The sequence below is a fragment of the Vibrio cortegadensis genome (assembly GCF_024347395.1).
In the GTDB taxonomy this organism is placed as follows: domain Bacteria; phylum Pseudomonadota; class Gammaproteobacteria; order Enterobacterales; family Vibrionaceae; genus Vibrio; species Vibrio cortegadensis.
The window spans coordinates 2,068,284-2,125,954 of sequence record NZ_AP025472.1 but is presented as its reverse complement, the minus strand read 5'-3'; the positions used below and the strand labels follow the sequence as shown (position 1 = coordinate 2,125,954).

At 42.6% G+C, this 57,671-nt stretch carries 50 protein-coding genes, 7 tRNA genes and 1 riboswitch (1 of these 58 only partly in view); of the genes, 28 read left to right on the top strand and 29 right to left on the bottom strand.

What is annotated here, in order from left to right; all coding sequences use genetic code 11:
- Both OCV39_RS10000 and OCV39_RS09995 read left to right on the top strand, forming a co-directional pair.
- Positions 1 to 66: the 3' portion of an Hpt domain-containing protein gene (locus OCV39_RS10000; protein ID WP_261888401.1), read on the top strand. Its footprint begins 1,302 nt before the window's first position; only the last 66 of its 1,368 coding nucleotides appear in the window; its start codon lies off the left edge, out of view; it ends in the stop codon at positions 64 to 66.
- Between the two features lie 15 nt (positions 67 to 81).
- Positions 82 to 897, top strand: coding sequence for a bifunctional 5,10-methylenetetrahydrofolate dehydrogenase/5,10-methenyltetrahydrofolate cyclohydrolase (locus OCV39_RS09995; RefSeq protein ID WP_113799934.1), 816 nt, complete (start codon positions 82 to 84; stop codon positions 895 to 897).
- Between the two features lie 128 nt (positions 898 to 1,025).
- Here OCV39_RS09995 and OCV39_RS09990 read toward each other — a convergent pair whose 3' ends face one another.
- Entirely contained in the window at positions 1,026 to 2,552 is a 1,527-nt protein-coding gene (locus OCV39_RS09990) for a YfcC family protein (protein WP_261888400.1), read from the bottom strand.
- Positions 2,553 to 2,882: 330 nt separating this feature from the next.
- Here OCV39_RS09990 and OCV39_RS09985 point away from each other — a divergent pair, with 330 nt between their 5' ends.
- On the top strand, positions 2,883 to 4,049 hold the full coding sequence (locus OCV39_RS09985; RefSeq protein WP_261888399.1) for an amidohydrolase: 1,167 nt from the start codon (positions 2,883 to 2,885) through the stop codon (positions 4,047 to 4,049).
- A gap of 89 nt (positions 4,050 to 4,138) precedes the next feature.
- On the opposite strand, the gene nhaC is transcribed toward OCV39_RS09985, so the two are convergent.
- Positions 4,139 to 5,575 (bottom strand): Na+/H+ antiporter NhaC, encoded by a 1,437-nt coding sequence (nhaC, locus tag OCV39_RS09980; protein ID WP_261888398.1) that lies wholly within the window; start codon positions 5,573 to 5,575, stop codon positions 4,139 to 4,141.
- 404 nt (positions 5,576 to 5,979) lie between these two features.
- Here nhaC and asd point away from each other — a divergent pair, with 404 nt between their 5' ends.
- Positions 5,980 to 7,107, top strand: coding sequence for an aspartate-semialdehyde dehydrogenase (asd, locus tag OCV39_RS09975; RefSeq protein WP_029203471.1), 1,128 nt, complete (start codon positions 5,980 to 5,982; stop codon positions 7,105 to 7,107).
- Between the two features lie 137 nt (positions 7,108 to 7,244).
- Here asd and OCV39_RS09970 read toward each other — a convergent pair whose 3' ends face one another.
- Positions 7,245 to 8,102, bottom strand: coding sequence for an ion transporter (locus OCV39_RS09970; RefSeq protein WP_113799995.1), 858 nt, complete (start codon positions 8,100 to 8,102; stop codon positions 7,245 to 7,247).
- 64 nt (positions 8,103 to 8,166) lie between these two features.
- Positions 8,167 to 8,808: a YchE family NAAT transporter gene (locus tag OCV39_RS09965; RefSeq protein ID WP_017053613.1), complete on the bottom strand. Its 642-nt coding sequence runs from the start codon at positions 8,806 to 8,808 to the stop codon at positions 8,167 to 8,169.
- A gap of 641 nt (positions 8,809 to 9,449) precedes the next feature.
- Between OCV39_RS09965 and adhE the strand changes: the two genes are divergently transcribed.
- Positions 9,450 to 12,107 (top strand): bifunctional acetaldehyde-CoA/alcohol dehydrogenase, encoded by a 2,658-nt coding sequence (gene adhE, locus OCV39_RS09960; RefSeq protein WP_113799942.1) that lies wholly within the window; start codon positions 9,450 to 9,452, stop codon positions 12,105 to 12,107.
- Positions 12,108 to 12,303: 196 nt separating this feature from the next.
- On the opposite strand, the gene OCV39_RS09955 is transcribed toward adhE, so the two are convergent.
- The 3 genes from OCV39_RS09955 to sodB form a co-directional block, all read right to left on the bottom strand.
- Positions 12,304 to 12,987 carry an SDR family oxidoreductase gene (locus OCV39_RS09955; protein WP_261888397.1) on the bottom strand — a complete coding sequence of 228 codons (684 nt, stop codon included), beginning with the start codon at positions 12,985 to 12,987 and terminating at the stop codon, positions 12,304 to 12,306.
- A gap of 204 nt (positions 12,988 to 13,191) precedes the next feature.
- Positions 13,192 to 13,704, bottom strand: coding sequence for a VC2046/SO_2500 family protein (locus OCV39_RS09950; RefSeq protein WP_017053616.1), 513 nt, complete (start codon positions 13,702 to 13,704; stop codon positions 13,192 to 13,194).
- A gap of 178 nt (positions 13,705 to 13,882) precedes the next feature.
- Positions 13,883 to 14,467 carry a superoxide dismutase [Fe] gene (gene sodB / locus OCV39_RS09945; protein WP_017053617.1) on the bottom strand — a complete coding sequence of 195 codons (585 nt, stop codon included), beginning with the start codon at positions 14,465 to 14,467 and terminating at the stop codon, positions 13,883 to 13,885.
- A 294-nt stretch (positions 14,468 to 14,761) separates the two neighbouring features.
- Between sodB and OCV39_RS09940 the strand changes: the two genes are divergently transcribed.
- Together OCV39_RS09940 and OCV39_RS09935 are read left to right on the top strand one after the other, a co-directional pair.
- A complete protein-coding gene (locus tag OCV39_RS09940) occupies positions 14,762 to 15,097 on the top strand; it encodes a Grx4 family monothiol glutaredoxin (RefSeq protein ID WP_017053618.1) in 336 nt (111 codons plus the stop codon).
- Between the two features lie 106 nt (positions 15,098 to 15,203).
- On the top strand, positions 15,204 to 15,836 hold the full coding sequence (locus OCV39_RS09935) for a DsbA family protein (protein WP_261888396.1): 633 nt from the start codon (positions 15,204 to 15,206) through the stop codon (positions 15,834 to 15,836).
- Between the two features lie 111 nt (positions 15,837 to 15,947).
- Here OCV39_RS09935 and OCV39_RS09930 read toward each other — a convergent pair whose 3' ends face one another.
- Both OCV39_RS09930 and rnt read right to left on the bottom strand, forming a co-directional pair.
- Positions 15,948 to 17,273: a Na+/H+ antiporter family protein gene (locus tag OCV39_RS09930; RefSeq protein WP_113799950.1), complete on the bottom strand. Its 1,326-nt coding sequence runs from the start codon at positions 17,271 to 17,273 to the stop codon at positions 15,948 to 15,950.
- Positions 17,274 to 17,328: 55 nt separating this feature from the next.
- Positions 17,329 to 17,985: a ribonuclease T gene (rnt, locus tag OCV39_RS09925; protein ID WP_017053621.1), complete on the bottom strand. Its 657-nt coding sequence runs from the start codon at positions 17,983 to 17,985 to the stop codon at positions 17,329 to 17,331.
- 185 nt (positions 17,986 to 18,170) lie between these two features.
- Between rnt and motY the strand changes: the two genes are divergently transcribed.
- Positions 18,171 to 19,052: a flagellar protein MotY gene (gene motY / locus OCV39_RS09920; RefSeq protein WP_261888395.1), complete on the top strand. Its 882-nt coding sequence runs from the start codon at positions 18,171 to 18,173 to the stop codon at positions 19,050 to 19,052.
- Positions 19,053 to 19,140: 88 nt separating this feature from the next.
- Here the strand turns inward: motY and gloA are convergent, their stop codons facing one another.
- The 9 genes from gloA to OCV39_RS09875 form a co-directional block, all read right to left on the bottom strand.
- Positions 19,141 to 19,551: a lactoylglutathione lyase gene (gloA, locus tag OCV39_RS09915; RefSeq protein WP_017053475.1), complete on the bottom strand. Its 411-nt coding sequence runs from the start codon at positions 19,549 to 19,551 to the stop codon at positions 19,141 to 19,143.
- A 54-nt stretch (positions 19,552 to 19,605) separates the two neighbouring features.
- Entirely contained in the window at positions 19,606 to 20,241 is a 636-nt protein-coding gene (gene nth, locus OCV39_RS09910; protein ID WP_261888394.1) for an endonuclease III, read from the bottom strand.
- Positions 20,242 to 20,316: 75 nt separating this feature from the next.
- The gene (locus OCV39_RS09905) at positions 20,317 to 21,006 is read right to left on the bottom strand and encodes an electron transport complex subunit E (RefSeq protein ID WP_171757060.1); all 690 of its coding nucleotides are present in this window, start codon (positions 21,004 to 21,006) and stop codon (positions 20,317 to 20,319) included.
- Entirely contained in the window at positions 20,999 to 21,634 is a 636-nt protein-coding gene (rsxG, locus tag OCV39_RS09900; protein ID WP_017053478.1) for an electron transport complex subunit RsxG, read from the bottom strand. The genes OCV39_RS09905 and rsxG overlap by 8 nt, the downstream gene beginning before the upstream one ends.
- A gap of 8 nt (positions 21,635 to 21,642) precedes the next feature.
- Positions 21,643 to 22,689: an electron transport complex subunit RsxD gene (rsxD, locus tag OCV39_RS09895; RefSeq protein WP_261888393.1), complete on the bottom strand. Its 1,047-nt coding sequence runs from the start codon at positions 22,687 to 22,689 to the stop codon at positions 21,643 to 21,645.
- Positions 22,689 to 25,592, bottom strand: a complete 2,904-nt coding sequence (gene rsxC / locus OCV39_RS09890; protein ID WP_261888392.1) for an electron transport complex subunit RsxC — start codon at positions 25,590 to 25,592, stop codon at positions 22,689 to 22,691. Before rsxC ends, rsxD begins: the two co-directional genes overlap by 1 nt.
- A gap of 8 nt (positions 25,593 to 25,600) precedes the next feature.
- Positions 25,601 to 26,197, bottom strand: a complete 597-nt coding sequence (gene rsxB, locus OCV39_RS09885) for an electron transport complex subunit RsxB (protein WP_113799960.1) — start codon at positions 26,195 to 26,197, stop codon at positions 25,601 to 25,603.
- Positions 26,197 to 26,778 carry an electron transport complex subunit RsxA gene (rsxA, locus tag OCV39_RS09880; RefSeq protein ID WP_017051484.1) on the bottom strand — a complete coding sequence of 194 codons (582 nt, stop codon included), beginning with the start codon at positions 26,776 to 26,778 and terminating at the stop codon, positions 26,197 to 26,199. Before rsxA ends, rsxB begins: the two co-directional genes overlap by 1 nt.
- A gap of 191 nt (positions 26,779 to 26,969) precedes the next feature.
- A tRNA-Asn gene (locus OCV39_RS09875) sits at positions 26,970 to 27,045 on the bottom strand.
- Between the two features lie 522 nt (positions 27,046 to 27,567).
- Here OCV39_RS09875 and uvrB point away from each other — a divergent pair.
- From uvrB to luxU, 3 genes are all read left to right on the top strand, one after another.
- Positions 27,568 to 29,598 carry an excinuclease ABC subunit UvrB gene (gene uvrB, locus OCV39_RS09870; protein ID WP_261888391.1) on the top strand — a complete coding sequence of 677 codons (2,031 nt, stop codon included), beginning with the start codon at positions 27,568 to 27,570 and terminating at the stop codon, positions 29,596 to 29,598.
- 277 nt (positions 29,599 to 29,875) lie between these two features.
- Positions 29,876 to 31,276: a quorum-sensing sigma-54 dependent transcriptional regulator LuxO gene (luxO, locus tag OCV39_RS09865; protein ID WP_113799964.1), complete on the top strand. Its 1,401-nt coding sequence runs from the start codon at positions 29,876 to 29,878 to the stop codon at positions 31,274 to 31,276.
- A gap of 1 nt (position 31,277) precedes the next feature.
- Positions 31,278 to 31,619, top strand: a complete 342-nt coding sequence (luxU, locus tag OCV39_RS09860; RefSeq protein ID WP_017051487.1) for a quorum-sensing phosphorelay protein LuxU — start codon at positions 31,278 to 31,280, stop codon at positions 31,617 to 31,619.
- Between the two features lie 67 nt (positions 31,620 to 31,686).
- Here luxU and OCV39_RS09855 read toward each other — a convergent pair whose 3' ends face one another.
- A complete protein-coding gene (locus OCV39_RS09855; protein ID WP_029203240.1) occupies positions 31,687 to 32,574 on the bottom strand; it encodes a YvcK family protein in 888 nt (295 codons plus the stop codon).
- Positions 32,575 to 32,754: 180 nt separating this feature from the next.
- Positions 32,755 to 32,918, top strand: a riboswitch (molybdenum cofactor riboswitch).
- Between OCV39_RS09855 and moaA the strand changes: the two genes are divergently transcribed.
- From moaA to OCV39_RS09795, 12 genes are all read left to right on the top strand, one after another.
- Positions 32,907 to 33,896: a GTP 3',8-cyclase MoaA gene (gene moaA, locus OCV39_RS09850; protein ID WP_017051489.1), complete on the top strand. Its 990-nt coding sequence runs from the start codon at positions 32,907 to 32,909 to the stop codon at positions 33,894 to 33,896. (Overlaps the previous riboswitch by 12 nt.)
- Before the next feature lie 86 nt (positions 33,897 to 33,982).
- Positions 33,983 to 34,495 carry a molybdenum cofactor biosynthesis protein B gene (gene moaB / locus OCV39_RS09845; protein ID WP_017051490.1) on the top strand — a complete coding sequence of 171 codons (513 nt, stop codon included), beginning with the start codon at positions 33,983 to 33,985 and terminating at the stop codon, positions 34,493 to 34,495.
- Positions 34,496 to 34,529: 34 nt separating this feature from the next.
- Positions 34,530 to 35,009 carry a cyclic pyranopterin monophosphate synthase MoaC gene (gene moaC, locus OCV39_RS09840; protein WP_261888390.1) on the top strand — a complete coding sequence of 160 codons (480 nt, stop codon included), beginning with the start codon at positions 34,530 to 34,532 and terminating at the stop codon, positions 35,007 to 35,009.
- Positions 35,006 to 35,251 carry a molybdopterin synthase sulfur carrier subunit gene (moaD, locus tag OCV39_RS09835; protein WP_113799968.1) on the top strand — a complete coding sequence of 82 codons (246 nt, stop codon included), beginning with the start codon at positions 35,006 to 35,008 and terminating at the stop codon, positions 35,249 to 35,251. Before moaC ends, moaD begins: the two co-directional genes overlap by 4 nt.
- 2 nt (positions 35,252 to 35,253) lie before the next feature.
- The gene (gene moaE / locus OCV39_RS09830; protein ID WP_113799971.1) at positions 35,254 to 35,709 is read left to right on the top strand and encodes a molybdopterin synthase catalytic subunit MoaE; all 456 of its coding nucleotides are present in this window, start codon (positions 35,254 to 35,256) and stop codon (positions 35,707 to 35,709) included.
- A 579-nt stretch (positions 35,710 to 36,288) separates the two neighbouring features.
- Positions 36,289 to 37,920 carry an ABC transporter substrate-binding protein gene (locus OCV39_RS09825; protein WP_113799973.1) on the top strand — a complete coding sequence of 544 codons (1,632 nt, stop codon included), beginning with the start codon at positions 36,289 to 36,291 and terminating at the stop codon, positions 37,918 to 37,920.
- A 98-nt stretch (positions 37,921 to 38,018) separates the two neighbouring features.
- Entirely contained in the window at positions 38,019 to 38,939 is a 921-nt protein-coding gene (gene oppB, locus OCV39_RS09820) for an oligopeptide ABC transporter permease OppB (RefSeq protein WP_017051495.1), read from the top strand.
- An 11-nt stretch (positions 38,940 to 38,950) separates the two neighbouring features.
- Complete coding sequence (gene oppC / locus OCV39_RS09815) at positions 38,951 to 39,853, top strand: oligopeptide ABC transporter permease OppC (RefSeq protein ID WP_113799975.1); 903 nt, start codon at positions 38,951 to 38,953, stop codon at positions 39,851 to 39,853.
- 36 nt (positions 39,854 to 39,889) lie between these two features.
- A complete protein-coding gene (gene oppD, locus OCV39_RS09810; RefSeq protein ID WP_171757071.1) occupies positions 39,890 to 40,861 on the top strand; it encodes an ABC transporter ATP-binding protein in 972 nt (323 codons plus the stop codon).
- Positions 40,858 to 41,853 (top strand): murein tripeptide/oligopeptide ABC transporter ATP binding protein OppF, encoded by a 996-nt coding sequence (oppF, locus tag OCV39_RS09805; RefSeq protein ID WP_171757065.1) that lies wholly within the window; start codon positions 40,858 to 40,860, stop codon positions 41,851 to 41,853. Before oppD ends, oppF begins: the two co-directional genes overlap by 4 nt.
- Positions 41,854 to 42,043: 190 nt before the next feature.
- A complete protein-coding gene (locus OCV39_RS09800; protein ID WP_261888389.1) occupies positions 42,044 to 42,991 on the top strand; it encodes a glutathione S-transferase family protein in 948 nt (315 codons plus the stop codon).
- A 69-nt stretch (positions 42,992 to 43,060) separates the two neighbouring features.
- Positions 43,061 to 44,158: a phosphatase PAP2 family protein gene (locus OCV39_RS09795; protein WP_261888388.1), complete on the top strand. Its 1,098-nt coding sequence runs from the start codon at positions 43,061 to 43,063 to the stop codon at positions 44,156 to 44,158.
- 72 nt (positions 44,159 to 44,230) lie between these two features.
- Here the strand turns inward: OCV39_RS09795 and pta are convergent, their stop codons facing one another.
- Together pta and OCV39_RS09785 are read right to left on the bottom strand one after the other, a co-directional pair.
- Complete coding sequence (gene pta, locus OCV39_RS09790) at positions 44,231 to 46,396, bottom strand: phosphate acetyltransferase (protein ID WP_261888387.1); 2,166 nt, start codon at positions 46,394 to 46,396, stop codon at positions 44,231 to 44,233.
- Positions 46,397 to 46,542: 146 nt separating this feature from the next.
- The gene (locus OCV39_RS09785; RefSeq protein WP_017099050.1) at positions 46,543 to 47,739 is read right to left on the bottom strand and encodes an acetate kinase; all 1,197 of its coding nucleotides are present in this window, start codon (positions 47,737 to 47,739) and stop codon (positions 46,543 to 46,545) included.
- A 339-nt stretch (positions 47,740 to 48,078) separates the two neighbouring features.
- Between OCV39_RS09785 and yfbV the strand changes: the two genes are divergently transcribed.
- Complete coding sequence (gene yfbV, locus OCV39_RS09780) at positions 48,079 to 48,531, top strand: terminus macrodomain insulation protein YfbV (RefSeq protein ID WP_261888386.1); 453 nt, start codon at positions 48,079 to 48,081, stop codon at positions 48,529 to 48,531.
- Positions 48,532 to 48,975: 444 nt separating this feature from the next.
- On the opposite strand, the gene OCV39_RS09775 is transcribed toward yfbV, so the two are convergent.
- The 6 genes from OCV39_RS09775 to OCV39_RS09750 form a co-directional block, all read right to left on the bottom strand.
- Positions 48,976 to 49,060: transfer RNA gene (locus OCV39_RS09775), tRNA-Tyr, on the bottom strand.
- A 97-nt stretch (positions 49,061 to 49,157) separates the two neighbouring features.
- Positions 49,158 to 49,242: transfer RNA gene (locus OCV39_RS09770), tRNA-Tyr, on the bottom strand.
- A 97-nt stretch (positions 49,243 to 49,339) separates the two neighbouring features.
- A tRNA-Tyr gene (locus OCV39_RS09765) sits at positions 49,340 to 49,424 on the bottom strand.
- 97 nt (positions 49,425 to 49,521) lie between these two features.
- A tRNA-Tyr gene (locus OCV39_RS09760) sits at positions 49,522 to 49,606 on the bottom strand.
- A gap of 97 nt (positions 49,607 to 49,703) precedes the next feature.
- Positions 49,704 to 49,788 (bottom strand) — tRNA-Tyr (locus OCV39_RS09755).
- A 97-nt stretch (positions 49,789 to 49,885) separates the two neighbouring features.
- Positions 49,886 to 49,970, bottom strand: a tRNA-Tyr gene (locus tag OCV39_RS09750).
- A 344-nt stretch (positions 49,971 to 50,314) separates the two neighbouring features.
- Between OCV39_RS09750 and OCV39_RS09745 the strand changes: the two genes are divergently transcribed.
- Genes OCV39_RS09745 through OCV39_RS09735 form a run of 3 tightly spaced genes read left to right on the top strand, consistent with a single transcriptional unit; the run spans position 50,315 to position 54,918 of the window.
- The gene (locus tag OCV39_RS09745) at positions 50,315 to 51,433 is read left to right on the top strand and encodes an efflux RND transporter periplasmic adaptor subunit (protein ID WP_261888385.1); all 1,119 of its coding nucleotides are present in this window, start codon (positions 50,315 to 50,317) and stop codon (positions 51,431 to 51,433) included.
- Complete coding sequence (gene vexH / locus OCV39_RS09740) at positions 51,433 to 54,546, top strand: vibriobactin export RND transporter permease subunit VexH (protein WP_261888384.1); 3,114 nt, start codon at positions 51,433 to 51,435, stop codon at positions 54,544 to 54,546. The genes OCV39_RS09745 and vexH overlap by 1 nt, the downstream gene beginning before the upstream one ends.
- A 57-nt stretch (positions 54,547 to 54,603) precedes the next feature.
- Positions 54,604 to 54,918 (top strand): DUF1244 domain-containing protein, encoded by a 315-nt coding sequence (locus tag OCV39_RS09735; protein ID WP_017053629.1) that lies wholly within the window; start codon positions 54,604 to 54,606, stop codon positions 54,916 to 54,918.
- A 142-nt stretch (positions 54,919 to 55,060) separates the two neighbouring features.
- On the opposite strand, the gene OCV39_RS09730 is transcribed toward OCV39_RS09735, so the two are convergent.
- A complete protein-coding gene (locus OCV39_RS09730; protein WP_261888383.1) occupies positions 55,061 to 56,128 on the bottom strand; it encodes a PLP-dependent cysteine synthase family protein in 1,068 nt (355 codons plus the stop codon).
- A gap of 122 nt (positions 56,129 to 56,250) precedes the next feature.
- Here OCV39_RS09730 and OCV39_RS09725 point away from each other — a divergent pair, with 122 nt between their 5' ends.
- Entirely contained in the window at positions 56,251 to 56,709 is a 459-nt protein-coding gene (locus OCV39_RS09725; protein WP_261888382.1) for an Lrp/AsnC family transcriptional regulator, read from the top strand.
- 65 nt (positions 56,710 to 56,774) lie between these two features.
- Here the strand turns inward: OCV39_RS09725 and tesB are convergent, their stop codons facing one another.
- Complete coding sequence (tesB, locus tag OCV39_RS09720; protein WP_136993694.1) at positions 56,775 to 57,635, bottom strand: acyl-CoA thioesterase II; 861 nt, start codon at positions 57,633 to 57,635, stop codon at positions 56,775 to 56,777.
- Positions 57,636 to 57,671 lie beyond the last annotated feature (36 nt).

Sequence of the window (57,671 nt, the reverse complement as noted above, 5' to 3'; positions counted from 1 at the left end):
AGTACTTTATCTAAAGCTCTCGCTGATGCCATATCAGCAACGAAAGAATATTTACAGTTAGATTGAGATTAGAGTTTAGAGATGAAATCAGTAATCAATACGATATATGAAGATAAATTAGTCGAATTAAAAAATAAGATCAGCGATCAACAACTTGCTGTAAAACTAACAATTGTCACCGTTGGGGATGATCCGGCAAGTAAAGTCTATGTAAATAATAAAATTCGATTGTTCTCCGAGCTCAATCTAGAGTGCAATCACATCACATTACCGCAAGTTGGAACAAGTCAGTCAGATCTTGATGGTTTAGCTGCATCGGCGACACATCCTATTTTATTTCAGCTTCCGCTACCAAATGGGCTTGTTGCACCCGATCTTCCAGCCGTTGTGGATGTTGATGGGTTTGGCTCTGAAGCGTTAGGTTTGTTGGTTTTAGGGCAGAGTGCGGTTTTGCCATGCACCGTCCAAGCGACAATCGATATTATTGCAGCTCATTGCGGTGAATATAATTTTTCAGGCTTAAAAGTTGCGGTCGTCGGGCGCAGTAACATTGTTGGTAAGCCGTTGGTTATCGAATTGATTAATCGCCAAAGTACCGTAGCAAGTTTCAACAGTCGCTCTGATCTTAATGTGGTTGATTGGAACAAGTACGATGTCATTGTAGTGGCGACGGGGGCTCACGGTATTTTAGATAACTCTCAGTTTATTGAAGGCCAGCTTATTATTGATGTTGGTATTAATCGCGTGGATGGAAAGTTAGTAGGTGATATTAAACACCACGATGGCATTCTATCTTCTGCGGCTATTACGCCAGTACCAGGAGGCGTTGGTCGGTTAACGTGTTTACATGTATTGGGTAATGCGATTAAACTTGCTGAGATTTACGGTAAAGATTAATTTTAGTAAATATTCAATGTCATTACTACGGCTTGAATTTTATTATTAAAAATAATTCTAGCTATTGGGTTCAATAGTGAACCTAATAGCTAGATGTGTTATTTATTTAAACCTGATCAATCTTAATATTAAAGCATCATAACTTGAGCGGTTAATAAAATAGTACCAAAGGCAAGTAAGAACAGAACAATGGGGAATACAAATTTGACCCATTTATTAAATGGGATTCCCAGCATTTGGAGTGTTACAAGAACTAGACCTGTTGGCGCTAAGAATAGCATCGCATATTGGCCCCAGTTATAGGCAGAGACCACAATATCTCTTGGAATTCCCACCGTGTCAGCGAGTGGAGCCATAATTGGCATCGATAATACCGCTAGCCCCGATGAAGAAGGGACAACCAAACCTAGGAAGAAAAAGACAAACATTTGAGAGACAGCAAAAATACTCCCATGCATACCAGAAACCAAATCGGAAGCATAAGCTAAAATAGTGTCAGATATCATTCCCTGTTCAAGGACAATATTCACTCCACGCGCCATACCAATAATGAGAGATACTGCTACCAACTCAGATGCACCTTGAGTAAACGCTTCTACCGCCTCCTTCTCACCAAGCCCCGAAATGAAAATAATGATGATCGCAATCGTTAAGAAAGATGCCGCCATTTGAGGGAACCACCAACCAGCCATTGATACACCCCAAACCATCATAGGAAAGGCGATAGCAAAGAGCGTGAGAATGATCTTTCTACGAAGAGTAAACGGTGTTTTTTTCTCCATATTGCTGTCTTTCAAAAATCGTTGTTTAAATGATTCTCTATCAGAGTAAGTATATGAAAACGAAGGATCGGCTTTGATTTTTTTACAGTACCAGTACAGATAGCCAATCACGGTTGCAGTGCCGACAACCAAGCCAAATGCTCTTACTCCTAAGCCTTCTGTAAAGGAGATGCCGGCAGCGTTAGATGCAATGACGACTGAAAACGGGTTAATGGTAGAGAATGCAGTACCAATAGAGGCCGCTAAAAATATGGCACCAACACACACAATCGAATCAAAACCGAGGGCAAGGAAAATTGGAACAAGAATAGGGTAGAAGGCGACCGCTTCTTCCTCTAGACCACATGTTGTACCTCCTAAAGCCATCACGACACACACAAGTGCAACAAATAAAAACTCGCGACCTTTTGTTTTCTCGGAGAGGCTTATTAGGCCAGCGTTAAACGCACCTGTTTTATTGATAACGCCGATCATTCCCCCAAGAATCAAAATAAATACGATAATATCGGCACCCTCAATTGTGCCTTCCACCATGCTGACAGCAATATCTCCTAAACCTTTGGGGACATTTTCTAATTGCAAGTAAGTATCTGGTATCGCGATGGGTTTACGAATCGTCCCACTAGTAAATTGCTCAATATCAATATTGACATTTAATTCTTTTAATTCGCTTTGAGTCGCTGTTACGGTCGTTACATTGCCCATTGGGCTGGTAATATCTAATGTATTATCGCTAGCGTTATATGACAGTTTTGAATACGAGCCTGCGGGAATAACCCATGTAAGCCCGATCGCAATGATCATAATGATAAAAAGAATGGTAAAAGCAGTAGGAAACTGAATAGATCTATTTGATTCTTTTGCAATCTGCATAATATATCCTCTAGATTATATTTGGCGGATAGACACTAGCCAAGTGATCGTAAAATAATCGTTTACAAGAATTATTTTTGCAGTATAAGTCTCAAAGTATGAGTTAAGTTTGATGTTTTATCATTGATTTTTAAATCTAATATATTACTTTTAATGCGTTCGCAATTATTGAATTGGTAAACAAAAATTGCAGATATAATATTAACGTGAATAAAATGGGCATATTATTCGCATAGTTAGATGAAAGTGAAATAAATATAATCATGATGTTTTTGAGATTATCATCACATACCCGATTTATGAACCGCAGTAGTCTTTCTTTTTGGATTAATGGCTGATGTTTACAATATGGACAACTTGGTTTCAACTCTTTCTGATTTCAACGCGACTGAATTTCGTCGACAGCTTCATCAATACCCAGAACTCTCACTCAATGAAGTCAATACCGCGGCATTGATCGCAGCGCAATTGCGCGAATTTGGGCTGCTCCCCGTCACTCAAATCGGAGGGAACGGGGTGATCTGCACCATTGAAAGTGGTATTGCGGGTGACACTACGTTATTGAGAGCAGATTTTGATGCACTGCCTATTACCGAGAAAAGTGGCGTCGCACACTGTTCCTTGAGTGATGGGGTTATGCATGCTTGTGGACACGATGGGCACACCGCAAGTTTGATGCTGGTTGCCAAACATCTCGCCATCACACCTCCTCAGTTTGGGAAAGTCGTTCTACTATTTCAACCTGCGGAAGAGATCGGTACGGGTGCTGCTAGCATGCTGAACGATAATAGAGTAGCAACGTTAAATGTTGACCATGTGTTTGCTTATCATAACCTCCCTGGTTATCCATTAAATACGATCATCGTGAAACCAAACGCATTTGCTTGTGCATCTACGGGTGTCATTATTGAGTTGGAAGGCAAAACTTCTCATGCCGCAAGACCAGAGAATGGCATTAACCCAACCTCTGCGATGGTTCAGTTAATTCAGTATTTGCAAAACTTGCCACAGAAGTACTCAGAAGCGTTTACGTTAGTGACGGTGGTTCATGCTTATCTGGGTGAAGAGGCGTTCGGTACGGCTCCGGGCAAAGCGACAGTGATGGCCACGCTGAGAAGTGATGATGGGCCGCTATTTGAGAAAATGAAATCTGACCTGCTGGAAACCGTATCTGAAATAGCGGTTCGGGATAATCTTACCTGTCATGTTGAGTGGCAAGAGTCATTCAATGCCGTGATGAACTCTCCAAAACATTGTGACATCGTGTGCCAACAAGCAGAAAAAATTGGTTTACCGCTGGTGGAGTTAGATGAGCCAATGCGTTGGTCGGAAGATGTCTCTGAGTTTTTGGCTAAGTGGCCGGGCGCTCTGTTCTGTATTGGGAGTGGGGCAGAGCATCCACAACTGCATAATCCAGACTATGATTTTCCTGATCCATTGATTGAGACTGCAAGTGCTATGTTTACTGGAATCATCCAGCAGTTGCATCATCGCTAACGATTAGTGCTTCATAGCAGAGTGAATAGATACAAAAAAGGAGACATTTACGTCTCCTTTTTTTCAGCGTGATGCAATGTATCTACAAATTAAGCAGGCTGTTTCTCTGTATTAACTTCAAGCTCTTCTGAAGAGTGTTCTGCTGTTGGTTCGCATTTATCAACAAACCAGCCCATGTAAGACGTTACAATCGTTACGATGATACAAACAAAGCTCAACCACATAAATGGTGCATAAGACAGAGTGGCAACACCTAGAATGCTCGCCATGTAAATGCCGTTATCACTCCAAGGAACCATGCCTGATGTTAGCGTGCCACCAAACTCCGCGTTACGAGAAAGATTCTTTCTTTTGTAGCCTAGGCGGTCATAGTTTTTCGCACAAATCTTAGGTGTCAGAATTAGCGATACATACATTGCAGAGCCAAAAATATTACCCATGAATGCTGTTGCAATAGTGCTAGTTGCTAGTGAGCCAGCACTTTGAACGCGGCGTTCAAATAGTTTGGCGATAGTTTCTAGTAGGCCAACTTTATCTAGCAAGCCACCAAAACCTAGACCGAAGACAATCACAGCCACCGATCCTAGCATTGATGACATGCCGCCACGGTTAAGGATTGAATCGATGAAATCAACACCAGACGAGATAGAGAACGGAGCCCAAGCTGTATTGAACGCTGTTAGGAAATCGATATCTTGGATCATAACCGCCCAGATAATACCGAGTAAAGAGCCGAAACTAATCACAGGGAAAGACGGCATTCTCATTGCTAGTAGACCTAGAACAATCAGAACTGGAATAAAAGAGTAAGGAGTAATAAAGAACTGGTTTTCCATTGCCTTAATGACTGAGTCCACTTGGCTCATATCGACATTGCCAGCGTAGTGAAAACCAAATGCAGTAAACATCACACCCGTAATGATGTAGCTAATTAAGGCAACCGGTAGCATGCCTTTAATATGTTCAACGACTTCAACGTTCGACATTGATGACGCTAAAATTACTGAGTCTGATAGTGGCGACATTTTATCACCAAAGTAACAGCCAGAAAGAACCGCACCCGCAGTAATTGGAGCAGGAACACCAAGACCTTGGCCGATTCCCATCATCGCAATACCAGCGGTACCAGCAGCACCCCAAGAGGTACCCGTTGCTAATGCTGTTAATGAACAGATAATCATTGTTGCCAGTAGGAAGATAGAAGGGTGAATCGCTTTAAGGCCGTAATAGATAATGGTCGGAACAATACCGCCAGAAATCCACGTGCCAACAAGTGCACCAACGGCTAAAAGAATCAAAACCGCACCTAGACCATTTGAAATACCGTTTAACGCCGCTTTTTCAAGGTCTTTATATTGGTGGCCAAGACGTAAACCAAGAGTGATGATAACGAACCAGCCTATATATAGTGCTAGTTGTATAGGGAGGTCGAGTTTTGCAGTGAAGGAAAATGCCAATAATAGGAATAGTCCTAATGATACAAAAACTTGCATCAAACTAGGTAGTCGAGTGTTTACTTGCTTCATATAAGCCTCTTATAAAATTGGGGGCAATAGCATGTTTAGCACATGATTCGGAACGACTCGAACCTTACCCTATTAAGATTAATATATCGAATAAATGCACTTGTGGTGTGATATTAAACTGTGAAAACTACTTTGTTGATTATAAAGTATCGCTTTAAGTTAAATTTGAGCATCAGAGATGTTTTGTGGTGTGGTTTTTATGTGTTACAAATGTTGCAGCTTATTGCAACTGTGTAATGACTGAATAATTTTGGGTGTCATCATCGACATAACCAAGAAATATCGTCTGTTCAGTTAAGAAGCACTAAAAAGTTTCTATTTTCAGCAAATAGAGCTTGAGGTTTTGTTCTGAAAAACTTATAGATGGTTAAGGTGGTTTTGAATTTATACATGGAGAGTGAATGATGAGAGTAGGTCTAGTTGGTTGGCGCGGTATGGTAGGCTCGGTTTTAATGCAGCGAATGGTAGAGGAAGGAGATTTTGATCTCATCGAACCTGTCTTTTACAGCACGTCTCAGATTGGTATACCTGCCCCTACTTTTAGTAAGCAAACGGAGAGTGAAACCGGTTTGCTGCAAGATGCTTTCGACATAGATAGCCTTAAACAGTTAGATGCGATTATTACCTGTCAAGGTGGCGGCTACACCGAAAAAGTGTACCCTGCGCTTCGCCAAGCTGGCTGGAAAGGCTACTGGATTGATGCAGCGTCTACCCTTCGCATGGACAGCGATTCAATTATTACGCTAGATCCTGTGAACTTGGCTCAAATCCAACAGGGAATTCATTCTGGCACCAATACATTCGTTGGTGGTAACTGTACCGTAAGCTTGATGCTAATGGCGTTGGGTGGCTTGTATGAGAAAGGCATGGTTGAGTGGATGAGTGCAATGACTTATCAAGCCGCTTCTGGTGCTGGTGCTAAAAATATGCGCGAGCTTATCTCTCAAATGGGTGTCGTTAATGATTGTGTGAGTTCAGAGCTCGCAAATCCAGCAAGCTCAATTTTAGATATTGATAGAAAAGTGGCGGATACCATTCGTTCATCTTCATTCCCTACGGATCAATTTGGTGCCCCACTTGCTGGCTCACTCATTCCATGGATCGATGTGAAGCGTGAGAATGGGCAAAGTAAGGAAGAGTGGAAAGCGGGCGTTGAAGCGAACAAAATTTTAGGACTAGACGGAAAGCCAGTCCCAATTGATGGCACGTGTGTTCGTATTGGTGCGATGCGTTGTCATGCTCAAGCATTAACAATCAAGCTTAAGCAAGATGTACCAATGGATGAGATTGAAGAGATCATCGCAAGCCATAACGATTGGGTGAAAGTGATTCCGAACGAACGAGACATTACCGCGCAGGAGCTGACGCCTGCAAAAGTGACAGGAACCATGTCAGTACCTGTTGGACGTTTACGTAAAATGTCGATGGGAGATGATTTCTTAAATGCCTTCACCGTAGGTGATCAACTTCTATGGGGGGCTGCTGAGCCTTTACGCCGCACACTGAGAATTCTTCTGGCTGAAAAGCAGTAAACAAAATTCTTCTAAGGGCAACGTAGATTTTTCCATATGAAAAGCACCTAAATTATAGGTGCTTTTTTCGTTAGGGATGGAAATATGTTTTAGGTAATTAGGTAATTAGGTAATTAGGTAATTAGGTAATTAGGTAATTAGGTATTCGGGGATTGTGGCTTCACAGGGATCACTCGTTGATCCGGATCTGGTAATTCACTGCCACAAAATTTGCAGTAAAGCGCATCAGATTCATGCCCTGTTTTAGAGCAATTTGGGCATTTAACCAAGTTACGGTGCGCATTCATCTCGTGATTTAACTCTGCGGTGATAATGCCTGTAGGAACGGCAAGAATGGAATAGCCGAGTAGCATGGTTAGTGAGGCAATCGCTTGGCCGAAAGGGGTTTTAGGGACAAGGTCGCCATATCCAACCGTCGTTATCGTGACAATCGCCCAATAAATGCTTTGAGGAATAGAGGTAAACCCATTGCTAGGACCTTCCACAACAAAAATTATCGAACCTAAGATAATGACTAAAATCCCAACCGTGCTAAAAAAGATGAGAATCTTTCGGCGAGACATCAGTAAAGAACGCAGCAATATATTTGAGTCTTGTAAGTAACGAACCAGTTTAAGAATTCTAAAGATCCGCATCACTCGCAGCATTCGTATTACCCCAATGAAAGAAGCCGCAGGGAAGAAGAATGCAAGATAAGTGGGTAATACCGCGACTAAATCGATGACGCCATAGAAACTTCTCATATAAGCGGTAGGTTTTGGCGAGCAATAGAGTCGAAGAAGGTACTCAATAGTGAACAGGGCTGTGAAACCGTACTCTAGGTAAGTGATCGTTGTACCCCACTGTTTTTCGATACTCGGAATGGAATCGAGTACTAAGACAATCAGTGAAGCTACAATTGTAAAGATTAACGCTATATCGAAAAGGCGACCCATGCGAGTGTGGGTGCCAAAAATAATAACGTATAAGTGATGTTTTAAAGAGTGACGAGTCATGATGTTGCAACGTTTGTTTACCATTGCAACATCATACATTTTACTGGCAGGTGACGCGAATTACCTAACCCGCAAGACCTGGGAACAGGTTACGTAAACCGTTGGCAATGAACTCAATGCCAAGAGCGCCAAGAATCAAGCCCATAATACGAGTGATAACGTTGATTCCAGTTTGCCCAAGAAAACGGACAATGATTGGAGCTGAGCGAAATAGTAGCCATGTACACAAAGAGAAAGCAACAATCGTAATGCTAATCCCAACTGTATCCATCATTGTAGGGTAACGAGCACCATAAACGATGGTTGAACTGATCGCACCAGGGCCGGCCATCAAAGGCATCGCTAAAGGAACAACACCTATTTGCTCTCTACTATTGTATTCGGACTTTTCTTGTTTGTTTTGTTTATCCTCACCTAGTTTACCGCTCATCATCGAAAACGCGATGCTCATTAACAGCAAACCACCTGCAACTCGAAATGAATCCAGCGAAATACTGAACATGTCGAGAAGAATTTGTCCTGCAAGTAGAGAAATAACAAGTATGACAGCAACGGCAATATTTGCAGTGGCTGCGGTTTTGTTTTTTTCTGCAGGAGACATATAGCTCGTCAGCGATACAAACACCGGCATGATACCAACAGGGTTAACTGCGGCAACAAGGCCAAGGAAAAACTGCAAGAAAACAGCGAATTCAATAGATTGCATAATGGGCGTCTCACTTATCACGAAAATGCAAATAATAGGGGGTATCTTAAGAGGGGATAATGTAAGGCTTAAAGCTTAAAAGGACGAATGAAAAAAACTAACCCGTGAGGTGCGATTAAACGAAAAAAAACTAATTGCACATCGCTAAGTTTAAACGGGAAGTTACATTGGTAAGAATTATGGGGTAATAAGTTGCAGTGAATTGAGTAATTGTTAATGAGTGCACATTTTTAATAAAAATTATGTCAATTTATGGTGCCTTACAAGCAGATGGATATACTCTCAGTAGCACGAAAATATAGGTCGACATGTACCTTTTTATTCAAAAATGAAACTTTTTTACAGTTTGTTGTAATTTTTTCTATTTTTTGTTTCAAGTGAGGTTTTTTTAAGCACTTGGATTTTTATGTTTATATTCAATGTAATCAGTAGCTTGGGTGGTTTGTTGTGATCTTGATACCACTAAGTGGGTAAATAGTTTTTCAGAACTGATCTGAGTCAATTTTTTTCATACTCTGAAATATTATACTCAGTCCTGAAAGCAATTTACTAAGAATGTAGCTGAGTTAGAAAACTGAAACAGCCGCCTTACTAAATAGTTTTTAACGAATTTTATAGTTTTTATTTTTAGGAGAAACAATATGCCTGTAACGAATTTAGCTGAACTTGATGCTCTAGTAGCACGCGTTAAAGCGGCGCAAAAAGAATTTGCGAACTTTCCGCAAGAGAAGGTTGATGCAATCTTCCGCGCTGCATCTCTAGCAGCTTCAACAGCTCGTATCGAACTAGCAAAAATGGCAGCGACTGAGTCTGGCATGGGTATCATGGAAGACAAAGTTATCAAAAACCACTTTGCTTCTGAGTTTATCTACAATAAATATAAAGATGAATTAACGTGTGGCATCATCGATCGTAACGATGAAGGTGGCACGATCACTATTGCTGAACCTCTAGGTATCGTTTGTGCAATCGTTCCAACAACAAACCCTACTTCAACAGCAATCTTTAAAGCATTAATCTGTCTTAAAACACGTAATGGCTGTATCTTCTCTCCACACCCACGTGCTAAAAATGCAACTAACTATGCAGCTAAAGTTGTATTAGATGCTGCGATTAAAGCTGGCGCACCAAAAGACATCATTGGTTGGATTGACCAACCATCTGTTGAACTGTCAAATACACTAATGAAGCATGATGATATCAACATGATCCTTGCTACTGGTGGTCCAGGCATGGTTAAAGCAGCTTACTCTTCAGGTAAACCTGCTATCGGTGTTGGCGCGGGTAATACTCCTGTTGTTATCGACGAAACTGCTGATATCAAACGTGCTGTTTCTTCTATCCTTATGTCTAAAACATTCGATAACGGTGTTATCTGTGCTTCTGAGCAAGCTGCAATCGTTGTTGAATCAATCTACGATGACGTTAAAGCTCGTTTCGCTCAATACGGCGCTGTCGTTCTAAGCAAAGAAGATGCAGATAAAGTACGTAAAGTACTACTTATCAATGGCGCACTTAACGCTAACATCGTTGGTCAACCAGCATACAAGATTGCTGAGCTAGCGAATGTTAAAGTTCCAACATCGACTAAAATTCTTATCGGTGAAGGCCTAGAAGCTTCATGGGATGATGAATTTGCTCATGAAAAACTATCTCCTACACTAGGTCTATTCAAAGCGAAGAACTTTGAAGATGCTGTACGTCAAGCAGGTATCGTATTAGACATCGGTGGTGTTGGTCATACTTCAGTACTTTACACAGACCAAGATAATAACGAAGAGCGCATTGCGTACTTCGGTGACAAAATGAAGACTGCTCGTATTCTTGTGAACACGCCTGCATCTCAAGGTGGTATCGGTGACCTTTACAACTTTGAATTAGCGCCTTCACTAACTCTAGGTTGTGGTTCTTGGGGTGGTAACGCTATCTCTGAAAACGTAGGTCCTAAGCACCTTATCAACAAGAAAATTGTAGCTAAGCGAGCAGAAAATATGTTGTGGCATAAACTACCAAAATCTATCTACTTCCGTCGCGGCTGTTTACCAATCGCAATGACTGATCTTGAAGGTAAAAAACGTGCGTTAATCGTTACTGACCGTTTCTTGTTCAACAACGGTTACATTGATGACCTACGTGCAATCTTAAAAGAGAAAGGCATGGAAGTTGAAGTGTTCCATGAAGTAGAAGCGGATCCAACATTAGCAGTAGTTAAAGCTGGTGCTGAAGCATGTGCAAGCTACCAACCTGACGTTATCTTAGCTGTTGGTGGTGGTTCACCAATGGATGCTGCGAAAATTATGTGGGTGATGTACGAACATCCAGAAACTGATTTCGAAGACCTATCAATGCGCTTTATGGATATCCGTAAACGTATTTACAAGTTCCCTAAAATGGGTCAAAAAGCTGAACTAGTTTGTATTACTACTACTTCTGGTACAGGTTCTGAAGTTACACCGTTTGCTGTTGTAACAGATGAAAAAACAGGTCAAAAATACCCATTAGCAGATTACGAGCTAACGCCAAACATGGCTGTAGTTGATGCTAACCTTGTTATGGATATGCCTAAGTCTTTATGTGCATTCGGTGGTTACGATGCAGTAACGCACGCATTAGAAGCTTACGTTTCTGTTCTTGCTAACGAATACTCAGATGGTCACGCTCTTCAATCACTTAAGATGCTTAAAGAGTACTTACCAAGCTCTTACGCTAACGGTAAGAAAGATCCAATTGCACGTGAGAAAGTACACAATGCAGCAACAATTGCTGGTATGTCTTTTGCGCAGTCTTTCCTAGGTGTGTGTCACTCAATGGCGCATAAACTAGGTGCTGAGTTCCACATTCCACACGGTCTTGCAAATGCGTTGTTAATCTCGAACACGGTTCGTTTTAATGCGACTAACAACCCAACTAAACAAGCTGCATTCTCTCAGTACGACCGTCCTAAAGCACGTGCTCGTTACGCTGAAATTGCTGAGCATTTAGGTTACCGTGAAGGTAATACTGAAACTAAAGTTAATGCGTTACTTGGTTGGTTAGAAGAGCTTAAAGTTGCATTGGATATCCCACTGTCAATTCAAGCTGCTGGTGTTGATGAAGCTGCGTTCATGGCTAAAGTTGACTCAATTGCTGAAGATGCGTTTGATGACCAATGTACAGGTGCTAACCCACGTTACCCTCTAATCAAAGAGCTTAAAGAAGTATTAATTGCTTCTTACTACGGTAAAGCATTTGTTGAAGGCGAAACTGCGACAGTAAGTGAAAAAACTGAAGCGCCAAAAGCAAAGAAAGCTAAAAAGTAAGATAACGCTTTTATGAGATATTTTCGCTAGCACGTCATATCTCTATCGGGAAAAGACAATGCCCCACCGAAAGGTGGGGCATTTTTTTGTTTGGAATAAAGTGTGGTTCAAAATTTTGGTGAAGGGATAGTGCTGGTGAAGATATATCGCTGGTGAAGATATAGTGCCTGTGGAAACATAGTGTCGATGCATAGAGTTATACTTCGGCAGACACCACTCGGCCGCTAAAATATTCATTCGAAACAATATACTCAGTGCTGCGAATCAACTCATCTTGAACTTCAGCCCAGTGTTGATCATCGACTTTCCCTGATAAATGATGAATTGCAGGGACTACCCCCCCAACTCGAATATTGAATGGGTTGAGCTCCTTGGCCCAACTTGTTGTGAAACCAGAGACCATCGATGTCGCACTTTCAACGCCAGAGAAGTCGTGATAATTGTCGTGGGAAATTACATTGACTATCACCCCTTTTTTACCTCCTAACCTCATTCTTTCTGCGCTAACTTGCCCAAAACTAAAAAGTGTAGAGGCCATCTCTGAGAGCTGTTCAACAAATGGCTTTGCAGGCTGATTGCTCGTTAACTTAGGCATAGGTGAGCTTGTCCAACAATTAACAAGCACATTGGGAGCTGCATCAAAATGGTTTTGAATTAAATCGAGCAAGGTGTGAATGGATTGTTCAGAAGAGCTGGCTATCGGAAAAGGAGCGACATGATCAGAAATCTGCAAGCAGAGATGATAGGTTTCCATTAATGATATTGAATCCTGGTCACAAAGCGCTACCTTTGCCCCCAGCTTGGCAAAATGGGTCGCGAGTGTGCAGCCAAGCCTTGAGCCTGCGGAAGTCACTAATATAATTGAATTTTCTATATCCATAATATTCCACGCGAGAACCGCATCATCCTGATCTATTTGTAAGTGGTAAAGCTAGGATGGTTGAAAAATTAATTAGGTGGTGTGAAAAGCATCAAACATTTTTAGTTAGCCTAAATCTATGCTTTGTTTACTTGGGCTACCTCACAAAAATACCAGCCAAAACATAGCGATTATTATAAATAAGACAAACGCAGGAGGTTGGGATTAGGCTTGTTGCTGAATTTGATACTGGCGACTAGCAAAATTTAGCTGTGCGTAGAGGTCAGTGGGAACTGAAATATCGGGTTTTTCAGATTTTGATTCACGTAAAATACGGCGTTCATGACCTGATAGGTTGTGGTAGACATCTTCAGGGAAGTCCTGAGTATCTTGTGGCATGAACGCTAGAGGCGTCGGGCAGAGGTAGTGGCTGAGTTTGGCACTTGCCATTCCTGCTTCATGAAAATGTTCAGCCTGACGGGCAGAAATCGTGTACGAGTCACTATCAGAACGCAAAGCTTGCGGTTTCGGTACACCAAGTTGATTACGCAGAATAGACTCACTACTGAGCGATTCAGTAACGGTTTCTGCGGGGATGCAGTCTCGCACATCATTGGAGAACATCGACATTATTAAAGCGAAATCAGCACGGCGACCTTGTTCGACAGCATGGCTAATGCCTGTACCGAATTGAAGTTCGTTGATGATTCCAGCTTTATCTAAAGTGTGTAATTGCATGTGACCTCTCGCTTGATAATTATTTAGCGGCAGGAGAGGGAATAACTTTAGGCTCTTATTGCGTTGAAAAGTGAGGATTTATGGGAGGTAAGCATCTGTAGTCATAGGAAAAAGAAAAGCCAGCATCAATGATGCTGGCTTTAATATTCGGTTTAGCTCGTTATCTCAAATAGAGAAATTACTTCGCTAGGTTTTCTTCTACGAAAGACCAGTTTACTAGTGACCAGAATGCAGCCATGTAATCAGGACGTACATTGCGGAAATCGATGTAGTAAGCGTGTTCCCATAGGTCAACAGTAAGCAGTGGTGTCACACCTTCGTCAGTCAGCGGAGTTGCTGCGTTAGACGTGTTAACAATAGCTAGAGAACCGTCAGCGTTTTTCACAAGCCAAGTCCAAGATGAACCGAAGTTGTTGATTGCTGAATCTGTGAATTTCGCTTTGAATTCTTCGAATGAACCAAATGCAGAGTCAATTGCTGCTGCAACTGCACCTGTTGGAGCGCCGCCAGCATTTGGAGCAAGACAGTTCCAGTAGAACGTGTGGTTCCAAATTTGTGCTGCGTTGTTGAAAACACCGCCAGTAGAAGTCTTAACGATTTCTTCTAGAGTTTTGCCTTCAAATTCAGTTCCAGGAATCAGACCATTTAGCTTAACAACGTAAGTGTTGTGGTGTTTACCGTGGTGGAAATCTAGAGTTTCTGCTGAGATATGTGGTTCTAGTGCGTCTTTCGCGTAAGGAAGAGCTGGTAGTTCAAATGACATTGCGAATGTCTCCATATAGTTGAAAGATTGAGTTCTTTCGGTGGCTTCCAATGATTTATTATAGTTATACCGATCCAAATATGAGTTGATTACTTGCATCGGTATTCGTCGAATTCTGACTTGGATTTATTTTAGCAAGTTTTTACTTTATTAAAAGGCATAAATGAAAAATTATTGTAATTGTATTGTTTCTATTACTTACCTCTCATAACCACAAATATTATGTGCTTTTTATTCTTGGCTAATGGGTTAGAATGTTCTTAATGACTGCAGTACATCCATTAAGAGGATCCGATGGAAACTATCGACAAAATCAAACAGCAAATCGAAGAAAACACAGTACTTTTATACATGAAAGGCTCTCCTAAGCTACCTAGCTGTGGCTTTTCTTCACAAGCATCACAAGCATTAATGGCATGTGGTGAGAAATTTGCTTACGTAGATATCCTACAAAACCCAGATATCCGTGCGGAGCTTCCTGCTTATGCACAATGGCCGACTTTCCCTCAACTATGGATTGACGGTGAGCTAATTGGTGGTTGTGATATCATTTTGGAAATGTTCCAAAAAGGTGAACTTCAACCATTAGTAAAAGAAGCTGTGGCTAAAGTTGCTGGTGATGAAGAGTAATCGTCTGGATCATTAACTTTCCAGAGTAGTATAAAAGGAGCTAATATAGCTCCTTTTTTGATCTCAAATACGAATGCCTCAAGATTATGAGTGGCGGAGATAGGCGATGAAAGTAAAACTGTATTACGTGCACGATCCAATGTGCAGTTGGTGTTGGGGCTATAAGCCAACGTTAGAATTACTCAAGCAGCAATTGCCGAGTAGCATTGAGCTTGAATATTTAATGGGAGGGCTTGCTCCTGACTCTGATGTTCCGATGCCGCTAGAAATGCAGCAGAAATTACAAAGTATTTGGCACCAGATCGAAGAGCAATTAGGCACGGAGTTCAATTATGAGTATTGGACAACATGTCAGCCAGTTAGAACTACTTATCCTGCGTGCCGTGCCGTTATCGCGGCAGGTTTTCAAGATCGCTATCAAGAGATGCTGGAAGCGATTCAACATGCCTATTACTTGCGAGCGATGCCTCCGCACGATGTTGACACTCATCAGCAGTTGGCTGAAGAGTTAGGGTTAGACCTACCGTTATTCATTAACGACCTTAATGGAAAAGTGGTAGAAGAAGAATTCGACGATCAATTAAGCTTATCTCGTAGCCTTGGGGTGCACTCTTACCCAAGCTTAGTTCTTCAGGTGAATGATAGTTACTTCCCAGTTGCAGTTGATTACCAATCTACAGAGCCGACATTAAAAGTGATTCGAGAGAAAATTGTCGAACTAGTGTCACTCAATAAGTAAAGCTCAGCAATAAACAATAGATATAAAAAATGCGCTAACTATTTAGCGCATTTTTGATCGGCAGGTGAAACGTATCATTTGCGAATAAAAATGTTTACTCGCCCATGTCGTTTAAAGCACCATTGCCGCAATCCAACCAAAGATGATCAGTGGGATATTATAGTGAATAAAAGTTGGGACAACGGTTTCCCAAATGTGTTCATGTTGTCCATCTGCATTCAAACCAGAGGTCGGGCCTAAGGTTGAGTCGGAAGCTGGTGAACCGGCATCACCAAGAGCGGCAGCTGTACCAACCAGAGCAATGGTCGCCATTGGAGAAAAACCGAAAGCGAGTGCAAGTGGGACGTAAATGGTTGCAAGAATTGGAATCGTCGAGAATGATGAGCCAATTCCCATCGTAACAAGTAGACCAACAATCAACATCAGCAGTGCGGCTAAAGGTTTGTTATCCCCAATACTGGTTGATAGTGCTTGAACCAAAGATTCGACACCACCCGTTTGCTTCATTACTGCGGCGAACCCAGCGGCTGCGATCATAATAAAGCCAATCATTGCCATCATGTGAATGCCTTTGCTAAAGACATCGTGAGTCTCTTTCCAAGCAATGACGCCACCAAAAGTAAATACCATGAAACCAGCTAAAGCACCGATGATCATCGAGCCAGTATAAAGTTGCACAGTTAATGCGACGATAATACCGACTAAGGCAACCAGAATGTGTTTTTTGTTAATCGCTGCAGGCTCGTTATGAACGACGGTTAACTCCGTCTCTTTGTATTCGCGTGGCTTGCGGTAGCTAAAGAAAATAGCGGTCAGTAAACCAAAAATCATACCCATAGCCGGGAGTAACATTGCGGTTGGAACTTGACTCGCCACCACACCTTCTAAGCCATTATCATGCAGGTTTTTCAGCAGAATATTGTTCAGAAAGATCCCACCGAAACCAATAGGTAGCACCATATATGGCGTGATTAAACCAAATGTCAAAACACAAGCAACAAGGCGACGGTCTAATTTTAGCTTTGCAAATACTGCCAAAAGAGGTGGGATTAAAATTGGAATAAAGGCGATATGCACGGGAATGACATTTTGAGATGACATCGTTACGAGCACAAGAGCAACCAATACAATGTATTTAAGGCCAGTACTGGCAGCGGCATTTTCTTTGCCATGGATATGCTTGATGACGTTTTGAGCCAGTAAATCGGTAATACCTGATTTAGAAATGGCGACAGCAAAAGTGCCCAACATGGCGTAGCTAAGAGCGATAGTAGCACCACCGCCTAAGCCACTTTCAAAGGCAGAAACAGCGTCATTAAGACTCATTCCTGAAACCAGTCCACCAATGATGGCACTAAATGTCAATGCAACGACGACATTCACGCGCATCAATGCTAAAACCAGCATGATACATACGGAAATAACAACAGGATTCATATTTTTCTCGGTTAAGTTGTGTTTAGCTCGTCTTTATTAGAGAAGAGTAAAAGTTTTATTGGTTTGTTTCGGTCTCTTCAATAAGCGGCCAGCCACCTAAGGCTTTCCATTTATTGACGATGCCGCAGAAGAGTTCAGCTGTTTTTTGAGTATCGTATAGTGCCGAATGCGCTTCTTTATTGTCGAAATCCATCCCTGCAGTTTTACACGCCTTAGCCAGAACGGTTTGGCCATAGGCGAGGCCACTTAACGCTGCTGTGTCAAAAGTAGCGAAAGGATGAAAAGGGACTCTTTTTAATTTGCAGCGGTTACTTGCTGCATTAACGAAATTCAGGTCGAAAGTAGCATTATGAGCAACCATGATCGCTCGGCTACAATTGGCATCTTTCTGCTCTTTTCGAACTAATTTGTAGATCTCTTTGAGTGCTTCTTGTTCACTGACCGCGCCACGTAAAGGACTAAATGGGTCTCTTATGCCATTAAATTCAAGCGCTTCTTTTTCTAGGTTTGCCCCTTCAAAAGGTTCAACATGGAAGTGAATAGTCGAGGCTGGGTGCAGATCACCATGTTCATCCATTCGTAATGTGATAGCACAAATTTCTAAAAGCGCATCGGTTTCCGCATTGAATCCTGCGGTTTCTACATCAATAACTACTGGAAAATAGCCACGAAAGCGTTTCTTTAGGGTTAGTGCTTCATTTTTTACAGTCATGTTGGCTCAAATCTGGGTAACAATGCCTGCATTATTGCAGATTCTAACAGTGATAAAAACCAAAGAAATAGAATAATAACCAAAAGATAAATAACTATTTGGCGAGGTTTTTGCATAATTGAAGGTATAAAAATAAACGGCAATATGTCGCCGTGTAGAACCGTAATTGAGAGATATTCGCCCTTATGAATAAATTGGTCGTGACAAGTAGTTTGCTGATGTCCGTTTTGGTATCACCTGTTTCTATGGCGATAGAAAAGCGTTATGTAGCGACACCTCAACAATCTACTTGGGAAATGGTAACCAACTCACCGTTGGAGTGCCGTTTGGTTCACCCAATACCAAACTATGGTGATGCAGAGTTTTCATCAGCCGCGGGTAAAAAAATCAATCTCGATTTTGAACTAAAAATGAGACGCCCGATGGGGGAAACTCGCAATGTGAGTCTCATTTCTATGCCCCCTGCATGGAGGCCGGGTGAAAATGCTGATCGAATCACTAACATCAAATTCTTTAAACAATTTGATGGGTATATTGGTGGGCAAACTGCTTGGGGGATTTTGGGGGAATTGGAGAAAGGTCGCTATCCGACTTTCAGTTATCAAGATTGGCAGAGTCGTGATCAGCGAATTGAAGTCGCTTTGTCGTCGGTTTTATTCCAAGCAAAATACAATGTGTTTAGCGATTGTATCAGCAATTTATTGCCTTATTCGTTCGAGGATATTTCGTTTACGATTCTTCATTATGAGCGCGATAGTGACAAATTAAATAAAGCATCACGAAAGCGCTTAAGCCAAATTGCAGATTATGTACGATACAATCAAGATATAGACTTGGTTCTTGTGGCGACCTATACCGACTCTAACGGCAATAAATCTAGCTCTCAGGATTTATCTGAACGTCGTGCAGATTCATTACGCGAGTATTTTAAATCGCTGGGATTACCGGAAAATAGAATTCAAGTGCAGGGTTATGGTAAACGTCGTCCAATTGCAGATAATTCATCGCCAATTGGTAAAGATAAAAACCGCCGCGTGGTGATATCTCTAGGACGAACTCAAATCTGATATTAAAAAAATAGGGCAGTGTTGTACTGCCCTATTGTCATTTATAGCGTGTATCATTTATAGCATGTTGGTCACGACTCGTTCGAGCTTACAGACCAGACGATGCTTGGCTATTCTGAATGAGTTCAATCATGTAACCATCAGGGTCTTTAACAAATGCGATGTGAGTTGACCCACCTTTTACAGGGCCCGCTTCACGAGTGACATTTCCACCCGCCGCTTTAATTGCATCGCAAGTCTTATAAATGTCATCAACACCAATAGCGATATGACCAAATGCACCACCATGATCATACTCAGTTGTGCCCCAGTTATAAGTCAACTCAATCACAGAACCTTGTGACTCGTCTCCATAACCTAGGAAAGCAAGTGTGTATTTATATTCAGTGTTTTCATTTTTACGCAGTAGAGTCATACCCATTACATTGGTGTAAAACTCAATAGATTTGTCTAAATCTCCCACACGAAACATTGTGTGAAGAATACGACCGTTTGACATGATTTGCTCCTAGCAATTGTATTTGAAATCGTTCCTCAATTTTTTAGCGCCTTTCTATACGTCAGTTTTCTCTTTAAACTCACATAAATCTTCGATAAGGCAACTGCCACAGCGAGGTTTTCTGGCTATACAAGTATAACGTCCGTGAAGAATTAACCAGTGATGAACATCAAGCTTGAACTCTTTCGGTACGACGTTAAGTAACTTGGCTTCAACATCATCCACTGTTTTCCCCATAGCAAACTTGGTGCGGTTAGACACACGGTAAATGTGGGTGTCAACGGCAATGGTCGGCCAACCAAAGGCGGTATTAAGTACAACGTTTGCGGTTTTTCTTCCCACACCAGGTAAAGCTTCCAGTGCTTCACGGTTTTCAGGAATTTCGCCATTATGCTTATCTAACAATAGGCGACAGGTTTTGATGACATTCTCAGCTTTGGAGTTAAAAAGCCCAATCGTCTTTATATACTCTTTGACTCCATCGACACCTAAGTCGAATATCGCTTGAGGAGTATTGGCAACCGGATATAGCTTATCTGTTGCTTTGTTGACACTCACATCGGTTGCTTGAGCGGAAAGAAGAACGGCAATCAAAAGTTCAAAAGGGCTGTTCCAGTTGAGTTCTGTTTCTGGCTTCGGGTTATTTTCTCGAAGCCGTTTGAGTATTTCAATGCGTTTTATTTTGTTCATGTTGGCTGCTTCTAGAGTATTATTTTATTTATATTTATTATCGTTAAATCGTTTTACTTTCGATTGAGAACAGCTTTAGCTTGTCACGCGTGCACGTTCAATCGTCGCTTTTTCGGCTTTTGGCTGTTTAGATTTGTTTCTTGCATCGATGACATTTTTTAAGGCAATGAGGAAGCCGACGCCAATGAATGCTCCTGGCGGGAGAAGTGCGAGAAGGAAGCTGCTGTCAAAATGGAATACCTCAATTCGAAGTGATGCGGCCCAGTCACCAAGTAGCAAATCAGCACCATCAAATAGCGTTCCGTTGCCGATGAGTTCTCGCATTGCACCGAGCAGAACGAGAACGGATGTCATGCCTAGTCCCATCCAAAAACCATCTTGGGCTGAAGGTAGAACGGCATTTTTTGACGCGAAGGCTTCTGCTCGGCCAATAATAATGCAATTGGTGACAATCAGAGGGATGAAAATACCAAGTGATAGATATAAGCCATACGCATAGGCGTTCATCAGTAGTTGAACACAAGTGACTAAAGAAGCGATGATCATGACAAAAACTGGAATTCGGACCTCTTTAGGTACGTAATCTCGAACTAATGAGACAATAACATTTGAACCCACTAGAACGAGCAGGGTAGCAATACCTAGCCCAAGAGCATTCGTTACTGTGGATGAAACCGCAAGCAGAGGGCATAGGCCAAGCAACTGAACTAAGGCTGGGTTATTGTCCCATAAACCGTTTTTGATCAGGGTTTTATGATCACTCATCGCTGCCTCCACAGTTAAATGCTTGGTTATACAAAGTATGGCTATTTTTGTTTACGTAAGAGACGGTATCTTTAACTGACCCTACAACGGCTCTTGGCGTGATTGTTGCCCCAGTAAATTGATCAAACTGTCCGCCATCTTTCCTTACTTTCCAATCAGATTCATTCTGCTCAGTCAGTTTTTTCCCGGTAAAGCCTAATATCCAGTCCGATACGCGTAGATCGACTTTATCACCTAAGCCGGGAGTTTCCTGATGCGATAAGACTCGTGTCCCAGTAATGCTGCCATCTGCCTTAATGCCAACAATCAGTTTTATAGCACCGTTATATCCGTTAGGGGCAATGGCTTCTATTGCAATAGCGCTCGGCTCGCCATTCAGAGTCGCAATATAAGCGGGCATTGATTGGTTCGTCCCTAAGGCAGGATCGTTTACTAGTGTACATGAACGATACAGTTCATTGTCATGAAGCGCCGGAGGGATCACTTGGTTGAGAACCGATAATAGTTGCGCTTCTTCCTGCTGTTGAATGGCATCTTTAGTTAAATACTGGGTGACAGCGACCAAACCTGTTGATGCGCAGGCAAAGATCGCAAGTGTCAGACCGTTTTTTTTAATCGCGGTTAGCATATGATTCCTTAATGCCCGTATGTTCTAGGTTTTGTGTAGTAATCAATAAGAGGCACGCACATATTGGCTAAGAGTACAGCAAAGGCGACGCCATCAGGAAAACCGCCCCAACTGCGAATGATGAAGACCAAAGCACCAATGAAAGTGCCATAAATGAGCCTACCCTTAATTGTTGTCGAAGCTGATACTGGATCGGTAGCGATAAAAAATGCTCCAAGCATGGTTGCGCCCGATAGTAGATGTAAAATAGGTGATGCCGTTTCTCCTGGCGTAAGCAGCATGAATAAGCCACTGGTAATTACTAGACCACCTAAAAATGCGGCAGGGATATGCCATTGAACCACTCTAAGTTTTATCAAGGCTAACCCACCGACTAAGTACGCTAGGTTAACCCATTCCCATCCTATTCCAGCGATGCCGCTAAATTGTGGTTGCGCCAGTGCTTCACTTGTTGTGTTCCCAGCATGAAGTGCCGTTTTAAAGGCATCCAATGGTGTTGCCATAGTAACACCATCAATCCCTACACGGATCTGTTGTAGAGACAATCCTTCAGTATTAAAGCCACTGAATATCAATGAAAAAGCGTTATTAAATGACATGCTGTCAGCGACTAATTGGTCGGGAGCAATCCAACTCGTCATTTGAACTGGGAATGAGATCAATAAAACCACATAAGCCACCATTGCGGGGTTAAATGGGTTTTGACCAATTCCACCGTACAAATGTTTTGCAATTACGATGGCAAAAAACAGACCGATAACGATAATCCACCAAGGTGAAAGGGGAGGAATAGCAACGGCAAGTAACCATGCGGTGACTAAGGCACTGTTGTCTCTTAACGCGGAGAGCGGAGATCGTTTTCGAAGTAGCATTACTCCTGCTTCTAGGGTAACAGCGACAGCAATTGCAAGAACCAGTTGAATTAGGGTTCCCCATCCAAAAAAGTAGGTTTGAGCAATTAATCCCGGTAGTGCGCAAATTGCAACCCACTTCATCAAATCGGGTGTGCTACGACGGCTATGCGCGTGTGGCGAGCTGGCAATAAAAAAGGCCATTACTCATTCTCCTCGTTATCTTGCATCTGTTTTGCTTTACGTGCTTTGGCGCGAGCAATGGCTGCGGCGACGGCGGCTTTTTTCGGGTCAACTGCTGGTGTTTGTTCCGTGGTTTCAAGTTCCACTATATCCGCCAGTAAGTTTTTCGTTTTAGATGTTTCTTGAATCGTATCGACATCAGTGTCCAATGTCGGTGTCATTTCCGTATTGTCCGATTGTGCTTTGCGCGCTTTCGCTCGTGCAATGGCTGCGGCGACGGCGGCTTTTTTCGGGTCAACTGCTGGTGGTTGATCTGCGATTTCAAGTTCGACTAAATCTGCCAGTAAATCTTTCTTTTGTGGCGTTTCGGATTCCGATTGTTTTGCTTTACGGGCTTTAGCGCGAGCGATGGCGGCGGCAACGGCGGCTTTTTTAGGGTCTGCGGTTGACGTTTGCTCTGTGCTTTCGACGGCTAGCTCATCACTTGCTTGAACGGTTTCAGCAGCGTTAACGGTTTCCGATTCCGCTTGTTTCGCTTTACGGGCTTTAGCGCGAGCGATGGCGGCGGCAACGGCGGCTTTTTTAGGATCTGCGGCTGGCGCTTGCTCTGCGCTTTCGACTACTAGCTCATCACTTGCTTGAACGGTTTCAGCAGCGTCAACAGTTTCCAATTCTGCTTGCTTCGCTTTACGGGCTTTAGCGCGAGCGATGGCAGCAGCTACAGCGTCTTTTTTAGGATCTGCGGCTGGCGTTTGCTCTGTGCTTTCGACGGCTAGCTCATCACTTGCTTGAACGGTTTCAGCAGCGTCAACGGTTTCCGATTTCGTTTGTTTCACCTTACGGGCTTTAGCGCGAGCGATGGCGGCGGCAACAGCTGCTTTTTTAGGATCTGCGGCTGGCGCTTGCTTTGTGCTTTCGACGGCTAGCTCATCGCTTGCTTGAATGGTTTCAACAGCGTCAACGGTTTCCGATTCCGCTTGCTTTGCTTTGCGGGCTTTAGCGCGAGCGATGGCGGCGGCAACAGCTGCTTTTTTAGGATCTGCGGCTGGCGCTTGCTCTGCGCTTTCGACGGCTAGATCATCACTTGCTTGAACGGTTTCAGCAGCGTCAACAGTTTCCGATTCTGCTTGCTTCGCTTTACGAGCTTTAGCGCGAGCGATGGCAGCAGCAACAGCATCTTTCTTGCTTGGAGCTTCGGAGTTGTCAGCGGTGACTTCCTTATTTGCTTTCTTCTCTCTTGCCTGACGTTTACGCTCTTCACGTAGCTTCATCATCTCTGAATTATCAGGTTCAGATTTACCGTCATTCTGCGCTGCAGCTTGTTTTGCTTTTGCACGGGCAATCGCAGCGGCAACGGCAGGTTTAACGGTTTTTTCTGGTTGTTCTGTGGTTGATTGCTGAGCTTTAACACGAGCAATTGCAGCTGCAATAGCATCATCACCGCCCGTTTTTTTCATCTCTTGGCGACGGTTATCGGCTGCTTTTTTAAATCGGTTTTCTCGTTCTGCTTTATCTCGTTCAAGACGTGCGTTTTTCTCTTCAAAACGAATTCGAGCTCTTTCGGCAGAATCCGCTTCTTGTTTACGAGTCTTTATTTCCGATTTCGCTTGTCGGTAGTATTGCACTAGCGGTATTTCACTCGGGCAAACAAAGGCACAAGCGCCACACTCAATACAATCTTTTAAATTGAGTTCTTCACATTTGTCGTATTCTTCGGCTCTTGCATGCCACTGGAGTTGCTGAGGCAATAAAGAGGCAGGACAAGCTTCCGCACATTGGCTGCATCGAATACACGCCATTTCATGACGATTTGGTGCAATCTCTTTACGAGTTGGAGCTAAAATACAGTTGGTCGTTTTAGTGATTGGTACGATCGCATGAGGGAGAGTGAATCCCATCATCGGCCCGCCCATGATTAAGCGCGGGAATTTTTTATCTGCGCTATAGCCAAACTCATTAAGCAAATCCTGAACAGGTGTGCCAATAAGCGCCCATACATTGCGCTCTTGCTTAAATGTTTTTCCGGTGAGTGTGATGACTCGCTTTATCAGCGGCTCCCCATCAACAACGGCACGTTTTATTGCGTGCAGTGATCCAACGTTTTGAACCAAAATACCAATGTCAGCTGGAATGCTACCTACAGGTACTTCTTTGTTAGTGAGGATCTTAATCAGCTGCTTTTCGCCACCTGAAGGGTACTTCGTTGGAATCACACGAATAACAATATTCTTGTTAATCGCTGCAATTTCTAGCGCTTTAACCGCTTCAGGTTTGTTGTCTTCAATACCAATAATGGTGAGTTCAGGCTTAAGAATCTGCTCAACAATTTCGATACCTTGGATAAGTTCGTCGGCGTGCTCTTGCATCAATTTATCATCAGCAGTGATGTAAGGTTCACATTCAGCAGCATTGATGATCAGAATGTCGGTTTTCGCCAATCCAGATTGAATTTTCTTTGCTGTTGGGAATCCTGCGCCACCCATACCGGAAACACCCGCTTGTCGAATGATCTCAATTAGCTGTTCAGAAGGGAGTTGTGAAAAATCGTGATGAGTCGTTCTCTCAATCCACTCCTCTTTATTGTCCGGTTTGATTACGATACAAAGCTCGGATAAGCCAGAAGGATGAGCGGTGGTTCTTGGTTCAATAGCGGTGATCGTGCCAGATGTTGGAGCGTGAACAGGCAGCATAAAACTCATGGTGTATTTTGTTAAGGCTTGCCCTTTAAGTACTCGGTCGCCCACACTAACAATTAAGTCACCCGCTTTACCTATATGCTGCTTAACCGGTAAAACTAGCTCGCTCGGTATTGAAGCATTTGAAATAGCGCGTTGATTTGATTGCTTTTTGTTTTCGGCAGGATGAACGCCACCAGGAAAGTCCCACAGTGCGCCAGTACGAATTTGTTCAATTAATGACAACATACCAATCCTTATGCTTGAGAGTGTGGCGGCTGAGAGCTACCTACATCTGAGTTGGTAATATCAACAACAGGAATCGTGTTCATTTGCCATTTCCAATTTTCAGTTGTTGTTTCAAGTGGGAGCATCTCGATACAGTCAGTAGGACAAGGTGCTACACAGAGATCGCAACCTGTACATTCATCTTTTATCACGGTATGAAGCGCTTTAGTGCCTCCGACAATAGCATCGACAGGACAAGCTTGGATGCATTTAGTGCAGCCAATGCACATATCTTCGTGGATGAAGGCGACCGTTTTGATGTTGTTTGTTAAGTCGTGGGCGGAGTCTTCTGCTTCTACACCCATTAGGTCAGCGAGCTTTTCAATGGTGGCTTGACCGCCGGGAGGGCACTTATTGATCTTGTCACCATTGGCGATCGCTTCAGCATATGGGCGGCAACCAGGGTAGCCACACTGACCACATTGAGTTTGCGGAAGAATGGAATCTATTTGGTCGACAATTGGGTCGGCTTCAACTTTGAATCGGATAGATGCAAAACCAAGAATGACACCAAAAACGGCGGCAAGGACAACCAAGGCAAGTATTGCGATTAGAATGCTATTCATTACAACTTCACCAAACCAGTAAAGCCCATAAATGCCAGAGACATTAACCCCGCAGTGATCATTGCAATTGACGCGCCTTTAAATGGGGCGGGAACATCAGCCGCAGAAATTCGTTCACGCATTGATGCGAATAGGATAAGAACCAGAGAGAAACCTACCGCAGCACCAAAGCCATAAATAATGGATTGAATAAAGTTATGGTTTTCATTCACGTTCAGCAACGCTACCCCTAAAACCGCACAGTTAGTGGTGATGAGTGGTAAGAAAATACCCAATAAACGATAGAGAGTAGGGCTCGTTTTATGAACCACCATTTCGGTGAACTGCACGACAACAGCGATCACGAGAATAAAACTCATGGTTCGTAAGTATTCGATCCCTAATGGAGCAAGAATATAGCTTTCAACGAGATATGAGCATACCGATGCCAGAGTTAGCACAAACGTAGTGGCAAGGCCCATACCTATTGCGGTCTCTAATTTCTTAGAAACCCCCATAAATGGACATAACCCTAAAAACTTCACTAGTACAAAGTTGTTTACCAGCACAGTGCCGACTAACAACAAAAAATATTCGGTCATAATAATTTTAGTCTGAAATTCCGATCCCAATATTATCCTGCTTTGCGAGTTTAATAACAACCAAGTAAAGCTAAGGTTTTATATAGATGATGGAAAATTAGTCGCAAAATCATGGAAATCGGTGGTGAGAATGAAATGCTGCAGCTTAGAACGCAAAAAAGCCGCATCCTAAGATACGGCTTCTTTAAAATTGGCTCCCCCTGCAAGACTTGAACTTGCGACATACGGATTAACAGTCCGCCGTTCTACCAACTGAACTAAGGGGGAATTGCTTGAAATCGGGGCGAATATTAACGACAGATTTAATGCCTGTCAATAGAAAATTAGCGATAAAATTAAAATTATTTATTGAAAAAAAACTTTACTTTTTCGTAGCCCTTACTGGCTTTGGGCTTGGTTTACTTATCCACCAAATTTGTGGATAAGTGTGTTAGTTAAAGTTTGATAACTGTTTTGGACATAATAAAGGAAAGTAACAGCAAAACAGTATTACCATTAACTTATTGATTTTAAGATATTTTGTTTGGCTTGGTGTTTTATCTATTTTTTAGAATAAATAAAATTGGGGATAACATTGGTATTATTGGGGAAAAGTCGTGGATGAAAAATTTTGAGAAAAGTACGAATAAAACCTGATGGGGCGAAGATAATAGCAAATATAAAAAACAGAATCTAGCGCTATTTCTAACCATTGTTGTCCATTTTTTTAAAGGTTTAAGTTGCATCTATGTGTGACCTATGGCGACAATGTCACTCTCCGGATTTGAGCAGCAATAGGTAGAGACAAACATGAGCAAAGTTTTTGATTTGGTATCTGAATACAAACCTTCAGGGGACCAGCCAACAGCGATAAAACAGCTATTAGAAGGGCTAGATAATGGTCTCGCTCATCAAACATTGTTAGGCGTTACTGGATCAGGCAAAACATTTACTCTTGCAAATGTGATTGCAGAAGCGCAACGACCTGCGATCATTCTGGCACCAAATAAAACGTTAGCCGCTCAGTTATACGGGGAGATGAAATCATTTTTCCCTAATAATGCTGTGGAATATTTTGTCTCATACTACGATTACTACCAACCAGAAGCTTATGTGCCAACCACTGATACCTTTATTGAGAAAGACGCAGCAGTTAATAAACACATCGAGCAGATGCGACTGTCAGCAACAAAAGCACTACTAGAAAGAAAGGATGCGATTATTGTTGCGTCGGTTTCTGCAATTTATGGTCTTGGTGATCCTGACTCCTATTTGAAAATGATGCTGCATATACGCAGGGGCGATATCTTAGATCAGCGTGATATTTTACGTCGCTTGGCTGAATTACAGTATTCTCGAAATGACATGACATTTGAACGGGGTCAGTTCCGAGTCCGTGGCGAAGTTATTGATGTATTCCCTGCTGAATCTGAACAAGATGCGGTTCGAATCGAGATGTTTGATGACGAAATTGATTGTATTAGTATTTTTGACCCATTGACGGGGGCTGTGAAGCAGCGAGATCTACCACGTTATACGATCTATCCTAAAACTCACTATGTCACTCCGAGAGAGAAAATACTTGAAGCCATAGAGAAAATCCGCAAAGAGCTCGAAGAGCGTCAAAGCTACCTGAAAGAGAATAATAAGCTGGTGGAAGAGCAACGGATCTCGCAGCGAACTCTGTTTGATCTTGAGATGATGAATGAACTCGGTTTCTGCTCAGGCATCGAAAACTATTCTCGTTATTTGAGTGGACGTAAAGAAGGTGAAGCACCACCAACACTGTTTGATTACCTTCCTAGGGATGGGCTGCTTGTCATCGATGAATCTCACGTTACGGTTCCGCAAATTGGTGCCATGTATAAAGGTGACCGTTCTCGTAAAGAGACCTTGGTAGAGTTTGGCTTTCGGTTACCGTCAGCGCTAGACAATCGTCCAATGATGTTTGATGAGTTTGAATCCATTGCCCCGCAAGCCATATTTGTGTCGGCAACTCCAGGCAATTATGAATTAGACAAATCAGGCGATGACATTGCAGATCAGGTCGTACGTCCGACAGGGTTGCTCGATCCAGAGATCGAAGTTCGTCCGGTTGCTACGCAGGTCGATGATTTACTTTCTGAAATTCGCATACGATCCGCGAAAGGTGAGCGAGTTTTGGTTACCACACTCACAAAGCGTATGTCAGAAGATCTCACCGAGCACTTACATGAGCATGATGTCAAAGTTCGCTATTTACATTCTGATATTGATACCGTAGAGCGAGTTGAAATTATTCGAGACTTAAGATTAGGCGAGTTTGACGTGTTAGTGGGCATTAACTTACTAAGAGAAGGGTTAGACATGCCTGAGGTGTCTTTAGTGGCAATTTTGGATGCCGATAAAGAGGGTTTTTTACGTTCCGAACGATCTCTCATACAGACTATTGGACGTGCGGCACGAAATCTAGAGGGTAAAGCAATTTTATATGGTGACAGAATCACCAAGTCGATGAAAAAAGCGATTGATGAAACCGGAAGACGCCGTATAAAGCAGCAACAATACAATGAAGAGCAGGGAATTGTGCCACAAGCTCTCAAACGTAATATTAAAGATATTATGGAGCTGGGGGATATTACCAAGTCAAGAAAACAGCGTGAATCGAAGCAAGTACCGCTATCTAAAGTGGCCGAGTCTTCCGCTGTGTATGAGGTGCTTTCGCCGCAGCAACTCGATAAAGCGATCAGTAAACTTGAAGGTGAAATGTACCAGCATGCGCAGAATTTAGAATTTGAACTAGCAGCGGCTAAACGTGATGAAATAGAGAAATTAAGGGCCCAGTTTATAGCAAATAGCTAACCTTCAATGTTGAGGTTATGCTCGCGGAAATTGAAACAAAAAAATAGCCAGTAGAAAGATTCTGCTGGCTTTAATTTGTGAAGAATAACTTCACTAACAACGTCAGTTGGCTAGGTGACCCGAAGGCCACTTTTATATTTGCATACGGCATGCCAACAATAATTCTATACAAAACGAATGGTTAGAACATTTAGTTGATTGTACACATTGTTATATTTGCATAATGCAACTCGTAATGCGATTATTAAACAAAATGCAATAATAAAATGGCTAGGTTATGCAACAAACTCCCGAAACTCAGAAATCTAAGTATTTACTGATGGTCGAAGATACGGCCTCCGTTGCGGCGCTGTATCGCTCTTATCTAACCCCTTTGGGTATTGATATTAATATTGTTGGCACTGGGCGAGATGCTATCAATAGTTTAAACCACCGCACGCCTGATCTTATTCTACTCGATTTACGTTTACCCGATATGACAGGTATGGACGTACTCTTCGCAGTGAAACAATCTTATCCTGATGTTCCGGTTATTTTTATGACTGCACATGGTTCAATTGATACTGCTGTTGAAGCGATGCGCCATGGGTCTCAAGACTTTTTAATTAAACCTTGTGAGGCGGATCGGTTAAGAGTCACCGTTAATAATGCGATTCGTAAAGCGACGAAATTAAAGAACGAATCGGAAAACCCTCATAATCAAAATTACCAAGGTTTTATCGGCAGTAGCCAAACAATGCAGGCGGTATACCGCACCATTGATTCCGCCGCTAGCAGTAAAGCCAGTATTTTCATCACAGGTGAAAGTGGTACGGGTAAAGAGGTGTGTGCAGAAGCGATTCATGCCGCAAGCAAACGTGGTGATAAACCATTCATTGCGATTAACTGTGCTGCGATACCTAAAGATTTGATTGAAAGTGAACTGTTTGGGCATGTTAAAGGTGCATTTACTGGCGCGGCAACTGATCGACAAGGTGCGGCGGAGCTAGCCGATGGTGGAACGCTTTTTCTCGATGAATTGTGCGAGATGGATTTGGATCTTCAAACCAAATTATTACGCTTTATTCAGACAGGCACTTTCCAGAAAGTAGGTTCGTCTAAGATGAAGAGTGTGGATGTACGTTTTGTATGTGCCACCAACCGAGATCCTTGGAAAGAAGTTCAAGAAGGCCGCTTCAGAGAAGATTTATACTATCGTCTGTATGTTATTCCGCTTCATCTGCCACCACTGCGTGAAAGAGGGGAGGATGTCATTGAAATTGCCTACTCATTGCTTGGTTTTATGTCTTTCGAAGAGGGTAAAGGCTTTGTTCGCTTCGCGCCTGAGGTTCTCGACCGATTTAATCAATATGAATGGCCAGGAAATGTACGTCAGCTACAGAATGTTCTGAGAAACGTGGTGGTTCTTAATCATGGTAAAGAGATCACTCTCAATATGTTGCCTCCGCCACTTAATCGCCCGATTGAAAATCAGATGTCACTAGAGAAAAAACGCCGAGAAGAGATCTCCGTACAGGATATTTTTCCATTATGGTTGACGGAAAAAACAGCGATTGAGCAAGCGATTAAAGCGTGTGATGGCAATATTCCAAGAGCGGCAGGCTATTTGGATGTGAGTCCTTCTACACTTTATCGGAAGCTTCAGAATTGGAATAATAAAGAGCAGCAAAGTACTTAATATGAATATTTTAAATCAAGATAAAATCAACGATTTGGCTCGAGATATTGGTGAAGAGAATGTCCCGGTTCTACTCGATATATTTTTAGGCGAATTAAGCTCTTACATTGAAACCTTAACCAGCAGTGATGACGCTAAAGCGATGACTAATCTTGCAGAAATCAGCCATGCCTTAAAAAGTAGTGCAGCAAGTTTTGGTGCGGAAAAATTATGCGCGTATGCGGTAGAAGTGGATAATAAGGTTAAACTGAATCAGCAGATTGATGCCGATATTGATCTCATGGCAATGGTTGAGTTACTTCAAGAAACAAGAGTGAAATATCTAGGCTTAGTCAGCCAGTAGTCATTCACTCTTTTTAATTCATTACGGTGTTGAATTAATGGTCGCGCCGTTTAATGACCGCAACTTATTATAGTAGTTGTGATTCAATGGCTTGTTGTAGTTTCTCTCGATCGTGACGCCAATCGCGGTTGGGAGAGGCTAATTCTGTCGTTACGCAGTTCCAATCTTGTTCTAGCTCAGGATGCGGTGTGTCGCCTAAGATAGCGTCAACCTTACGTGCCTGACATGAACGTTCGCACCACTCGATTTTTTGTTTCAGCGACATCCTCCCAGCAGGACCATACTCGGGTGATAGGTTCTCAACAAATATCAATTTTGCGTTTAAATTTTGAGCGATTGCTTTCCCTATCTCGGGCAGGAGGAGTGGAGGCATAATACTGGTTAAGAAACTACCAGGGCCCAGAATGATGCAGTCGGCTTCAAGGATGGCAGAAACCGCTTCTTTCGTTGCCGGTACTTCTGGTGATAAATCTAAGCGGCGTAGATCTTGTTCCATTTCATCAACGTTCGTTTCTCCGGTTACCCACTGTCCTTCAAGAGATAGTGCAGTAAGGTCAGAAGGGTGTTCGGACATTGGAACAATATTTAGATCAACACCAAGCATATTTCGAATAAGATTGATGGCCTCTAAAGGGCGTACCGACAAGTTATCCAGTGCAGTTAGCATCAGATTACCAAGATTATGCCCATCAAGTTCACCTGTGCCTTTGAATCGGTATTCGAACATCATCGAGCTGATAGAGGGTTCGGTAATTAACTGGTTGATGCAGTTGCGAGTGTCTCCCCAAGCGATGCCTCCTTGGCAGTGACGAATACGACCTGTTGAACCGCCATTATCAGTGGTGGTGACAATACCTGTTGCATTGGAACCAAAATCTTTAAGCGCCGCTAACATTCGCCCCAATCCATGTCCTCCACCGATTGCGACCACTTTCTTTGATGAATATAAATTCATTCTTTTCTTCTTCATTTTATTCATAACCAACTACAATTTAGAATATTTCGTTAATCTCTAATACTCAATAGGGAGTAAATTGAGGGATCAGTAAGGTTTTTTCAAGTTAAGGCTAGATTCACAAATAGATTTTAAGTATTTTACCCCATAGCTGCTATTGAACTGTCAAAGTTATTAATAGCTGCCATAACTCCGAGCTCTAATGGCTAAGTTATAAATGCACATCCGTTAATCGTAAAGTGTTTTTATGATAAGCCACTTGAGCCAGTGACATGTTGTCACAAGGGCTGAATTGGAAATGATTCTGCCTCCCGTATTTGGAAAGGTGTTCCGTGGCACAACAATTCGAAGATAAATTCCAACGCAAATTTTATTATTTGCGCTTGTCGGTTACTGATGTTTGTAACTTTAAGTGTACCTACTGTCTACCTGATGGCTACCAGCCTTCGGGGCAGAAAAACTCGTCTTTTTTAGCGCTACCTGAAATCAAAAGGGTGGTTAAAGCTTTCGCTGACTGTGGCACTTCTAAAGTGCGAATCACAGGTGGTGAACCAAGTCTGCGTAAAGACTTCCTCGATATTATCCAAACTGTAGCGAGTACTTCAGGTGTTCAGAAAGTTGCAACCACGACTAATGGATACCGGATGGAAAAGCAGGTTGCTGACTGGCGTGATGCGGGTTTGACGCATATTAATGTCAGTGTTGATAGTTTAGACCCTCGTATGTTTCATCAGATCACCGGTGAAAATAAATACAAAGAGGTTATGTCTGGAATTGACCGCGCATTTGAAGTTGGTTACGAGCAAGTTAAAGTCAATGTCGTGCTGATGAAAGATTTAAACAGTCACGAACTTCCTGCATTTTTAAACTGGATTAAACATCGCCCAATTCAGCTACGTTTCATTGAATTAATGCAAACGGGCGAAATGGATGAGCTATTTAATAAGCATCATGTATCTGGTGTCGCGATTCGTAACCAGCTTATTGCGAATGGGTGGATTTTGAAAGCTCGCTCTCACAACGATGGACCAGCGCAAGTTTTCGTTCATGCTGACTACCAAGGTGAGATCGGCCTGATCATGCCGTACGAGAAAAATTTCTGTGAGAGTTGTAATCGCTTGAGAATTTCAGCGAAAGGAAAACTCCACCTATGCTTATTTGGTGATCATGGTGTCGAGCTTCGAGATCTCTTGCAGCAGGACAATCAAGAAGCTGAACTTATTGAGCGTATTCAAGCTCAGCTGCAAACGAAATCCGTAAGCCACTTTTTGCAAGATGGAAATACTGGAATGACACCACATCTAGCCTCTATTGGCGGCTAAACTCCAAAATTAGACGAATAAAATTATGCACGGCTGAGCATAGTCAGCGGTGCACATACTCCAAACAAATTAAAAAAGGTGAGCAAATGGGTCACGCTGAAAGTAAATTCGAACCGGCAAATATCGCAGTACTAACCGTTTCTGATACACGTACAGAAGAAAATGACACATCAGGTGGTTACTTAGCTGAGCAGTTGCAAGAAGCGGGTCATAATCTAGCAGACAAAAAAATTGTAATTGATGACATGTATAAGATTCGTGCGGTTGTATCGAATTGGATTGCAGACGAAAAAATTCAAGCGGTAATGATTACTGGTGGTACTGGTTTCACTTCTCGTGACAGCACGCCTGAAGCATTGGTCCCTCTATTTGACAAGCAGGTAGAAGGTTTTGGTGAACTATTCCGCACTGTTTCGTACGAAGAGATCGGTACATCAACGATTCAATCTCGTGCAATCGCTGGCTTTGCTAACCATACTGTTATTTTCGCAATGCCAGGCTCAACGGGTGCATGTCGCACTGCTTGGACGAAGATCATCAAACAGCAAATGGATGCAAGTCATCGCCCTTGTAACTTCATGCCGCATCTATCTGTTTAAGTCGTTGCGCTAAGTTTTTACTAAGGAAATAGTGATGAACCAATTTACTCATATTAACGCTTCTGGTGAGGCGAATATGGTGGATGTATCTGCAAAATCTGAGACCGTTCGAGAGGCAAGAGCGGAAGCTTTTGTTCATATGTCACCAGAAACATTGCAGTTAATTGTCTCCGGCCAACACCACAAAGGTGATGTGTTTGCCACTGCTCGTATTGCTGGAATTCAAGCGGCGAAGAAAACATGGGATCTAATTCCTCTTTGCCACCCTCTTTTGTTGTCAAAAGTAGAAGTGCAACTTGAAGCTATTGAATCAGAAAATAAAGTTCGCATTGAATCTGTCTGTAAATTGGCAGGTAAAACAGGTGTTGAAATGGAAGCGTTAACGGCTGCTTCAGTTGCTGCTCTAACGATCTATGACATGTGTAAAGCGGTGCAGAAAGATATGATCATTGATGGTATTCGCCTATTGGAAAAAACTGGCGGAAAATCAGGTCACTTTAAGGTGGATGCATGATTAAAGTGTTGTTTTTTGCGCAAACCCGTGAACTTATCGGTATCGATGAATTGACTCTAGAAGAGGAATTCTCGACAGTTGAACAGCTTCGTGCACACTTGTTTGCTCAACAAGGCAAATGGGAGTTAGCTTTAGAACCTGGTAAATTGCTGGCAGCAGTAAACCAAGCGATAGTGCCGTTGGAATCTGAAATTAAAAGTGGTGATGAAGTCGCTTTTTTCCCACCGGTTACCGGGGGGTAATGATGGATCCACGTGTTTCAGTTCAATATGATGATTTTTCGATTGCTGATGAGTACGAAATACTGGCAAAAGGAACAGCTGCAGGCGCGGTTGTAACTTTTGTGGGTAAAGTCCGCGATATGAATTTAGGTGATGATGTTATCGGATTACGTTTGGAACATTATCCTGGCATGACAGAAAAATCACTTGCTGATATCTGTGACCAAGCGGAGGCTCGCTGGCCACTGCTTGGAGTTCGAGTGATTCATCGAGTCGGTGATTTAGATATTGGCGATCAAATTGTCTATGTTGGTGTTTCTAGTGCTCATCGAGGTGCTTCATTTGAAGCGTGTGAATTTATTATGGATTACTTAAAAACAAGTGCTCCATTTTGGAAAAAAGAGCGAACCACACAAGAAAGTCGTTGGGTAGAATCGCGAGATTCAGATGCAAAAGCGGCTGAGCGGTGGAAAACCTAGCGATAAAAACATCCAGATGAAAGAATATCAAGAAACCAGCTCTAGGCTGGTTTTTTTTTGCTTTATATAAGCGGCAATAACATTTTAAATTCTATAAATTTAACATTTTTTCGCAACTTCTCAGGAGCAAGTGCTTATCACTGGTGTATATTAGGAACGGTGATAACCCTCACAAATGAAGGTGTTTATTAGTATAAATGTTACTTTTGATTAGACCTGTCGTGTGGAAAATGTTAATTTTCCGTATCAAATCTAGCATAAGATGCTGCAAAAATGCATCAATCTAGATGTAGTGATACTAAAGTCTGTTTTTTGAAAGATATTGTTAGTATTTAAACTGGCACATTAATTTTTTTCAGTTATTTACACTATATATACGCTTAATCTGTAGTTGTTTAGCGTTTTCTTGCCATATTCAATGGCAAAATAGTCCAATGATTGATAGTGTGTGCTGCAATCTTAGTAAGTTTTTAGATTTTTATGCTTAGGAATTGAGCTAAATAAATCTAAATCACTATCCGTTTATGTGAGCTTACCAAGATGTCATGGATGCAAAATATAAAACTTGGAGTTAAATGCATGTATAAGAATAAAATCACTCAGGCCCTTCTTCTAGGCGCGAGTATGGCAGTTGCTGCCACTTCTACTACGACTTTCGCAGCTGATGTCCCAGCTGGAACTAAACTAGCAAAAGTACAAGAACTCGTCCGTGGTAACGGTACTGAAGTTGCTTCTCTTGACCCTCACAAAACTGAAGGTGTTCCTGAGTCTCACGTTATTCGTGACTTGCTAGAAGGTCTAGTTAACCAAGATGCGAACGGCAAAACAATTCCAGGTGTTGCTGAGCGTTGGGAAACAGAAGATAACAAAAAATTCACGTTCTACCTTCGTAAAGATGCTAAATGGTCAAATGGCGATCCTGTAACGGCTGACGATTTCGTCTACAGCTTCCAACGTGCAGTTGATCCAAACACAGCATCACCTTACTCATGGTACCTAGAAATGACAACGATGGTTAATGCATCGGATATCATTGCAGGGAAAAAAGACAAATCAACTTTAGGTGTTAAAGCAATTGATGCAAATACATTTGAAGTAACACTTGAAAGCCCAGTACCGTACTTCGTAATGATGATGGGTCACACAACAGTTAAGCCTGTACATAAAGCAACTGTTGAAAAGTATGGCGACAAGTGGACGAAACCAGAAAACTTTGTTGGTAACGGTGCATTCACTGTTGGTAACTGGGTTGTGAACGAGCGTATTGAACTTGTTCGTAACGAAAAATACTGGGATAACGCAAATACAGTATTAACAAAAGTAACTTACCTTCCTATCGAAAACCAAGTTGCTGAAATGAACCGTTTCCTATCAGGCGAAATTGACTTTACATCTAGCCTGCCAAACGAGCACTTCCGTCGTCTACAAAAAGAACATTCTGAGTCTGTAGCAATCAAAGGTAACCTTTGTACTTACTACTACAACTTCAATACTCATAAGCCACCATTTGATGACGTTCGTGTACGTAAAGCAATTTCTTACACAATCGATCGTGACATCGTAGCAAATGCGATTCTTGGTCAAGGTCAGAAGCCTGCTTACTTCCTAACGCCTGAGATCGTTGCGAACTTCAGCCCTGAAACTCCAGATTACGGTAAACTAAGCCAGAAAGAGCGTAATGCTAAAGCAAAAGCGCTTCTTGAAGAGGCTGGATACAACAAATCTAACCCGCTTAAATTTACGCTGTTGTACAACACATCTGAAAACCACAAGAAAATTGCTGTAGCAATTGGCTCTATGTGGAAGAAAAACCTAGGTGTGGATGTTGTTCTTGAAAACCAAGAGTGGAAAACATACCTAGAAACTAAGAAGCAGGGCGATTTCGAAGCGGCTCGTGCTGGTTGGTGTGGTGACTACAATGAAGCATCAACATTTACTTCATTAATGGAAGGCAAGAACACAACTGGCGGTATTCACTACAAGAGTGCTGAATACGATAAGCTAACTGCTGATGCAATTCGTGCAACTTCTGAAGAAGAACGTAAAGAGCTTTACTACGCTCAAGAGGCGCTTCTAACGAAAGACATGCCGATTGCTCCTATCTACCAGTACGTAACTGCGCGTCTAGTTAACCCTCATGTAGGTGGCTACGCAGAAAACAACGCTGAAGATAAACTTTACTCTAAAGATATGTACATCATCGCTGAGTAAACGTTACCTATAATAATAAAATTTAATATCAGACTGCATACACAGTAAGTGTATGCAGCCTTTTCCCATATTTAAATTGTCACAGATTGAGTGAGATTATGCTGAAATTCATTTTAAAACGAATGATGGAAGCAATACCCACTATGTTGGTATTGATTACCGTTTCTTTCTTCCTGATGCGCTTTGCTCCAGGTAGCCCTTTTTCGAGCGAAAGAACACTTCCACCCCAAGTAATGGCGAATATTAATGCTAAATACGGCCTTGATAAGCCTGTGTTTGAGCAATACACCACCTATTTAACCAATGTTATCCAAGGTGACTTTGGTCCATCTTTTAAATACAAAGACTTTACCGTAAATGAACTCGTTGCTTCTGCTTTGCCTGTTTCGGCAAAAATCGGTGCAGTAGCCTTCATTTTCGCTCTTATCTTTGGTGTCAGTGTCGGAACGATCGCAGCTCTGCGGCAAAATACCTGGCTTGACTATACGATCATGTCCTCGGCCATGCTCGGGGTGGTTATGCCATCCTTCGTGCTAGCACCTGCGTTGATTTACATGTTTTCGATTAATCTAGGTTGGTTCCCTGCGGGTGGCTGGTTAGATGGGTCAATGAAATACATGATCTTGCCAGTATTAGGTATGTCGATGTTGTATGTTGCCACTTTCGCACGTATCACACGTGGTAGCATGATCGAGACTCTAAACAGTAACTTTATCCGTACCGCAAGAGCGAAAGGCTTGAGCTATTCATACATTGTTGTGAAGCACGCTCTGAAGCCTGCAATGTTGCCAGTTGTTTCTTACATGGGGCCTGCTTTCGTAGGTATCATCACTGGTTCTGTTGTTATCGAAACTATTTTTGGCCTGCCAGGAATTGGTAAGCTATTTGTTAATGCCGCCTTTAACCGTGACTACTCGCTAGTAATGGGAGTGACCATTTTGATTGGTTTCCTCTTCATTGTATTCAACGCTATCGTTGATATTTTACTGGCTTACGTTGATCCAAAAATTCGTTACTAAGGACGGCTCCTATGATTACTAAAAAAGATAATATAGATGCGCTGGAAAAGTTCTCTGAAAACTTAGAGATCGAAGGGCGTAGTCTTTGGCAAGATGCACGAATTCGCTTTATGCGTAATAAAGCAGCAATGGTGAGCTTGTTTGTTCTAACTATAATTTCACTAGCGGTAATTTTTGCTCCAATGTTGAGCCAATATGCTTTCGATGATACGGACTGGTATGCAATGCATGCAGCACCGTCATCGGAACATCTATTTGGTACCGATAGCCTAGGCCGTGATTTATTCGTGCGTACCTTAATCGGTGGTCGAATCTCACTTATGGTTGGTGTTATGGGCGCACTGGTTGCAGTATTAATTGGTACTGTTTACGGTGCAGCTTCTGGCTTTATTGGTGGCAAGGTTGACCGCGCGATGATGCGTGTTCTTGAAATTTTGTACTCAATTCCATTCATGTTCCTTGTGATTGTATTAGTAACCTTCTTTGGTCGTAATATTTTCCTAATCTTCGTTGCTATTGGTGCAATTGCTTGGCTGGATATGGCTCGTATTGTACGTGGTCAAACGCTAAGTTTACGTAGTAAAGAGTTTATCGAAGCGGCACATGTTTCTGGTGTAAGTACTTGGAATATTATCAAGCGCCACATCATTCCAAATGTATTAGGGATTGTAGCGGTTTACTCAACGCTTCTCGTTCCAAGCATGATTTTAACTGAATCTTTCCTGAGTTTCCTTGGTCTAGGTGTTCAAGAACCTATGACAAGTTGGGGCGCTCTACTTCAAGAAGGCTCACAAACAATGGAAGTTGCTATTTGGCAATTAACATTCCCAGCGATATTTATGATTGTGACACTATTTTGTTTCAACTATATCGGTGATGGCCTGCGTGATGCGCTAGATCCAAAAGACAGATAAATCTTTTGGTTTATAAGAATCAATAAGGAAAGAATGATGAGCTTATTAGATGTCCAAGACCTGCGCGTCGAATTTACCACGCAAGATGGTATCGTAACCGCAGTTAACGATTTGAATTTCTCACTAGAGCAGGGCGAAACCCTTGGTATTGTTGGTGAGTCAGGTTCAGGTAAATCTCAAACTGTATTCGCAATTATGGGACTACTGGCTAAGAACGGTATTATCTCTGGTAGCGCAAAGTTTGAAGGTAACGAAATACTGAACCTACCTGAAAAAGCATTGAACAAAGTTCGTGCTGAACAGATTGCAATGATCTTCCAAGATCCAATGACTTCACTGAACCCATACATGAAAGTAAGCGATCAGCTTATGGAAGTACTGATGCTGCATAAAGGCATGGGTAAGGCGGAAGCATTTGAAGAATCAGTACGTATGCTTGAAGCGGTTAAGATCCCTGAAGCACGCAAGCGTATTACGATGTACCCGCATGAATTTTCAGGCGGCATGCGTCAACGTGTAATGATCGCAATGGCACTATTGTGTCGCCCTAAGCTGCTGATTGCTGATGAACCAACAACCGCACTTGATGTAACGATTCAAGCGCAGATTATGGATTTGTTGAATGAACTGAAATCTGAGTTCAATACCGCAATCATCATGATCACTCACGATTTAGGCGTCGTTGCTGGCTCATGTGACAAGGTTCTTGTTATGTATGCTGGTCGTACTATGGAATATGGCACCGTTGATGAAATTTTCTACGAGCCTAGTCACCCATATGCTGAAGGTCTACTGAAAGCGATTCCTCGTCTGGATACAGAAGGTGAAATTTTACCGACAATTCCAGGTAACCCACCGAACTTACTTCGTCTACCACCAGGCTGCCCTTATCAAGAGCGTTGCCACCGCGTAATGGACCGTTGTAAGCAAGAAGCACCTATCCTTCAGCCATTTGGTACTGATCGTCAGCGTGCATGTTTTTCTGACTGGGAGACTTGGAAAAAATGAGTGTAGATAATAAAGAACTATTACTGGATATTAAGAATCTTAAAGTCCACTTTAGCATTGCTTCAAAATCTGCGTGGCCATGGTCTAAGCCTTCTAACTTAAAAGCGGTTGATGGTGTCGATGTTCGTTTATATGAAGGTGAAACTCTTGGTGTAGTGGGCGAATCTGGCTGTGGTAAATCAACATTTGCTCGTGCCATTATCGGTTTAGTTGAAGCGACTGAAGGTGAAGTAATGTGGTTAGGTCAAGACCTGACTCGCATGCAATCAGTACAACGCCGTGAGACTCGTAAAGAGATCCAGATGATTTTCCAGGATCCACTAGCGTCACTGAACCCAAGAATGTCAGTGGGTGCGATCATTGCTGAGCCGCTAGAAACTTTTTATCCAGAACTTTCAAAGCAAGAAGTGAAAGATCGCGTTAAAGAGATGATGGCTAAAGTTGGTTTGCTACCAAACGTAATTAACCGTTACCCGCATGAATTCTCTGGTGGTCAGTGTCAGCGTATTGGTATCGCTCGTGCGTTGATCCTTAAACCTAAGATGATCATCTGTGATGAACCAGTATCAGCACTGGACGTATCGATTCAAGCACAAGTTGTTAACCTTCTGAAAGAATTGCAAAAAGAGTTAGGCTTAAGTCTTGTCTTTATTGCTCACGACCTTTCGGTTGTTAAACACATCTCAGACCGTGTTTTGGTCATGTATTTAGGTAACGCTGTTGAGTTAGGAGAATCGGATGCGTTGTTTGCAGATCCTAAACACCCTTATACGCGTGCGCTTATGTCTGCGGTACCAATTCCAGATCCAAGACTTGAACGTAACAAGAAAATCGAAATGTTAGAAGGTGATTTACCTTCGCCAATTAATCCTCCGTCTGGTTGTGTTTTCCGTACTCGTTGCCCAATTGCAACAGAGGCATGTGCGAAGCAGAAACCAGCAATTAAAGGATCGGATAGACATGCAGTTTCTTGTTTGATGGTCGATGCTTAAATAAATAAGCATTATTTCAGCCTGTGACAGGCTTAAGCGCGACTGCTATATCGAGTCGCGCTTTTTTTGTGTTTAAACTTCTTCAATTTATCTGAACAACTAAGCCAATTTATTCTAGTTTTGAATGAATTGGCTTTTTTTATAATGGGCTCATAAACCTTATCGAATTAGTGGCAGATAGGAGATGATTATGGGTAAGTTAGTGGAAGGTGTTTGGCACGATGTTTGGTACGACACAAAATCAAGTGGCGGTAAATTTGTTCGCGAAGATGCGGGTTTTCGTCATTGGATAGAGAATAAAGTCGGTGAACCATTTCAGCCAGAAAGTGGGCGGTATCATCTATATGTATCATTAGCTTGCCCGTGGGCACATCGGACTCTGATTTTCCGTGAACTTAAAGATCTTACCGAGCATATTGATGTGACGGTGGTCTGCCCGGATATGATGAGCGGGGGATGGAAAATGGGCTTGCCTGAGCCTTTGTTTGGTCATATCTATATGCATCAAATCTATACTCAAGCCAAGCCTGGTTACTCAGGACGAGTAACGGTTCCTGTATTATGGGACAAGAAAACCAATACTATTGTGAGTAATGAGTCCTCTGAAATTATCCGTATGTTCAACTCGGAATTTAATGAATTAACGGGCAACACGGATGATTACTATCCTATGGCACTGACGAAGAAAATTGATGAATGGAATGATTATATTTATCCAAATATTAATAATGGCGTTTATAAGTGTGGATTTGCTACCACTCAAGATGCTTATGAAGAGGCTTACGACGCGTTATTTGAGGCGTTAGACAAAGTAGATGCACATCTTAGTGAGCACCGTTATTTAGCGGGGAGCGAGATTACAGAAGCGGATTGGAGATTGTTTACCACTCTAGTTAGATTCGATGCGGTGTATGTCGGCCATTTCAAGTGTAACAAGCAGAGAATTTCAGATTACGCCCATATTCAGGGTTACTTAAAAGAGCTATACCAAGTTAAAGGCATCAAAGAGACGACCGATTTCTACCATATCAAGCGTCACTACTATTATAGCCATACAGGGATCAACCCAACACAAGTGGTACCGAAAGGGCCTTTACTTGATTTGGATAGTGACCATGGGAGATCTTGTTGTCTGTAGTTTTTTGAATTTATAAGGCGTGATATGATTTCGGCACGATAATAAAAAGATGGTATATGGATGTTCTATTTGGCTCAGGCTTCAAAATCTCCTGTTATTAATACAATTAAATCTGATCTTTGTGAGGTTCTTAATTTATTGAGAAAAGATCGTGAAATATATGGTTTGATAGCAGTGATAGTAACCTCAGTCAGTTTACTTGCCAGATTTAGTGGGTACGATAATCAAATTAGTTTAACGGCATATACTTCAATTATTCCGTTAATTCTGGGGTTAACGATCTCCATAGTGTCTGTCTTTTACTTTTTCTTATTACTTATTCGTCGTGAAACTCATCCTTTAAAATGTTTTTGGCTCAAATTTAAGTTGTGCTATCAATTTCGGGCAAAAATCATTTCTGTCTTTATGTTACTGACAGCTCTGAGTACTTTCATTTCCAGCTACTCAACAATTAAAGCGATGATTCCGTTATTACATTCTTTTTCATTTGACATCCTATTCTATGAAATTGATTTGTGGATGTTTTGGGGTCATAACCCTTGGGAATTATTTTACCTTGTATTTAATCACCCTTATGTAACTGCATTCATATGTTTAAGTTATAACATTTGGTTTTTTGTTCTATGGGGTACTTTATGCTATTTCCTTTTATCTCCAACTAGCTCTAATCGGTCACGTTATCTTGTTAGTTGGATATTATGCTGGTTTTTGTTAGGCAGTGTATTAGCAATGCTACTATCTTCCTCCGGGCCAGTATTCATGGAGCGTTTGAACCCAGAGCATCAGCAATATGTTGGTCTGATGGAGTTATTACAATCACACAATTTGTGGCTAAAAGAACAAGGTTCTCCAGTTCTTATATGGGCTTTAAATACTCAAGATGTTTTGTGGGAATCATATATAACAGGAAAAGATACTCTAGGTAGTGGAATCTCCGCAATGCCGAGTATGCATGTCTCTATGGCTGTTTTGATGGCATTAGGAATGTATTCGGTAAATAAAAGAATTGGACTGATTTTCTGGGTATATGCTCTGGTTATTTATATTGGTTCTTTTACATTGGCTTGGCATTATGCCATTGATGGTCTGGTGAGTGCGCCACTTACTATTTTGATCTGGTATCTAGTTGGGAAAAGGTATCCGACTAAACCTGTCATTGAATCGTAAATCAATAAAAAAGGCACGCTATTTTTATAGCGTGCCTTTGCAATTGTTACTAACTAATTCGATTATATAATCTTAGTTAACTACTTTTTCTTCAGCTTGAGCTGCTTGGTCTGCTTGGATAGCCGTTAGAGCTACAGTGTAAACGATGTCGTCTACTAGAGCGCCACGAGACAAGTCATTGACTGGCTTGCGCATACCTTGAAGCATTGGACCGATAGACACTAGGTCTGCTGAACGCTGTACCGCTTTGTAAGTCGTGTTACCCGTGTTTAGGTCAGGGAATACGAATACTGTCGCTTTACCTGCAACTGGAGAGTTAGGCGCTTTAGAAGCGGCTACGTTTTCCATGATTGCTGCGTCGTACTGTAGAGGACCGTCGATCACGAGATCAGGACGTTTCTCTTGAGCAAGTTTGGTTGCTTCACGTACTTTATCTACGTCGGCACCTTTACCAGATTCACCAGTAGAGTAAGAGATCATAGCAACGCGTGGGTCGATACCGAATGCCGCAGCAGAATCTGCAGATTGGATAGCGATTTCAGCAAGCTGTTCAGCTGTTGGATCTGGGTTGATCGCACAGTCACCGTATACAAGCACTTGATCAGGCAGAAGCATGAAGAAGATTGAAGATACGATAGAAGCATCAGGAGCAGTCTTGATGATCTGGAACGGAGGAACGATTGTGTTCGCCGTTGTGTGAACAGCACCAGAAACTAGGCCGTCAACTTCACCAGCTTCAAGCATCATCGTGCCTAGGAATACTGAATCTTCTAGCTTCTCACGAGCTACAACCTCAGTCATACCTTTAGCGCCACGAAGTTCTACTAGGCGAGCTACGTAGTTTTCGCGAACTGATGCAGAATCGATGATCTCAACGCCAGCACCAAGCTCAACACCTTGCTGTGCAGCAACGCGACGGATTTCTTCAGGATTACCAAGAAGTACACAAGTTGCGATTCCGCGCTCAGCACAGATAGAAGCCGCTTTAACAGTACGTGGCTCATCACCTTCAGGAAGAACGATGCGCTTAGCCGCTTTACGAGCAAATTCTGTTAGTTGGTAACGGAATGCTGGTGGGCTTAGACGACGGATACCTTGAGTGCCTTCAGATAGAGAATCAATCCAAGGGCCATCAATGTGGCTTGCAACGTGATCGTTAACGAACTCGATACGCTCTTTATCGTCTGCAGGTACTTCTAGGTTGAAGCTCTGTAGGTTAAGAGACGTCTGCCAAGTGTTACCTTGCGCTTTGAAGATCGGAAGGCCTGTCGCAAATGCAGGTGCACAAAGGTTAGCAATGCTTTCTGGGATATCGTAACCGCCAGTTAGTAGAATTGCGCCAATTTCAACACCGTTTTTCGCAGCAAGAGCTGCAGCAACGATAACGTCAGGGCGGTCTGCAGATGTTACTAGCAGTGAACCTGGTTTGAAGTGCTCGATCATGTGCGGTAGAGAACGTGCACAGAAAGTGATGCTCTTAATACGACGAGTTGCAATTTCACCTTCGTTGATGATTTCAGCGTTAAGGTGCTTAGCCATATCAACCGCACGAGTTGCGATTAGATCGATGCTCCATGGCACGCAGCCAAGAACACGGATAGGGCTAGAGTTGAAGATCTGCATCACTTCAAGGTTCGCTTGCTGATCGCTATCTGCATCGTCAAAGATTTCAGATAGGTCAGGGCGAGTACGGCCAGCATCATCAACAGGAGCGTTTAGCTTGTTAATGATTACGCCTTTAATGTTTTTGTTCTTAGTACCGCCGAAGTTAGAACATGCTACTTCGATACGCTCTTTAAGTTGCGTAGGGTTGTCAGTACCAGGAGTCGCAACGAATACGATCTCCGCGCCAAGTGTTTTCGCGATTTCCGCGTTCACTTGGTTAGCAAATGGGTGCTTACGAGTAGGAACTAGACCTTCGATTAGCGTTACTTCTGCATCTTTGTTGATATTGTTGTATTGCGCAACAACAGACTCAAGAAGTACATCCATTTTTTCACTACCGATCAACGCTTCAGCTTTAGTCATCGCGATTGGTTCACCAATCTTGATGTCGCTGTTTGTGCTAATGATAGTTGATGTTAGATCTGGTTGATCGCCACCGCTACGAGGTTGAGCGATTGGCTTGTAAAACGAAACACTTACGCCTTTGCGCTCCATCGCGCGAAGAACACCCATGCTTACACTAGTAAGACCAACACCAGCGCTTGTAGGGATAAGCATAATAGTACGGGACATTGAGGAGTACCTTTAACTATTGGAATGAAAAAAGCTCAACTCCTGTTCCTACCAACATTTATATAGGGGTAGGAATAAAAGTTGAGCCCCATTTTTCTTAGATAAAAATCTGACTAGCTTCGAGTGAAGCTAGTCAGAAAATTCGATTAAAGACCTGCTAGTTCAGCTGTATCTTCTGCAATTACTAGCTCTTCATTAGTAGAGATAACCATTGCTGGTACACGGCTGTTTTCAGTCGTGATAGTACCTTCGCCGCCGAAACGAGCTTTAAGGTTAGCTGCGCTATCTACTTCGATACCGAAGAATGCAAGACGGTTAAGAACCATTTCACGGATTGGCGCTGAGTTTTCACCGATGCCACCAGTGAATACGATAGCGTCAAGACGACCTTCTAGAGTTGCAGTGTAGCTTGCAACGTATTTAGCTAGACGGTGACAGAATACGTCCATTGCACGAGTAGCTTCTTCTTTCTCGCCGTAGTTGTCTTCAACGAAACGACAGTCAGAAGTTACTTGAGTTAGACCTTGTAGGCCAGACTCTTTAGTGAACATTGTGTTGATTTCATCAACGCTCATGCCTAGTTTGTCATGTAGGTGGAACATAACAGCAGGGTCAAGGTCGCCACAGCGAGTACCCATTACAAGACCTTCAAGAGGAGTAAGGCCCATAGAAGTATCTACAGATTGGCCATTCTTGACTGCACAAACAGATGCGCCGTTACCTAGGTGACAGTTAATGATGTTAACTTCTTCAATAGGTTTGTCTAGAAGCGTGGCACACTCACGAGTAATAAATAGGTGAGATGTACCATGTGCACCGTAACGACGAATACCGTGATCTGTGTATAGGTTGTATGGAAGCGCGTATAGGTAAGCTTCTTCTGGCATTGTCGTGTGGAAAGCAGTATCAAATACAGCAACGTTTTTTAGTGCTGGGAATGATTTTTGAGCTGCTTTAATACCGATAAGGTGCGCAGGGTTGTGAAGAGGAGCGAAAGTCGCTGCATCTTCGATACCTTTAATTACTTCATCAGTGATTAGTGCTGATGAAGTAAAGTTTTCACCACCATGCACAACACGGTGACCGATTGCTGCAAGGTTTTCAGAAAGTTCTGGCTTAGAAGCAAGAATAGTTTCTACCATGAAGGCTAGTGCTTCTTCGTGTGCTGCGCCATTACCTAGTTGAGCTTCGTGTTTACCATCAAGTTTCCACTTGATACGAGCTTCAGGAAGATGCAGACATTCTGCAAGACCTGTTAGATGCTCGTCACCAGATACTGCGTCAACTACAGCAAATTTAAGAGAAGAACTACCACAGTTTAAAACTAAAACCAGCTTAGACATGAGTGCTACCTGTTATTCGTCTGATAAAAATCAGTTTGGATTAAAATTACTCACAAGAATAGACGAACTGGCAGGCAGTGCGTACTAGTCTTGGTCAAAAAAACTTTAATATCCATATAATGAGAAGCGATTTCTTACAAAAAAATCACCAGTGCATTCCTTGCAGATGTCGTCTCATGGTTGCCTTAATCGAAAATAACAGCAACAATGAGATGAGGGCCTGCAAAGGATAGCGATAATCGTCAAATATAACAAAAAAAATTTGAAAGAATATTAACTTTTATCAATTTTTTGCGCTTTTAGTTGAACTATTCAATTATTTTTTAGTGAGAGAGCCGTATGAACAACAAAGTCGGATTAGCGCATAGCTTAAAAGATGGCCAAGCTTACATGGATATTTGGCCTGTTCGTAAAGAACTGAACCCTATTTTTCCAGAGCAACGTATTATTAAAGCGACAAAATTTGGCATCAAAGTGATGCCTGCGATTGCTGCGATCAGTGTTTTAACTCAAATGGTTTTTCAAAATGGCCAAGCGATGCCACAAGCTATTGTAGTGGCGCTGTTTGCGATCAGTTTACCGCTGCAAGGTATGTGGTGGTTGGGCAATCGTTCAAAAACACAATTACCCCCAGCACTGGCTGGTTGGTATAGAGAGCTTCATCAAAAAATTATTGAAACAGGGTGTGCCTTAGAGCCAATGAAAGCTAAGCCTCGCTATAAAGAGTTGGCGATCATACTTAACCGTGCATTTAGACAGCTAGATAAATCATCTCTAGAGCGTTGGTTTTAAGAAGTTCATGTTGTTGAGCGGCTTTATTCGAGCTCTGCATATGTTGGCAAAGCGCTAATTGCTGGGCTAGTAAATAGATAACACTGAGTCTTGTGTTATCCATTCGAGAGCAGGACTGTGCCTTACATTTATGCGGGAACGCATTAAGAAAAAATATAAGCCTCATTTCACCCAGATTATTTTTCTGGAGGGAGTGAGGTTTTTTATTTTCCGCCATTCGGATAAGGAACATCTTTTGGTTAATGCGAGGTTTCGATAAGTCATAATTGATTGCGAGCTGTGAGCCGTAATTTGACTTCTGAGCTTTTGGCCGCGTCGAGCGGTTTACGGTTTTGAATCAGGGCCGGCTTTGAAACGCTAGCCATTTCAAATCATCATCACCAGATGATAGATACAAAAAAACCAGCTCAATGAGCTGGTTTAGTGTTCTTTCTAAAAAGAATATGGTGGAGGGGGACGGATTCGAACCATCGAAGGCAGTGCCGTCAGATTTACAGTCTGATCCCTTTGGCCACTCGGGAACCCCTCCAGGGTGTTTTCTTACTTCTTTACAAAATAAGCTTAATTGAGGTTTTCCCAACACATCAATCAAGTGCTTCCTAAACGATAAATCGCTTAAGAGAATATGGTGGAGGGGGACGGATTCGAACCATCGAAGGCAGTGCCGTCAGATTTACAGTCTGATCCCTTTGGCCACTCGGGAACCCCTCCAGGGTGTTTTCTTATTTCTTTACAAAATAAGCTTAATTGAGGTTTTCCCAACACATCAATCAAGTGTTTCCTAAACGACAAATCGCTTAAGAGAATATGGTGGAGGGGGACGGATTCGAACCATCGAAGGCAGTGCCGTCAGATTTACAGTCTGATCCCTTTGGCCACTCGGGAACCCCTCCAGGGTGTTTTCTTATTTCTTTACAAAATAAGCTTAATTGAGGTTTTCCCAACACATCAATCAAGTGTTTCCTAAACGACAAATCGCTTAAGAGAATATGGTGGAGGGGGACGGATTCGAACCATCGAAGGCAGTGCCGTCAGATTTACAGTCTGATCCCTTTGGCCACTCGGGAACCCCTCCAGGGTGTTTTCTTATTTCTTTACAAAATAAGCTTAATTGAGGTTTTCCCAACACATCAATCAAGTGTTTCCTAAACGACAAATCGCTTAAGAGAATATGGTGGAGGGGGACGGATTCGAACCATCGAAGGCAGTGCCGTCAGATTTACAGTCTGATCCCTTTGGCCACTCGGGAACCCCTCCAGGGTGTTTTCTTATTTCTTTACAAAATAAGCTTAATTGAGGTTTTCCCAACACATCAATCAAGTGTTTCCTAAACGATAAATCGCTCAAGAGAATATGGTGGAGGGGGACGGATTCGAACCATCGAAGGCAGTGCCGTCAGATTTACAGTCTGATCCCTTTGGCCACTCGGGAACCCCTCCAGGGGTATTTCTTACTTCTTTATAAGAAGTAAACTAAAAGAATGTTTTCCCAACTCATCCCTCAAGTGCGGAGCGCATCATAGCAAACTCGTTAAAGCTGTAAAGGATTTTTCGTATGATTTTGAGTTGAATGCTGCCTTTTTGGGCAAGGAAGCCGGAAAATGCGCATTTTGTCTATTAAGGCAGCGATATTTATACGAGGTAATTGAGATTGATGTCTCTATTTCTTTGGTTCTTTTACATTTTATCTATCGGCTTTACATTCCTTGACGAACAAACCGTTAATCTGTTGGTAAACTAGAGTCATCAATATTGGTAATAACCTCTTTTATATAAGTAGTCGTATGAAAAAAAATACAATAGTGGCGCTCTTCGCCATTTCAGTTGTTGCATTTAGTTCGGTTTCTAACGCTAAGCGTCCATCTACAGGAGGGAGAACGGTAGCCGTTGTTGCTCAAACTGTTTCTCAGCACGATATATCTCAATCGCTTTCACTGATTGGAAAACTTGAGGCCAAACAATCTGTGGTCATTTCTCCTGAAGTTTCAGGAAAAGTAGAGCAAATTGCGATTTACGCAAATCAGAAAGTGAAACAGGGCCAGTTATTGGTTCAGTTAAATGATGACAAAGCGAGTGCCGCGGTTAAAGAGGCGAACGCTTATTTAAAAGATGAGCAGCGTAAACTGAAAGAGTTTGAACGTTTGGTGAAGCGAAATGCGATTACTCAAACGGAAATTGATGCACAAAAAACCAATGTTGATATTGCTCAAGCTCGTTTAGAAGCGGCAAACGCAAATTTACGCGATTTACACATCAGTGCGCCATTTTCTGGCACTGTCGGCTTTGTTGATTTCAGCCTCGGTAAAATGGTAAGCGTCGGGAGTGACCTGATAACATTGGATAACCTTTCTCTGATGCAGCTCGATTTACAAGTGCCTGAACGTTACTTATCTAAGCTATCAACTGGTATGAAAGTGATCGCGACGAGCCAAGCGTGGGGCGATCAGTCTTTTGCTGGTGAAGTGGTTGGGATTGATTCTCGTATTAACCAAGAAACACTTAACCTGCGCGTACGAATCGAATTTGCTAATCCGGAGAGTAAACTCAAACCGGGCATGCTAATGGCGGCAACAATTGATTTCCCAGCAATCAGTGCTCCTATTATCCCAGTGCAAGCATTGCAGTACTCGGGCACTAAGCGATATGTATACATTATTGATGACCAGAATAAAGCTCATCGTCAAGAAGTGCTTCTAGGTGCTCGCGTAGGTAATGAAGTCGTTATCGAGAAAGGATTAGAGATCGGGCAAAACATTGTTGTTCAAGGCTTGGTTAATATGCGTAATGGCGTTGCGATTAAACTGGTTAATGCTGCCGGAGAGCCTGTTGAAAAAAATGATGCATCTGCAATGATCAGCAACGAACCGGCTTCAAGTGTTCATGCTGAGAAGGAACAACAATAATGTGGTTGTCTGATACAGCGGTCAAAAGGCCAGTTGTCGCGATTGTTCTAAGTCTATTGCTTTGTGTATTTGGTATCGTGTCATTTAACAAACTTGCTGTTCGTGAGATGCCTGATATTGAAAACCCAGTAGTGTCGGTCAGTACTCGCTATGAAGGGGCCTCTGCCACCATTATGGAGAGTCAGATCACCACAGTGCTTGAAGATCAGCTTTCTGGGATCAGTGGTATTGATGAAATAAGTTCAACCACAAGAAATGGCAGTTCTCGAATCACCATCACATTCGATTTAGGTTACGACTTAAATACTGGGGTGAGTGACGTTCGAGATGCAGTTGCACGTGCTCAGCGCGGTCTCCCTGATGAAGCGGATGATCCTATCGTTTACAAAAATAACGGTAGTGGCGAAGCGTCGATGTACATCAATTTAAGCTCCGACATCATGGATCGCACTGAACTGACCGATTACACCGAGCGTGTATTAATGGATAGGTTCAGCCTGATCTCAGGAGTGAGTTCGGTCGATATCTCTGGCGGCCTTTACAAAGTGATGTATGTGAAGTTGAAACCTGAACTGATGGCAGGGCGCGGTATCACCACCACTGATATTACCAATGCTTTACGTTCAGAGAATATCGAAAGCCCGGGCGGTGAAGTTCGTAATGATTCGATTGTCATGTCAGTAAGAACGGAACGTCTTTATCAGCAAGCGGATGATTTCAACTACCTTGTAGTGAAAACCACCAGTGATGGTACGTCGATTTACCTTAAAGATGTTGCTGATGTATTTCTTGGCGCAGAGAATGAAAATTCTACGTTTAAAAGTGATGGCGTAGTCAACGTAAGTATGGGCATTGTGCCTCAGTCGGACGCGAACCCATTAGAAGTAGCAAGTCTCGTTCACAAAGAAGTCGCTAAGATCCAACAATTCTTGCCAGAAGGTACTCGTTTAGCGGTTGATTACGACTCTACCGTGTTCATCGACCGTTCAATTTCAGAAGTCTACAACACACTATTTATCACCGGTGGATTGGTCATATTGGTTCTGTATGTCTTTATTGGGCAAGCAAGAGCGACGTTGATTCCCGCAGTGACGGTGCCAGTATCGCTGATCTCCTCATTTATGGCGGCATACTATTTTGGTTTCTCGATTAACCTGATCACCTTAATGGCACTCATACTATCAATTGGTTTAGTGGTCGATGACGCCATTGTAGTGGTTGAAAACATTTTCCATCACATTGAAAAAGGTGAAAAGCCATTACTCGCGGCATATAAAGGTGTACGTGAAGTGGGCTTTGCGGTAGTGGCAACCACCTTAGTTTTGGTCATGGTGTTCTTACCTATCTCCTTTATGGACGGCATGGTCGGCTTACTCTTTACCGAATTTTCGGTGTTGCTAGCGATGTCCGTTATTTTCTCTTCACTCATCGCACTGACGTTAACGCCAGTGTTAGGGAGTAAGATCCTTAAAGCCAATGTGAAACCAAATCGCTTTAACCTCTTTATAGAACGAATCTTTGCTCGTCTTGAAGAGGGATACCGAAGTTTAGTGAAAAGAGCCGTGCAGTGGCGATGGGTTGCTCCAATCATCATAATCAGCTGTATTGGTGGTAGCTTTGCTTTGCTTAACCATGTTCCCGCTCAACTGACACCGCAAGAAGACCGAGGTGCGATCTTTGCCTTTGTTCGTGGTGCAGACGCGACCAGTTACAACCGCATGAGCTCCAATATGGACTTAGTAGAGCAACGTCTAATGCCACTGTTGGGCCAAGGCGTTCTGAAATCATTCAGCATCCAATCGCCAGCATTTGGTGGAATGGCAGGTGACCAAACTGGCTTTGTCATCATGATTTTGGAAGATTGGGGAGACAGAGACCAAACCGCGCAACAAGCATTAGGGTTGATCCGTAAAACCTTGGTCGATATTCCTGATGCCAGAGTCTTCCCTATGATGCCGGGGTTCCGTGGTGGATCGAGTGAGCCCGTTCAGTTTGTCTTGGGCGGCTCGGACTATAAAGAGTTACAAAAATGGGCAGAGATACTCAAAACAGAAGCCAACAATAGTTCACTTATGGAAGGCGCAGACATCAACTACTCAGAAAAAACACCTGAGTTGGTGGTGTCCGTTGATAGAGATCGTGCGTCACAGCTCGGCATTAAAATTTCCGATATTTCCGAAACACTCGAAGTCATGCTCGGCGGAAAAAGTGAAACAACCTTTGTTGATCGCGGTGAAGAGTACGATGTGTACTTACGTGGTGACGAAAATAGCTTCAACAATGCGGCGGACTTGAGCCAGATTTACATGAGAACCGCGAGTGGCGATTTAGTGACTCTTGATACGGTGACGAAGATCGAAGAAGTCGCGTCATCGATTCGACTTTCTCATGTCAATAAACAGAAATCGATCACGTTGAGTGCTAATTTAATCAATGATGCAACGCTGGGTGAGGCATTGGATTTTCTTGATGCAAAAGCCATTGAACTCTTGCCTGGCGATATTTCAGTTGATTACACCGGTGAATCTAAAGACTTTAAAGAGAATCAGTCGAGTATTTTAATCGTATTTGGTCTAGCACTGCTGGTGGCGTACTTGGTACTGGCGGCTCAGTTTGAAAGCTTCATTAACCCAATGGTGGTAATGTTTACCGTTCCAATGGGCGTCTTTGGCGGCTTCCTCGGGCTGGTTGTGATGGAGCAAGGGCTTAATATTTATAGCCAAATCGGCATGATCATGTTGATCGGGATGGTGACCAAAAACGGAATATTGATAGTTGAGTTTGCAAACCAATTAAGAGACCGTGGTATTGAATTTGAACAAGCGATTGTCGATGCCGCTGCTCGTCGTTTAAGGCCAATATTGATGACTGCATTTACTACGCTAGCGGGCGCAATACCATTGATTATGTCAACGGGCGCTGGTTATGAAAGCCGAGTCGCGGTTGGTACGGTGATCTTCTTTGGTATGGCGTTTGCGACACTAGTGACACTGTTCGTGATTCCTGCGATGTATCGCCTTATCTCGGGTCATACTCAATCGCCTGGTCATGTAGAAGCAGAGCTGAATCGAGAATTAGATCACGACACGAAAGGGCGAACAAGCCACGGATAAATGAAGTAAAGAGTGCTAACATACAAGCATAAATACTAAGAAGAAAAGGAAAGTAAAGTGGCTGATTTTAAATATAAAAATCTGACTCAAGAGCAACAAGACAAACTAGATGCAGCAGCATTTCGACGCTTACTGGCGCATTTAGATGATAATAAAGATGTTCAAAATATCGATCTGATGATCTTAGCGGGTTTTTGTCGTAACTGTTTTAGTAAATGGTATAAGGCAGAAGCTGAAACCCAAGGATTGGATCTCGATATTGATGATGCCCGTGAACGAGTGTATGGCATGACTTATGATGAGTGGAAGCAGAATCATCAGCCCAAAGCAACGCCAGAGCAACTTGCTGCCTTTGACGCAAAACAGAAGTAGTTAAATCAGACATCAGTAAACGTCATTAGATAAAAGCCTACAGCACATTGTTCTTTCAAATTGAAAGTGTCTGTAGGCTTTTTTAATCAACGTATTTTAGGATGAGATAGAGCGGGCGCTAACGGCTGCTCAATATAAACGGCTACTCAATATAACCCGTCGACTCAAATGCTTCTAAACGTTCCAAGTAAGGTTGAAGATCACCAATATTATTCGCGACCCACTCAGGGTTGTAATAAGTATCTAAGTAGCGCTCGCCACTGTCACATAACAGCGTAACAATGGACCCCGTTTCCCCTTTGGCTTTCATTTTAGCCGCCAATTGCAGAACGCCATATAAGTTAGTACCTGTCGATGCCCCCACTTTTCGTCCCAACACTTTTTCTAACCAGTGAGCGGTAGCCACACTCGCGGCATCTGGGATCGTCTGCATTTCATCAATCACGCCTGGGATGAAACTCGGTTCGACTCGTGGCCTGCCGATGCCTTCAATTTTACTGCCGCAATCTCCGGTGAGGTTGGTATTGCGAGTACGATAATAGTCGTGGAAAACAGAGTTTTCAGGGTCAACCACGCATAGCTTGGTGTTGTATTTTTGGTAGCGAATGAAACGGCCAATCGTTGCTGATGTCCCTCCTGTTCCGGGGCTCATTACAATCCAAGTCGGTTCTGGGTGATCTTCCAGTTTCATTTGGCTAAAGATTGAATTGGCAATGTTATTGTTTCCGCGCCAATCTGTTGCGCGTTCAGCGTAAGTAAACTGATCCATATAATGGCCGTTTAATTCATCGGCTAAACGGCGAGATTCCTGATAGATCTCATCGGTTCGATTCACTAAGTGGGCAGTACCGCCATAGAATTCAATTTGTTCGATTTTCTTACGTGCGGTGCATTTAGGCATCACTGCGATAAAAGGTAAGCCAAGAAGACGGGCAAAATAAGCTTCAGATACCGCAGTGCTACCAGACGATGATTCAATAACCGTCGTCTCTGGCCCAATCCAACCGTTACTGATCGCGTATAAGAAGAGAGAGCGAGCCAAACGGTGTTTCAATGAACCAGTGGGATGGGTGCTTTCATCTTTTAGGTAGACATCCACTCCTTCAATACTAGGAAGTTCAAGCTTAATAAGATGAGTGTCCGCAGAGCGTTGAAAATCGGCTTCTAATTTGCGAATTGCATTGTTTATCCATTGGTGATCAGTACACATGGGCTATCTCCTAACTTGGTATAAGATTAATTTACCTACAAATTGGGAGAAAAACTTCACAAAAAAGACTCTGATTCTGGTAAAAAGGAGAATATATTTCTCTGTGAAAGGTTTTTGATGAAATGGATCTTGATAACGTTGATAAGAAAATTCTCTCAATGCTGCAAGTTGATAGCACTTTGTCATTAAATGATTTGGCTGAGGCGGTGAATTTAACCACCACACCTTGTTGGAAACGGCTTAAACGATTGGAAGATAAAGGGATCATTGAAAAGCGAGTGGCGTTGCTGAACCCTGAAAAGCTTGGCTTGTCTTTTACCGCTTTCGTAATGGTTAAGACCAGTAATCACTCACATGAATGGTACAGCCAATTTGTTGATACGGTGACGCTTTTTCCAGAGGTGATGGAGTTTTATCGCATGGCAGGGGAGTATGACTACATGCTCAAGGTTCTCGTTAAAGATATGAAATGCTTTGATAAGTTTTACAAGCGATTAGTGAACAGTGTAGATGGCATCTCAAATGTCACCTCGACTTTTGCGATGGAGCCGCTGAAATACACAACGGCGCTCCCCATTTAATCTTCACAAAGAATGTGGTTTGCGCCGTATGAAAGGAATTAAAAATATAGCGTCAATCATTTGCATTATTTCGTAAAACGCATCACCCCTTCTTGCACGGCGGTTGCCACTAAATCACCTTGGCGATTGTAAATCTCACCACGTACCAGTCCACGGTTGTTACTTGCCGTCGGGCTCTCAATGGCGTATAGCAACCATTCATCGAGCTTAAATGGGCGATGGAACCAAATGGAGTGGTCGATGGTAGCCACTTGGAATTTTGGCGTCATCAGTGATACTTCATGCGGATGCAATGCCGTGACCAGAAATCCCCAGTCAGACGCATAAGCCAGCAGGTATTGATGAATTAAATGGTTATCGGGCATCTCACCATTGGCTTTGATCCATAAGTACTGCTTTGGCTCTGTTTTCTTTGGAGCAAGTGGGTTGACGATAGTGACTGGGCGCATTTCGATCGGTTTTTCACCACAGAATGTCTTACGTAATTTTTCAGGTAAGAATTCAGCAATATGGCTAGCAAGCTCAGATTCAGACGCAAAGTTTTCAGGGCCGGGAACCTCTGGCATCGTATTTTGGTGTTCGAATCCTGGTTCGTTACCATGATAAGAAGCAGTGAGATAAAAAATAGGACGTCCGTTTTGAATCGCTTTCACTCGGCGAGTGCTGAAGCTTCGCCCATCCCTTAAGTTTTCCACATCGTAAATGATAGGTTTTTCCGGATCGCCAGGGTAAAGAAAGTAGCTGTGGAATGAGTGAACAGAACGGTCATCCTCTACAGTATAGCGCGAGGCAGAAAGTGCCTGACCAAGAACTTGTCCCCCATAGACTTGTGGTAAGCCTAAGTTTTCGCTCTGGCCTCTAAATAGCCCTTCTTCTAGCTTTTCGAGTTGCAGTAAGCTTAGTAACTCTTTAAGTGGTTTACTCATTTTATATACCTTAATAGAAGCTTTCAAAGAGCTTAA

What these genes read in the sequence shown, in the direction of transcription:
- rsxG (WP_017053478.1), bottom strand. Translation starts at nt 21,634, where the DNA reads ATGCTAACCGCGATTAAAAAAAACGGTCTGACACTTGCGATCTTTGCC.
- oppC (WP_113799975.1), top strand. Translation starts at nt 38,951, where the DNA reads ATGATTACTAAAAAAGATAATATAGATGCGCTGGAAAAGTTCTCTGAA.
- moaD (WP_113799968.1), top strand. Translation starts at nt 35,006, where the DNA reads ATGATTAAAGTGTTGTTTTTTGCGCAAACCCGTGAACTTATCGGTATC.
- rsxB (WP_113799960.1), bottom strand. Translation starts at nt 26,197, where the DNA reads ATGAATAGCATTCTAATCGCAATACTTGCCTTGGTTGTCCTTGCCGCC.
- OCV39_RS09965 (WP_017053613.1), bottom strand. Translation starts at nt 8,808, where the DNA reads ATGCAATCTATTGAATTCGCTGTTTTCTTGCAGTTTTTCCTTGGCCTT.
- motY (WP_261888395.1), top strand. Translation starts at nt 18,171, where the DNA reads ATGAATAAATTGGTCGTGACAAGTAGTTTGCTGATGTCCGTTTTGGTA.
- OCV39_RS09950 (WP_017053616.1), bottom strand. Translation starts at nt 13,704, where the DNA reads ATGCAATTACACACTTTAGATAAAGCTGGAATCATCAACGAACTTCAA.
- OCV39_RS09970 (WP_113799995.1), bottom strand. Translation starts at nt 8,102, where the DNA reads ATGACTCGTCACTCTTTAAAACATCACTTATACGTTATTATTTTTGGC.
- nth (WP_261888394.1), bottom strand. Translation starts at nt 20,241, where the DNA reads ATGAACAAAATAAAACGCATTGAAATACTCAAACGGCTTCGAGAAAAT.
- adhE (WP_113799942.1), top strand. Translation starts at nt 9,450, where the DNA reads ATGCCTGTAACGAATTTAGCTGAACTTGATGCTCTAGTAGCACGCGTT.
- OCV39_RS09745 (WP_261888385.1), top strand. Translation starts at nt 50,315, where the DNA reads ATGAAAAAAAATACAATAGTGGCGCTCTTCGCCATTTCAGTTGTTGCA.
- OCV39_RS09905 (WP_171757060.1), bottom strand. Translation starts at nt 21,006, where the DNA reads ATGAGTGATCATAAAACCCTGATCAAAAACGGTTTATGGGACAATAAC.
- rsxA (WP_017051484.1), bottom strand. Translation starts at nt 26,778, where the DNA reads ATGACCGAATATTTTTTGTTGTTAGTCGGCACTGTGCTGGTAAACAAC.
- OCV39_RS09990 (WP_261888400.1), bottom strand. Translation starts at nt 2,552, where the DNA reads ATGCAGATTGCAAAAGAATCAAATAGATCTATTCAGTTTCCTACTGCT.
- moaC (WP_261888390.1), top strand. Translation starts at nt 34,530, where the DNA reads ATGAACCAATTTACTCATATTAACGCTTCTGGTGAGGCGAATATGGTG.
- luxU (WP_017051487.1), top strand. Translation starts at nt 31,278, where the DNA reads ATGAATATTTTAAATCAAGATAAAATCAACGATTTGGCTCGAGATATT.
- oppD (WP_171757071.1), top strand. Translation starts at nt 39,890, where the DNA reads ATGAGCTTATTAGATGTCCAAGACCTGCGCGTCGAATTTACCACGCAA.
- OCV39_RS09930 (WP_113799950.1), bottom strand. Translation starts at nt 17,273, where the DNA reads ATGAATCCTGTTGTTATTTCCGTATGTATCATGCTGGTTTTAGCATTG.
- moaB (WP_017051490.1), top strand. Translation starts at nt 33,983, where the DNA reads ATGGGTCACGCTGAAAGTAAATTCGAACCGGCAAATATCGCAGTACTA.
- tesB (WP_136993694.1), bottom strand. Translation starts at nt 57,635, where the DNA reads ATGAGTAAACCACTTAAAGAGTTACTAAGCTTACTGCAACTCGAAAAG.
- uvrB (WP_261888391.1), top strand. Translation starts at nt 27,568, where the DNA reads ATGAGCAAAGTTTTTGATTTGGTATCTGAATACAAACCTTCAGGGGAC.
- OCV39_RS09785 (WP_017099050.1), bottom strand. Translation starts at nt 47,739, where the DNA reads ATGTCTAAGCTGGTTTTAGTTTTAAACTGTGGTAGTTCTTCTCTTAAA.
- rsxD (WP_261888393.1), bottom strand. Translation starts at nt 22,689, where the DNA reads ATGGCCTTTTTTATTGCCAGCTCGCCACACGCGCATAGCCGTCGTAGC.
- OCV39_RS09995 (WP_113799934.1), top strand. Translation starts at nt 82, where the DNA reads ATGAAATCAGTAATCAATACGATATATGAAGATAAATTAGTCGAATTA.
- rnt (WP_017053621.1), bottom strand. Translation starts at nt 17,985, where the DNA reads ATGACTGTAAAAAATGAAGCACTAACCCTAAAGAAACGCTTTCGTGGC.
- luxO (WP_113799964.1), top strand. Translation starts at nt 29,876, where the DNA reads ATGCAACAAACTCCCGAAACTCAGAAATCTAAGTATTTACTGATGGTC.
- OCV39_RS09985 (WP_261888399.1), top strand. Translation starts at nt 2,883, where the DNA reads ATGGCTGATGTTTACAATATGGACAACTTGGTTTCAACTCTTTCTGAT.
- oppF (WP_171757065.1), top strand. Translation starts at nt 40,858, where the DNA reads ATGAGTGTAGATAATAAAGAACTATTACTGGATATTAAGAATCTTAAA.
- OCV39_RS09730 (WP_261888383.1), bottom strand. Translation starts at nt 56,128, where the DNA reads ATGTGTACTGATCACCAATGGATAAACAATGCAATTCGCAAATTAGAA.
- yfbV (WP_261888386.1), top strand. Translation starts at nt 48,079, where the DNA reads ATGAACAACAAAGTCGGATTAGCGCATAGCTTAAAAGATGGCCAAGCT.
- OCV39_RS09935 (WP_261888396.1), top strand. Translation starts at nt 15,204, where the DNA reads ATGAAAGTAAAACTGTATTACGTGCACGATCCAATGTGCAGTTGGTGT.
- OCV39_RS09940 (WP_017053618.1), top strand. Translation starts at nt 14,762, where the DNA reads ATGGAAACTATCGACAAAATCAAACAGCAAATCGAAGAAAACACAGTA.
- sodB (WP_017053617.1), bottom strand. Translation starts at nt 14,467, where the DNA reads ATGTCATTTGAACTACCAGCTCTTCCTTACGCGAAAGACGCACTAGAA.
- asd (WP_029203471.1), top strand. Translation starts at nt 5,980, where the DNA reads ATGAGAGTAGGTCTAGTTGGTTGGCGCGGTATGGTAGGCTCGGTTTTA.
- OCV39_RS09955 (WP_261888397.1), bottom strand. Translation starts at nt 12,987, where the DNA reads ATGGATATAGAAAATTCAATTATATTAGTGACTTCCGCAGGCTCAAGG.
- OCV39_RS09855 (WP_029203240.1), bottom strand. Translation starts at nt 32,574, where the DNA reads ATGAATTTATATTCATCAAAGAAAGTGGTCGCAATCGGTGGAGGACAT.
- nhaC (WP_261888398.1), bottom strand. Translation starts at nt 5,575, where the DNA reads ATGAAGCAAGTAAACACTCGACTACCTAGTTTGATGCAAGTTTTTGTA.
- OCV39_RS09825 (WP_113799973.1), top strand. Translation starts at nt 36,289, where the DNA reads ATGTATAAGAATAAAATCACTCAGGCCCTTCTTCTAGGCGCGAGTATG.
- gloA (WP_017053475.1), bottom strand. Translation starts at nt 19,551, where the DNA reads ATGTCAAACGGTCGTATTCTTCACACAATGTTTCGTGTGGGAGATTTA.
- OCV39_RS09800 (WP_261888389.1), top strand. Translation starts at nt 42,044, where the DNA reads ATGGGTAAGTTAGTGGAAGGTGTTTGGCACGATGTTTGGTACGACACA.
- pta (WP_261888387.1), bottom strand. Translation starts at nt 46,396, where the DNA reads ATGTCCCGTACTATTATGCTTATCCCTACAAGCGCTGGTGTTGGTCTT.
- rsxC (WP_261888392.1), bottom strand. Translation starts at nt 25,592, where the DNA reads ATGTTGTCATTAATTGAACAAATTCGTACTGGCGCACTGTGGGACTTT.
- OCV39_RS09725 (WP_261888382.1), top strand. Translation starts at nt 56,251, where the DNA reads ATGGATCTTGATAACGTTGATAAGAAAATTCTCTCAATGCTGCAAGTT.
- vexH (WP_261888384.1), top strand. Translation starts at nt 51,433, where the DNA reads ATGTGGTTGTCTGATACAGCGGTCAAAAGGCCAGTTGTCGCGATTGTT.
- moaE (WP_113799971.1), top strand. Translation starts at nt 35,254, where the DNA reads ATGGATCCACGTGTTTCAGTTCAATATGATGATTTTTCGATTGCTGAT.
- oppB (WP_017051495.1), top strand. Translation starts at nt 38,019, where the DNA reads ATGCTGAAATTCATTTTAAAACGAATGATGGAAGCAATACCCACTATG.